43 protein-coding genes and 3 pseudogenes (2 of these 46 cut by a window edge) are annotated in these 57,671 nt (G+C 68.0%); 19 read left to right on the forward strand and 27 right to left on the reverse strand.

Annotated elements, in window-relative coordinates; genetic code table 11:
* Positions 1-951, reverse strand: partial view of an acyl-CoA dehydrogenase family protein gene (locus AB0H50_RS13185; RefSeq protein WP_357450811.1) — the 5' portion only. 189 nt of this gene lie to the left of the window's left edge; the window shows 951 of its 1,140 coding nt (coding positions 1-951); it begins with the start codon at positions 949-951; its stop codon lies off the left edge, out of view.
* 93 nt (positions 952-1,044) lie between these two features.
* On the opposite strand from AB0H50_RS13185, the gene AB0H50_RS13190 reads away from it, so the two are divergent.
* Positions 1,045-1,737 (forward strand): winged helix-turn-helix transcriptional regulator, encoded by a 693-nt coding sequence (locus tag AB0H50_RS13190; RefSeq protein WP_357450813.1) that lies wholly within the window; start codon positions 1,045-1,047, stop codon positions 1,735-1,737.
* Between the two features lie 13 nt (positions 1,738-1,750).
* Here the strand turns inward: AB0H50_RS13190 and AB0H50_RS13195 are convergent, their stop codons facing one another.
* The 5 genes from AB0H50_RS13195 to AB0H50_RS13215 form a co-directional block, all read right to left on the reverse strand.
* Complete coding sequence (locus AB0H50_RS13195) at positions 1,751-2,632, reverse strand: hypothetical protein (RefSeq protein ID WP_357450816.1); 882 nt, start codon at positions 2,630-2,632, stop codon at positions 1,751-1,753.
* A 463-nt stretch (positions 2,633-3,095) separates the two neighbouring features.
* On the reverse strand, positions 3,096-4,385 hold the full coding sequence (locus tag AB0H50_RS13200) for an acyl-CoA dehydrogenase family protein (protein ID WP_357450819.1): 1,290 nt from the start codon (positions 4,383-4,385) through the stop codon (positions 3,096-3,098).
* A gap of 2 nt (positions 4,386-4,387) precedes the next feature.
* Complete coding sequence (locus AB0H50_RS13205; RefSeq protein WP_357450821.1) at positions 4,388-5,020, reverse strand: TetR/AcrR family transcriptional regulator; 633 nt, start codon at positions 5,018-5,020, stop codon at positions 4,388-4,390.
* Entirely contained in the window at positions 5,017-6,066 is a 1,050-nt protein-coding gene (locus tag AB0H50_RS13210; RefSeq protein WP_357450824.1) for an alcohol dehydrogenase catalytic domain-containing protein, read from the reverse strand. The genes AB0H50_RS13205 and AB0H50_RS13210 overlap by 4 nt, the downstream gene beginning before the upstream one ends.
* Positions 6,067-6,106: 40 nt before the next feature.
* A complete protein-coding gene (locus AB0H50_RS13215) occupies positions 6,107-6,847 on the reverse strand; it encodes a glucose 1-dehydrogenase (protein ID WP_357450827.1) in 741 nt (246 codons plus the stop codon).
* Between the two features lie 265 nt (positions 6,848-7,112).
* Between AB0H50_RS13215 and AB0H50_RS13220 the strand changes: the two genes are divergently transcribed.
* Positions 7,113-9,293: a malate synthase G gene (locus tag AB0H50_RS13220; protein WP_357450830.1), complete on the forward strand. Its 2,181-nt coding sequence runs from the start codon at positions 7,113-7,115 to the stop codon at positions 9,291-9,293.
* A gap of 61 nt (positions 9,294-9,354) precedes the next feature.
* Here AB0H50_RS13220 and AB0H50_RS13225 read toward each other — a convergent pair whose 3' ends face one another.
* Positions 9,355-11,796, reverse strand: a complete 2,442-nt coding sequence (locus AB0H50_RS13225) for an FHA domain-containing protein (RefSeq protein WP_357450832.1) — start codon at positions 11,794-11,796, stop codon at positions 9,355-9,357.
* Between the two features lie 453 nt (positions 11,797-12,249).
* Between AB0H50_RS13225 and AB0H50_RS13230 the strand changes: the two genes are divergently transcribed.
* On the forward strand, positions 12,250-13,221 hold the full coding sequence (locus AB0H50_RS13230) for an NAD(P)-dependent alcohol dehydrogenase (protein WP_357450834.1): 972 nt from the start codon (positions 12,250-12,252) through the stop codon (positions 13,219-13,221).
* A gap of 61 nt (positions 13,222-13,282) precedes the next feature.
* Here the strand turns inward: AB0H50_RS13230 and AB0H50_RS13235 are convergent, their stop codons facing one another.
* Positions 13,283-14,620, reverse strand: coding sequence for a wax ester/triacylglycerol synthase family O-acyltransferase (locus tag AB0H50_RS13235; protein ID WP_357450837.1), 1,338 nt, complete (start codon positions 14,618-14,620; stop codon positions 13,283-13,285).
* 310 nt (positions 14,621-14,930) lie between these two features.
* Here AB0H50_RS13235 and AB0H50_RS13240 point away from each other — a divergent pair, with 310 nt between their 5' ends.
* The 4 genes from AB0H50_RS13240 to AB0H50_RS13255 all read left to right on the forward strand — a co-directional run bounded on the left by AB0H50_RS13240 (position 14,931) and on the right by AB0H50_RS13255 (position 19,391).
* On the forward strand, positions 14,931-15,845 hold the full coding sequence (locus AB0H50_RS13240; protein WP_357450839.1) for an ABC transporter ATP-binding protein: 915 nt from the start codon (positions 14,931-14,933) through the stop codon (positions 15,843-15,845).
* The gene (locus tag AB0H50_RS13245; RefSeq protein ID WP_357450842.1) at positions 15,842-17,449 is read left to right on the forward strand and encodes an ABC transporter permease; all 1,608 of its coding nucleotides are present in this window, start codon (positions 15,842-15,844) and stop codon (positions 17,447-17,449) included. Before AB0H50_RS13240 ends, AB0H50_RS13245 begins: the two co-directional genes overlap by 4 nt.
* 175 nt (positions 17,450-17,624) lie before the next feature.
* Positions 17,625-18,950 (forward strand): phosphoribosyltransferase family protein, encoded by a 1,326-nt coding sequence (locus AB0H50_RS13250; RefSeq protein ID WP_357450845.1) that lies wholly within the window; start codon positions 17,625-17,627, stop codon positions 18,948-18,950.
* 60 nt (positions 18,951-19,010) lie between these two features.
* A complete protein-coding gene (locus AB0H50_RS13255) occupies positions 19,011-19,391 on the forward strand; it encodes a hypothetical protein (protein WP_357450847.1) in 381 nt (126 codons plus the stop codon).
* Positions 19,392-19,503: 112 nt separating this feature from the next.
* On the opposite strand, the pseudogene AB0H50_RS13260 reads toward AB0H50_RS13255, so the two are convergent.
* A pseudogene (locus AB0H50_RS13260) lies at positions 19,504-19,951 on the reverse strand (CBS domain-containing protein).
* Between the two features lie 106 nt (positions 19,952-20,057).
* Positions 20,058-21,554, reverse strand: coding sequence for an AAA family ATPase (locus AB0H50_RS13265; RefSeq protein ID WP_357450850.1), 1,497 nt, complete (start codon positions 21,552-21,554; stop codon positions 20,058-20,060).
* Between the two features lie 195 nt (positions 21,555-21,749).
* Between AB0H50_RS13265 and otsB the strand changes: the two are divergent.
* Positions 21,750-25,666: pseudogene (gene otsB, locus AB0H50_RS13270) on the forward strand (trehalose-phosphatase).
* 153 nt (positions 25,667-25,819) lie between these two features.
* Here otsB and AB0H50_RS13275 read toward each other — a convergent pair.
* Positions 25,820-27,001 (reverse strand): annotated as a pseudogene (locus AB0H50_RS13275) (MFS transporter); the annotation flags it as partial.
* 138 nt (positions 27,002-27,139) lie between these two features.
* On the opposite strand from AB0H50_RS13275, the gene AB0H50_RS13280 reads away from it, so the two are divergent.
* Positions 27,140-28,066: a LysR family transcriptional regulator gene (locus AB0H50_RS13280; protein WP_357450855.1), complete on the forward strand. Its 927-nt coding sequence runs from the start codon at positions 27,140-27,142 to the stop codon at positions 28,064-28,066.
* A gap of 68 nt (positions 28,067-28,134) precedes the next feature.
* Here the strand turns inward: AB0H50_RS13280 and AB0H50_RS13285 are convergent, their stop codons facing one another.
* From AB0H50_RS13285 to AB0H50_RS13295, 3 genes are all read right to left on the reverse strand, one after another.
* On the reverse strand, positions 28,135-29,058 hold the full coding sequence (locus AB0H50_RS13285) for a sterol desaturase family protein (protein ID WP_357450858.1): 924 nt from the start codon (positions 29,056-29,058) through the stop codon (positions 28,135-28,137).
* Between the two features lie 43 nt (positions 29,059-29,101).
* Positions 29,102-29,851 (reverse strand): AraC family transcriptional regulator, encoded by a 750-nt coding sequence (locus tag AB0H50_RS13290; RefSeq protein WP_357450861.1) that lies wholly within the window; start codon positions 29,849-29,851, stop codon positions 29,102-29,104.
* A 198-nt stretch (positions 29,852-30,049) separates the two neighbouring features.
* The gene (locus AB0H50_RS13295; RefSeq protein WP_357450864.1) at positions 30,050-30,343 is read right to left on the reverse strand and encodes a hypothetical protein; all 294 of its coding nucleotides are present in this window, start codon (positions 30,341-30,343) and stop codon (positions 30,050-30,052) included.
* A gap of 127 nt (positions 30,344-30,470) precedes the next feature.
* Here AB0H50_RS13295 and AB0H50_RS13300 point away from each other — a divergent pair, with 127 nt between their 5' ends.
* Positions 30,471-30,626, forward strand: a complete 156-nt coding sequence (locus AB0H50_RS13300) for a hypothetical protein (protein WP_357450867.1) — start codon at positions 30,471-30,473, stop codon at positions 30,624-30,626.
* A 50-nt stretch (positions 30,627-30,676) separates the two neighbouring features.
* Here AB0H50_RS13300 and AB0H50_RS13305 read toward each other — a convergent pair whose 3' ends face one another.
* Positions 30,677-32,191 (reverse strand): wax ester/triacylglycerol synthase family O-acyltransferase, encoded by a 1,515-nt coding sequence (locus tag AB0H50_RS13305; RefSeq protein WP_357450870.1) that lies wholly within the window; start codon positions 32,189-32,191, stop codon positions 30,677-30,679.
* Between the two features lie 547 nt (positions 32,192-32,738).
* Between AB0H50_RS13305 and AB0H50_RS13310 the strand changes: the two genes are divergently transcribed.
* The 3 genes from AB0H50_RS13310 to AB0H50_RS13320 all read left to right on the forward strand — a co-directional run bounded on the left by AB0H50_RS13310 (position 32,739) and on the right by AB0H50_RS13320 (position 35,682).
* A complete protein-coding gene (locus AB0H50_RS13310; protein WP_357450872.1) occupies positions 32,739-33,143 on the forward strand; it encodes a VOC family protein in 405 nt (134 codons plus the stop codon).
* A gap of 60 nt (positions 33,144-33,203) precedes the next feature.
* Complete coding sequence (locus tag AB0H50_RS13315; RefSeq protein WP_357450874.1) at positions 33,204-33,854, forward strand: TetR/AcrR family transcriptional regulator; 651 nt, start codon at positions 33,204-33,206, stop codon at positions 33,852-33,854.
* A gap of 439 nt (positions 33,855-34,293) precedes the next feature.
* Positions 34,294-35,682: an MFS transporter gene (locus AB0H50_RS13320; RefSeq protein ID WP_357450877.1), complete on the forward strand. Its 1,389-nt coding sequence runs from the start codon at positions 34,294-34,296 to the stop codon at positions 35,680-35,682.
* 551 nt (positions 35,683-36,233) lie between these two features.
* Here AB0H50_RS13320 and AB0H50_RS13325 read toward each other — a convergent pair.
* From AB0H50_RS13325 to AB0H50_RS13335, 3 genes are read right to left on the reverse strand one after another with little or no spacing between them, the layout of a single operon-like run.
* Positions 36,234-37,016: a hypothetical protein gene (locus tag AB0H50_RS13325; RefSeq protein WP_357450880.1), complete on the reverse strand. Its 783-nt coding sequence runs from the start codon at positions 37,014-37,016 to the stop codon at positions 36,234-36,236.
* 52 nt (positions 37,017-37,068) lie between these two features.
* Complete coding sequence (locus AB0H50_RS13330; RefSeq protein ID WP_357451552.1) at positions 37,069-37,701, reverse strand: DUF305 domain-containing protein; 633 nt, start codon at positions 37,699-37,701, stop codon at positions 37,069-37,071.
* A 2-nt stretch (positions 37,702-37,703) separates the two neighbouring features.
* Positions 37,704-39,278, reverse strand: a complete 1,575-nt coding sequence (locus tag AB0H50_RS13335; protein WP_357450883.1) for a hypothetical protein — start codon at positions 39,276-39,278, stop codon at positions 37,704-37,706.
* 398 nt (positions 39,279-39,676) lie between these two features.
* Between AB0H50_RS13335 and AB0H50_RS13340 the strand changes: the two genes are divergently transcribed.
* Positions 39,677-40,642, forward strand: coding sequence for a hypothetical protein (locus tag AB0H50_RS13340; protein WP_357450885.1), 966 nt, complete (start codon positions 39,677-39,679; stop codon positions 40,640-40,642).
* A 152-nt stretch (positions 40,643-40,794) separates the two neighbouring features.
* Here AB0H50_RS13340 and AB0H50_RS13345 read toward each other — a convergent pair whose 3' ends face one another.
* Positions 40,795-41,724, reverse strand: a complete 930-nt coding sequence (locus AB0H50_RS13345) for a helix-turn-helix domain-containing protein (protein ID WP_357450888.1) — start codon at positions 41,722-41,724, stop codon at positions 40,795-40,797.
* 215 nt (positions 41,725-41,939) lie between these two features.
* Between AB0H50_RS13345 and AB0H50_RS13350 the strand changes: the two genes are divergently transcribed.
* The 5 genes from AB0H50_RS13350 to AB0H50_RS13370 all read left to right on the forward strand — a co-directional run bounded on the left by AB0H50_RS13350 (position 41,940) and on the right by AB0H50_RS13370 (position 47,914).
* Positions 41,940-42,998, forward strand: coding sequence for a serine hydrolase domain-containing protein (locus AB0H50_RS13350; RefSeq protein WP_357450891.1), 1,059 nt, complete (start codon positions 41,940-41,942; stop codon positions 42,996-42,998).
* A 144-nt stretch (positions 42,999-43,142) separates the two neighbouring features.
* A complete protein-coding gene (locus AB0H50_RS13355) occupies positions 43,143-44,225 on the forward strand; it encodes a saccharopine dehydrogenase (RefSeq protein ID WP_357450894.1) in 1,083 nt (360 codons plus the stop codon).
* Positions 44,222-44,830, forward strand: a complete 609-nt coding sequence (locus tag AB0H50_RS13360) for a TetR/AcrR family transcriptional regulator (RefSeq protein WP_357450897.1) — start codon at positions 44,222-44,224, stop codon at positions 44,828-44,830. Before AB0H50_RS13355 ends, AB0H50_RS13360 begins: the two co-directional genes overlap by 4 nt.
* Positions 44,831-45,072: 242 nt before the next feature.
* Complete coding sequence (locus AB0H50_RS13365) at positions 45,073-45,393, forward strand: OB-fold domain-containing protein (protein WP_357450900.1); 321 nt, start codon at positions 45,073-45,075, stop codon at positions 45,391-45,393.
* A 172-nt stretch (positions 45,394-45,565) separates the two neighbouring features.
* On the forward strand, positions 45,566-47,914 hold the full coding sequence (locus tag AB0H50_RS13370; protein ID WP_357450903.1) for a LuxR C-terminal-related transcriptional regulator: 2,349 nt from the start codon (positions 45,566-45,568) through the stop codon (positions 47,912-47,914).
* 35 nt (positions 47,915-47,949) lie between these two features.
* Here AB0H50_RS13370 and AB0H50_RS13375 read toward each other — a convergent pair whose 3' ends face one another.
* From AB0H50_RS13375 to AB0H50_RS13410, 8 genes are all read right to left on the reverse strand, one after another.
* Positions 47,950-48,738 carry a glucose 1-dehydrogenase gene (locus AB0H50_RS13375; protein ID WP_357450905.1) on the reverse strand — a complete coding sequence of 263 codons (789 nt, stop codon included), beginning with the start codon at positions 48,736-48,738 and terminating at the stop codon, positions 47,950-47,952.
* Positions 48,739-48,814: 76 nt separating this feature from the next.
* On the reverse strand, positions 48,815-49,669 hold the full coding sequence (locus tag AB0H50_RS13380) for a helix-turn-helix transcriptional regulator (protein ID WP_357450908.1): 855 nt from the start codon (positions 49,667-49,669) through the stop codon (positions 48,815-48,817).
* A 96-nt stretch (positions 49,670-49,765) separates the two neighbouring features.
* A complete protein-coding gene (locus AB0H50_RS13385) occupies positions 49,766-50,761 on the reverse strand; it encodes a 3-methyladenine DNA glycosylase (protein WP_357451555.1) in 996 nt (331 codons plus the stop codon).
* Between the two features lie 226 nt (positions 50,762-50,987).
* Positions 50,988-52,052: a hemolysin family protein gene (locus AB0H50_RS13390; RefSeq protein WP_357450911.1), complete on the reverse strand. Its 1,065-nt coding sequence runs from the start codon at positions 52,050-52,052 to the stop codon at positions 50,988-50,990.
* Complete coding sequence (locus AB0H50_RS13395) at positions 52,045-53,433, reverse strand: hemolysin family protein (RefSeq protein WP_357450914.1); 1,389 nt, start codon at positions 53,431-53,433, stop codon at positions 52,045-52,047. Before AB0H50_RS13395 ends, AB0H50_RS13390 begins: the two co-directional genes overlap by 8 nt.
* Positions 53,434-53,697: 264 nt before the next feature.
* On the reverse strand, positions 53,698-55,134 hold the full coding sequence (locus AB0H50_RS13400) for a GuaB1 family IMP dehydrogenase-related protein (RefSeq protein ID WP_357450916.1): 1,437 nt from the start codon (positions 55,132-55,134) through the stop codon (positions 53,698-53,700).
* A gap of 384 nt (positions 55,135-55,518) precedes the next feature.
* The gene (locus AB0H50_RS13405) at positions 55,519-56,361 is read right to left on the reverse strand and encodes a DMT family transporter (RefSeq protein ID WP_357450919.1); all 843 of its coding nucleotides are present in this window, start codon (positions 56,359-56,361) and stop codon (positions 55,519-55,521) included.
* Positions 56,362-56,561: 200 nt separating this feature from the next.
* On the reverse strand, positions 56,562-57,671 hold the 3' portion of the coding sequence (locus AB0H50_RS13410; RefSeq protein WP_357450921.1) for a DEAD/DEAH box helicase. The gene runs 711 nt beyond the window's last position; 1,110 of the gene's 1,821 nt are visible here — the last part of the coding sequence; its start codon lies off the right edge, out of view; the stop codon is at positions 56,562-56,564.

A 57,671-nucleotide genomic window follows, 5' to 3' on the forward strand; every position in this document is an offset into this window, starting at 1 on the left:
GACGGTTTTGCGGCTGAGGGTGCGCGCCGCGTAGGCGTCGGTGTTGGCGAACCCGAGGTTCTCCGAGCCCGCGAACATGGCCTCGACCAGATCGGCCGCGGTGGTGTGCGCATTGGACAGTTCACCGGCCAGCTGCACGATGTGCGGATCGCCGCGCCCGGCCACCAGGTCGAGCGCGGTGCGCACCGCGCCGTCGGCGATGCCGAGGTACGCCGCGAGGACCAGCGGCAGCGCCGCGCCGATCACCACGTTCAGCAGGGGCGGCCAGACATCGGCCGGCCGGATCAGGGAGATGGCGGCGTCCGGGACGAACACGCCGTCCAGCACCACCGTGTGCGAGCCGGTCGCGCGCAAACCCACAGTGTCCCAGGTCTTTTCGATTCCGACGCCGGGCGCGTGCATCGGGATCGCGCAGTGCAGCACCTGCGGGCCTCCTGGCCCGTCCTGGTAGCGCACGCTGGTGACGAGCACGGTGCCGACCTCGCAGCCGCTGGCGGGCGCCTTGCGCGCGTGCACCAGGTAGCCACCGTCGACGCGCTCGGCGCGGCCGTTGGAGGCCACCCAGTCCGAGGCGCCGGTGCTGACCAGCAGCGCGCCGTCGACGACCTTCCGGAACAGCGGGGTGGCGTCGGCGCCGTGCTTGTGCCGCCACACCTGGGTGGCGACCAGGTGCGCGTGCATGGCGAACGCCACCGCGGTGGAGGGGTCGTGGCGGCCGAGTTCGCGCAATATCTCGCCCATGTCGCGATGCGTGGCGCCTCCACCGCCGTACTCGGTGGGGACAAGGGCGGCGGAGAGCCCCGCGGTGCGCAACAGGTCGAAGGCGGCCGCGGAGATTTCGCCGGTGCGATCGCGGTCGGCGACCTCGGCGCGCAGGGTCTCGCCGATCGAGCGGGTGCGCTCGATCCAGTCGGTGGTGGTCATGACGTCGGGGGTAGCGGTAGTGGTCATGTTTCGAAGCTACGAAGCCACGCGATAACCGAATAGTGCAGAAAGTGGACTCAGCCGGTCCACGAAAAGGACCACGGAATCGCGAGGTGCGGCGTGACGACAACGACGGCGGGCTACGGACAGTACTGCCCGATCTCCCGGGCCCTCGACCTGCTCGGCGAGCGATGGTCGCTGCTCATCCTGCGCGATCTGCTGCTCGGCAGCACCCGCTTCAACGACCTCGCCCGCGGCCTGCCGGGGCTGTCGCGCACCCTGCTCACCAAGCGGTTGCGCCAGTTCGAGCGCGCGGGTCTGATCGAGAAGATCGGCGGCCGGTACCTGCTGACCGAGGCGGGACGTGACCTCGAGCCGATCCTGTTCGGCCTCGGCGCCTGGGGCGCGCGCTGGACCTTCGGCGAACCCGACCCAGAAGAACTCGACGCCGACCTGCTCGTCTGGTGGATGCACAGCCGCCTGGACACCTCGTCGTTCCCCGGTGTCCGGCAGGTGCTCGCGGTGCGGTTCACCGACGATCCGCGCCGCTACTGGATCGTCGTCGAACGCGGCGCGCCCTCGGTGTGCGTCACCGACCCCGGCTATCCGGTGGACGTCACGATTCGCTCCGACGTCGGCTCGCTCTACCAGGTGTGGTTGGGCCGCATTCCGGTATCGCGCGCGCTGCGCACCGGTCGGCTCGAATTCGCAGGCCCGACGGTGCTGACCCGCAGAATGCCTGCCGTACTGCAATTGAGTCCGGTTGCGCCGTATTCGGATTCACGGGCCGAACTGTCTTCGATGTCGGCCTGAGCGAGGCGGTGGGCTAGGGGTTCCGCGCGATATCGATGCGGATGGAATCGCTGTCCTTGATGACGAACACCCGGTCCTGCTTGGCTTTCCACTGCTGTGGGAGCAAGTAGTAGCGGTCGGAGGTGCGGACGAGAAGCCACAGTCCGCTGTAGACGTAGCGGTACTTCTCGTTGGGCGCGGTGATTTCGCCGAGCTGGGCGCCCCCGCCCTCGATGCCGAGCCGGTCGACGCTGAACACGACGATGGCGGGGCGGTCGACGAAATGCACCGATTCTTGGTGCAGAGCGTCGTCTGTGCCTTTGCGCTCCGCGAAGGCAGCGGCGGCCCAGACGTAGCCGATCATGGCGACCGCGACGAGCGCGATGGTCCTGACCTGCATCACCGTCCGGCTCGGCCGCCGGATGCCCAGCACGGTCGGGTAGCGCCACAGCAGCCAGGTCGCGTAGCCGATCATCGCCGAACCCGCGATCAGCAAGAACGGAGCCTCCTCCGCGAGCGGAGCAGCGAAGCGTGTCGGCTTGAAAGCAAGGACGGCGACCGCGGCGATGAGCAGCGTGCCCGCCGCGGCGGACAAGCGGACGTACCACCGCAGGGTGGTGCGCGGACGTCCGCTTTTGAGCGCGTGCCAGACCGGCAGCTTCCGGACGGCGAGCATTGCGAGAATCCAGAACAGGGTGGACAGCAGCGGCAGGAACATCGCTCCGACGCTGAACAGGACGTAGTCCTGTGTCGTGAATCCGAGCGTTCCGGCGGATACGCCGAAGTGCCCGAAGAAAGCCCGGCTGTACGCCCAGCCGAAGTAATAGAGCACGCCGGTGACGAATGCCACCTGCGAGGCGATGGCGCCGAGTAGGGGAAGCAGCGCGAAAGCGCGCGCGTCGTTCGCGGTGGTCACTGGGATGGCGGGACTATGAGTGTGGTCGGGGGTGCGACCTGAGTGGTCGTCGCTCCTGGGAGAGTCGGCTGGATCGTCGTCGGCGGTCCGACGGTGGGGACGGTCGTCGTCGGTCGAATGATGGTTGGGGCGGTATTCGGAATCACGCCCGTCGGCGAGGTCGTGGGCGGCGGCGTCGGCACCGACGCGGGCGTGGCAGTCTGCGCAGGGGAGCCGTCCGTCGTCCGTGACGTGGTCGTGTCACGGTCTCCGGTCTCCTCGTCCGCACACCCGCTCGCGCCGAGGGCCAGCGCCAGCAGCGCGACAGCGATGCCATATCCGGTACGCACGATCGGAAATCCCCTCGTCGTCCGACCCACAACCTGCTTCGAAATTGTGGCACGGCACCCGAGCTGTCCGGGACCGTTCGCCGAGATCGAATCCCGCCGGGACCACGGCACGATGGTCCCGGCGCACCGTTCGGCTAGAGGTTCCCGACGACGTGCTCCAGTCGCCGCGCGACAAGTTCCCGCGCCTGCTCCCGCAGCGCGGGCCGGTACCCGCTCGGGTAGACGGGATCGCCCGGGGCGTAGTTCTTCAGCACTTCCTTGGCGAGGGTGATCTTGTGGACCTCGGTCGGCCCGTCGGCGATCGCCATGACCTCGGCGTAATTCATCATGTCGACGAACGGCAGGTCCTCGCTGACGCCGATGGCGCCGTGCAGGTGCAGGGCGCGCTGGGCGATGTCGTGCATGACCTTGGGCATGGCCACCTTGATGGCGGCGATGTCCTTGCGCACCTTCAGGTAGTCCTGTTCCTTGTCGATGCGCCAGGCGGTGCGCAGCACCAGCAGCCGGAACTGTTCCATCTCGATCCAGCTGTCGGCGATGCGCTCCTGGGTCATCTGCAAACCGCCGAGCGGCCCCTTGCGCATCTGCCGCGACACCGCGCGCTCGCACATCATGTCGAAAGCCTTGCGCACCAACGCGACCGTGCGCATGGCGTGGTGCACCCGGCCGCCGCCGAGCCGGGTCTGGGCGACGATGAAGCCCTGGCCCTCGGCGCCGAGCAGGTGGTCGACGGGGACACGCACGTCGGTGAAGCGCAGGTGGCCCTCGTGCTCGCTGAAGCCGTGCACATGGAAGTTCTTGACGATCTCCAGGCCGGGCGCGTCGGCGGGCACGATGAACATCGACATGCCCTGGTACGGGCTGACATCCGGGTTGGTGACGACCATGACGATGTGGAAGCTCGCGAACTGCGCGTTGGAGTTGAACCACTTCTCGCCGTTGATCACCCAGTGATCGCCGTCGCGCACCGCGCGGGTGCGGAAGAGCGTCGGGTCCGAGCCGCCGGTGGGTTCGGTCATCACGTAACAGGAGCCGATCTCACCGGCCAGCAGCGGCTCCAGGTACTTCGCCTTCTGCTCCGGGGTGCCGTAGTGCGCGAGGATCTCGGCGTTGCCGGAATCCGGTGCCTGGCAGCCGAATACCGACGGCGCCCAGACCGAGGTGCCGAGCACCTCGTTGAGCAGCGCCAGCTTCATCTGTCCGTAGCCCTGGCCGCCGAGCTCGGGGCCGAGGTGGCAGGCCCACAGTCCCTGCTCCTTGACCTTCTCCTTGAGCGGCCGCATCAGCGCCATGGCTTCGGTGTTGCTGCGGTCGTAGGGATTCGGGTACAGCAGGTCGAGCGGCTCTACCTCGGTGCGGACGAACTCGGCGGCCCAGTCCAGCTTCTGCTGGAACTCCGGGTCGGTTTCGAAATCCCAAGCCATGATCAGCCTTTCGTGTTGTGGTCGGTGACGACGCCGTCCAGGACGGTGGCGGCGAGCAGCTCCGCGATCTCGCCGGGGGAGCGGCCGCCGTGCGGGCGATACCAGAAGGTCACCATGTTCAGCATGCCGAGCACGCTGTTGGTGATCACGTGGTCGGCGGTGCGCAGCAGGCCCGCGGCGTATCCCGCGTCGAGCACCTGCTGCCAGTGCAATTGAATCCGGTCGCGCAGTTCCTGTAGCTCTGCGCCCCGCTCGCCGGTCAGCGCGCCCACGTCGCGTAGCTGGATGGCGACCTCGCGGCGGTGTTCCACGATCAGTTCCACGTGGCTGTGAATCAGATTGCGCAGCTTGGTGATCGGGTCGTCGTCAGCGCTCGTGATGCGTTCGGCGTCGGCCAGCATGAGCTGGGTGTAATCGCGCAGGATCTGCCAGAGCAGTTCTTCCTTGGAGCCGATGTGGTAGTACAGCGCACCGCGCTGCACGTCGGCGCGGTCGCCGATCTCGGCGACGCCGGTGCCGTGGAAACCCTTCTCCGCGAACAGTTCCACGGCGGCGCGGACGATGCGACCGTGGGTGTCGCCCGCCGTCGATTCCGAGGACGGCGGGCGTCCGCGACGGCGCGTGAGGCCGGTCATCGCCACGGATCCAGGACGACCTTGCAGACCTTGTCGGCACGCTCGGCGAACATGCGGTACGCCGCAGTCCCTTCCGACATCGGCAACCGGTGCGAGACCACGGCTTCCGGGCGCAGCCTGCCCGCGGCGGTGAGTTTCAACAGCGCGGGCAGTTCGTACTGGACCGAGCACAGCCCGATGTGGAACTCGAGCTCCTTGACCTGCGCGAGCGGCAGATGGAACGGGTAGGCCCGGTTCTGGCTGACGCCGACGACGCTGACCCGTCCGCGATGGCCGACCACGCTCGTTGCCAGCGCGATGGTGGCGTCGGCCCCGACCGCCTCGAGCGCGACATCGGCTCCGCCGCCGAGCATTTCGCGTACAGCCTGCTTCGGATCATCGGATTCGACGGGTTCCGCGCCGAGCTCGGCCGCTCTGGCACGCCGGTCCGCGACCAGATCGATGCCGAGCACCCGCGCGGCGCCCATCGCGAACGCGGACTGCACCGCCATCAATCCGACCGGGCCCAATCCGATCACCACCACGGTGTCGCCCGGCGCGACGCGGGCCCGGCGGGCGGCGTACCAGGCGGTGGGGGCGTTGTCGGTCAGCACGATCGCCGCCTCGTCGCCGATCGCGTCGGGCAGCCGCACCAGATTGCCCGTGGCGTGCGGCACCGCGAGCAGTTGCGCCTGCGCCCCCGGCAGCGAACCGCCGAGCCCGTAGCACGCGTCGACCGGCAGCGGCTGCCGCTCACACGCCGAGACGATGCCTGCCCGGCAGCGGCCGCACCGGTCGCAGCCCGCCGAAGCGGGCACCAGCACCCGGTCGCCGACCGCGAGTCCGTGCGCCTGGGGGCCGAGCTCCAGGATTTCGCCGACCGCCTCGTGGCCGACTCCGTAGCCGGTGCCGGGGGTGAATCCGTGGCCCCCGTAGATGTGCAGGTCGCTGCCGCAGATTCCGGCCGCGGTGACCCGCACGATCGCCCCGTCCTCGCCGGGCAACACCGGGTCGCCGATATCGCCGAACGAGATCGCTTGCGGCCCGGCGTAGGTCAGTGCTTTCACGAGAGAGTCCCTTCGATGACGAGTGTGTTCACCGTGCCGGTCATCGCCAGCCGCCGTCCAGCGCGAGGGTCGCCCCGGTGCAGAAGGAGGCTGCCTCGGAGGCGAAGTACAGTGCGGCGCCGACGATTTCGTCCGGCCTGCCGACCCGGCCCATGGCATTGTGCTCGGTGAGCGCGGCGCGCAGCTCGTCGGGCCATGCCTTGGCGATGTCGGTCTCGAACGGTCCGCACTGGATCGTGTTCACCCGCACCTTCGGCCCGTAGGTCTGCGCCAGACCCGCGGTGAGCGCGTTGAGTCCGGCCTTCGCGGCCGCGTAGGGCACCGCGAGCGGTTCGGGCCTTGCGGCCTCGATGGAGGAGATGTTGACGATGCTGCCGCCCTCGCCCGCCGCCATCCTCGTCGCGACGAGCGCGGAGAGCCGGAACGGGCCCTTGAGGTTCACGCCGACAACCTTGTCGAACATCGCCTCACTCACCTGGTCGAGGCTGGGATACAGCAGGGACATGCCCGCGTTGTTCACCAGCACGTCGACCCGCCCGAATTCCGCGTAGGCGGCCTCGACGAGCGCGTCGCACTGGTCCCACTCGCTGACGTTGCAGGCGACCGGGAGCGCCCGGCGGCGGTGCGCGTTCTTCACCTCGTCGGCCACTGCGACGCAGCCATCGAGCCGGCGGCCCGCGATGACGACATCCGCCCCTGCGGCGGCGAAGGCGAGCACCATTTCCCGGCCCAGGCCTCGGCTGCCGCCGGTGACCAGAACGACCTTGTCGGTCAGCGACATCGGCGCCCCTCTCGCAGCAGAAATGTTCCAATCAGTACATTAATTGCGGTGAGCGCTAGGATCAAGGGGTTGTTCGGCCGACCGCCGACACCGCGTGACGCGTCATCGACCGACCCCGATCGGCGGCGCGGCGAAATATCGCGAGCACCCCCGGCGTTCATCCGACGCCCTCGGCGTGCGCTGGCCCTCCGCAGGGAATGGGCCTACCGGCGGGTAACATAAAACCCGTCTTTTCCACCCGGCTTTCTCAGAAGTGAGGCAGTAGATGACAGAGCGGATTCAGGTCGGCGGGCTCCAGGTGGCCAGCGTTCTCCACGAGTTCGTCGAGAACGAGGCGCTTCCCGGTACCGGCGTAGATTCCGCCGCGTTCTGGGCGGGCGCCGAACAGGTGATCAACGACCTCGCTCCGCGCAACCGCGCCCTGCTGGCCGAGCGCGACGACATCCAGGGCAAGCTCGACGCCTGGCACGCGGAGCACCCCGGCGCGAACTACGACAAGGCCGCCTACAAGAGCTACCTGACCGAGATCGGCTACCTGCGTCCCGAGCCCGCCGACTTCCAGATCGAGACCGAGAACGTGGACGCGGAGATCGCCGTCACCGCCGGTCCGCAGCTGGTGGTCCCGGTCATGAACGCGCGCTTCGCAATCAACGCCGCGAACGCCCGCTGGGGCTCGCTCTACGACGCGCTCTACGGCACCGACGCCATCTCCGAGGCGAACGGCGCGGAGAAGGGCACCGGCTACAACAAGGTGCGCGGCGACAAGGTCATCGAGTGGGCGCGCAACTTCCTCGACGACTCCGTCACGCTGATCACCGGTTCGCACATCGGCTCCACCTCCTACAAGATCGTCGACGGCGAGCTGGAGGTCGGCCTGGAGGACGGCACCGAGATCGGTCTGGCCGACCCCTCGCAGCTGGTCGGCTACCTCGGTGACCCTGCCTCGCCGACCTCGGTGCTGCTGAAGCACAACGGCCTGCACATCGAGATCCAGATCGACCCGAGCTCGCCCATCGGCAGCACGGACACCGCGGGCGTCAAGGACGTCGTGCTGGAGTCCGCGGTCACCACGATCATGGACTTCGAGGACTCGGTCGCCGCGGTCGACGCCGAGGACAAGGTGCTCTGCTACCACAACTGGCTCGGCCTGATGAAGGGCACGCTCGCCGAGAAGGTCAGCAAGGGCGACAAGACCTTCACCCGCACCATGAACCCGGACCGCGTCTACACCGCGCTGGACGGTTCCGAGCTGGTGCTGCACGGCCGTTCGCTGCTGTTCGTGCGCAACGTCGGCCACCTGATGACCTCCGACGCCATCCTCGACGCAGAGGGCAACGAGGTGCCCGAGGGCATCATGGACGGCCTGATCACCTCGCTGATCGCCAAGCACTCGCTGGGCGGCGACACCGAGCTGAAGAACAGCCGCACCGGCTCGGTCTACATCGTGAAGCCGAAGATGCACGGCCCCGACGAGGTCGCCTTCGCCAACGAGCTGTTCGGCCGCGTCGAGGACGTCATCGGCCTGGACCGCAACACCCTCAAGGTCGGCATCATGGACGAGGAGCGCCGCACCACGGTGAACCTCGAGGCCTGCATCCAGGCGGCCAAGGAGCGGGTGGTGTTCATCAACACCGGCTTCCTCGACCGCACCGGCGACGAGATCCACACCTCCATGGAGGCCGGGCCGATGGTCCGCAAGGCCGACATGAAGGCCCAGCAGTGGATCCTGTCCTACGAGGACTGGAACGTCGACACAGGTCTCAGCGCAGGTTTGCCAGGGCGTGCGCAGATCGGCAAGGGCATGTGGGCGATGCCGGACCTGATGGCCGACATGCTGGTCCAGAAGGTCGGCCACCCGAAGGCGGGCGCCAACACCGCGTGGGTGCCCTCGCCGACCGCCGCCACCCTGCACGCCACCCACTACCACCTGGTCGACGTGTTCAAGCGGCAGGCCGAGATCGCCAAGGGCGGTCGCCGCGCCACCGTCGACCAGATCCTGGAGATCCCGCTGGCCGCCGAGCCCACCTGGACCGCCGAGGAGAAGCAGCAGGAGCTCGACAACAACTCGCAGTCCATCCTCGGCTACGTGGTGCGCTGGATCGACCAGGGCGTCGGCTGCTCCAAGGTGCCCGACATCAAGGATGTCGGGCTCATGGAAGACCGTGCCACCCTGCGCATCTCGAGCCAGCTCATGGCGAACTGGCTGCGCCACGGCATCGTCACCGCCGACGAGGTGGTGGCCAGCCTGGAGCGGATGGCCCCGGTCGTCGACCGCCAGAACGCGGGCGACCCGAACTACCGCGCGATGGCCGCGGACTTCGCGGGCAGCATCGCCTTCCAGGCCGCCAAGGAACTGATCCTGGAGGGCACCAAGCAGCCCAACGGCTACACCGAGCCCATCCTGCACCGCCGCCGCCGCGAGGCCAAGGCGCAGGCCTGCGTGTAAAACGCTGAGCGACGAACGAATCCCCCGGTCGACCGAGTCGGCCGGGGGATTCGCGTATCGTTCACAGCCTGGCGGCGGGGGCGCCGCGGCGCCGTGGGCGCATCTGGTAGAGGCGGTACCAGGCCAGCGTCAGGAAGACGATCCCCAGAACAGCGACGACTCCCATGTCGGCGAACCACGTTCCGAGGGAATGTTTCCACAGCGGGTCGGCTGCGCCGTCGTGCGGTGAGAGGGTGTCGAGGTCGAGCGTGGCTGCTCCCGCGGCGAACCCCCATCGAGACGGCGATATGTAGGCCAGTTGTTCCAGGAAGAATGTGCCGGGGAGCCGCACCAGCCCGCCCGTGAGCACCAGTTGCGCCATCGAAAGCACGATCAACAGCGGCAGTGTCTTCTCCGAGGTGTTCACCGATACCGAAACCAGCAAGCCCAACGCCAGCGACGTGATGCCGAGTAGCGCCATCGCCAGGATCAGCTCCACCTCGACCGAGGTGAACAACCCTTTGGGCGGCATATCCACGCCAATGGTGCCGATCAAGACCAACACCGCCGCCTGAATGGTGGTGATCACCCCCAGCACCAGCATTTTCGACATCAGATAGACGCCCGCCGACAGGCCCGCCGCGCGTTCTCTTCGGTAGATCGTCTGCTCCTTGACGATCTCGCGAATCGAGTTGCCGGTGCCGACGAAGCATGCGGCGAACGCCAAGATCATCAGCTTGGTCGGTGCGTCGGTGTTGGTTCCCGGCTCCCCGGCGAACCCCTGACCCGGCGGCACCGCGGCGATCAGGCCACCCAGCAGAATGGGCATCGCGCCGAGCAGCACCAGATAGCTTCGGTCCGAGGCGATGACCGCCAGGTATCGCCTGCACAACGTGCTGAGCTGGCTGACCTTGGACTGCGGCGCCGGCGGCGGCTCCGGCCGGCGCACTTGCGCCGGGCCGACCTCGTCGGTCAGTCCGACCGCCACGTACTGCTGGAAGTACGCCGAACTCCGGAACTCACCGGCCCAGTCGCGGTCTGTCTCGCGGTCGAATGCCTGGAACACCTCGGCCCAGCTGCGTTGCCCGAAGTGCCGCAACCCCTCCTCGGGCGGACCGTAGTAGGCCAACCGACCGCCGGGCACCAGCACCAGCAGGCGGTCGCAGGAATCGAGATTGGCCACGCTGTGCGTCACCACGATGACGGTCCGCCCGTCGTGCGCCAGTTCGGACAGCATTTCCATGACCGTTTTGTCCAGGCCAGGGTCGAGACCCGAGGTCGGTTCGTCGAGGAACAGCAGTGACGGTTTGGTCAGCAGCTCCAGCGCGACGTTCACGCGCTTGCGCTGCCCGCCCGAGAGCTTATCGATGCGGGTGTCGGCGTGCTTCGCCAAGCCGAGTTCCTCGAGGACCTCGTCGACCCGCTGCTCACGCTCCTCCTTGCGCGTGTCGCCGGGGAACCGGAGTTCGGCCGCGTAGAGCAGGGCGCGCCGGGTCTGCAGCTGGTTGTGCAGGATGTCCTCCTGCGGGACCAGCCCGATGCGGTGCCGGAGTTCGTCGTAATTGGTGTACAGGTCGCGCCGGTCGTAGCGGACCGTGCCCTCGGTCGCGGGCCGCAGCCCGGTGACCGCGCCGAGCAGCGTCGACTTGCCCGCTCCAGAAGGCCCGATGACGGCGACGAGCGAGCGATGCGGGATGGGGAAGCCCACCCCGTCGAGAAGTACCTTGCCTTCCGGTGTCCGCACGATGAGGTTCTGCACCGTGACCGAGACGTCACCGGTGTCGACGGACTCGCGCAGTTCGTCGCCGACCAGCCGGAAGGTAGCGTGCCCCATGCCGATCGAATCGGATTCGGCGAGATCGGCGGTGCCGACCCGGTGGCCGTTGACGTAGGTACCGTTGTGGCTGTCGAGGTCGACGATCCGGTATCTGCCTTCGCCGATCACCCGTAGTTCGGAGTGGTAGCGGGAGACCATGAGGTCGGGCACGACGATGTCGTTGTCGGCGGCGCGACCGATCCGAAGCGACCCCGTGATCCGGACTACCGCACCGGGGTGGGCCGATGGAGCCGTCGCTCGCGAAACCAGGCCCGGGTGCGACTTCGTGATCGTCGGTTCGTCGTCGAGCCGGTAGCCGGGATCAGGGACGACCATCGTGTCGCCACCGCCGTCGCCCGCGGGCTCGTGGACGGCCGGCGCTTCCACCGAGCAGGTCAGCTGCTCGCCGTCCCTGGCATGGCCGAGCTGGAAGGTCTCGTCTCGATCGATCACCATTCGGTCGACGCGGTGACCGTCGAAAAAGGTGCCGTTGAGGCTGCCCGCGTCCTCGATTTCCCAGCCGTCCGAGCCTCGCTCGAGAACGGCGTGCAACGAAGAGACGCGGGGGTCGGACACGACAATGTCGGAAGTCGGATCGCGACCGACGTTATAAGCGCCCCCGGCGCGTAGCCGATAGACGCGTTCCCTGGTCTGCACCACCAGAACCGGTGCGTCGGGAAATTCGATGGAGGACCGTTCATCCGCCATGAAGGGAGTATACGACCGACCCGGGCTGCCGCCGCAAGGGTCGGGCGCTCACGAGCCCGCCGTATCCGGGCTTGCGCGACCTCACCCCTCTATCCGGGAAAAGCCGCGTGACCAGGGCAAACCGTTCCCCGTAGCGGAGTGGAACGGTGCATCCAGACGGCGGAACCGGGCAGTCGGCACCCTGAACGAGCGGCCCGACCCCGCCGGCCGAGGGAAAGCGCAGTGTACTTCGAAATTCGAATCCGGACCTACCGGCGTGCTCTTTGCATTCGGCGTTCTGTGCAGATGATTCGAATTTTGACAAACCGGAGAATGAGCATTTTCGACGAAATCTCGACACCCGGAGCCGCTGTGACGTTGAAATAGAATTCACTGCGCGCGCAGTGCTCGTGCTGACCCGATTCGATCGAACCTCGACACGGCGTGACCCCGAACGAGCCAGAGGCGAAGCGAATGCGAGCGATAGTTCACGAGCGGTTCGGAGCCCCGGATGTGTTGTCCCTCCGCGAGGTCGAGCAACCCGTCCCGGGACGTGGCGACGTCCTGATCAAGGTGCATGCCACAACGGTGACCGCGGCCGAGATTCTGATGCGACGGGGACGACCACTGTGGGGCAGGGTCATCCTGGGACCGATCCGCCCACGCAGGAGGCTCCGGATACCGGGGTTGGAGTTGGCGGGGGAGATCGTGGCCGTCGGCGCGGACGTCGCACGATTCGTGCCGGGCGATCAGGTCTTCGGATTCACCGGCTTCGGCGTCGGTGCATGCGCGGAGTACAAGTGCATGCCGGAATCGGCATCCCTGGAACTCAAACCGGCCAACACGAGCTACCGGCAGGCCGCCGCCGCGGTCGACGGCGCGACGACGGCGTTGTACTTCCTTCGCGACATCGCGCGCGTCCGCGCTGGGCAGCACGTGCTGATCAACGGCGCCTCCGGAAGCATCGGGACCTATGCGGTGCAGCTGGCGAAGTACTTCGGCGCCGAAGTCACCGCGGTCTGCAGCGCCAGGAACACCGAGCTGGTCACATCGCTGGGCGCCGACCATGCGATCGATTACACCGCAGAGGATTTCACCACGCGGCGCAACGCCTATGACGTCATCTTCGACGCTGTCACCGCGAGCTCGTTCAGGCGATGTCGAGGCGCCTTGACGCCCAGGGGCTGTTACGTCCCGACGACACGACTGCGGAACTGGCCGATCGCCGGATGGACCGCGTTGCGCGGCGGCCGGAGGGTACGGCCCGGTATGTCGATCGACAAGCGCGCTGCTCTCGCCTCCATCAAAGAGCTCATCGAAGGCGAACAGCTGCGCATCGTCATAGACCGCGACTATCGGTTGGACCAGATCGTCGAAGCGCACCGGTACGTCGAGACAGGACGCAAACGCGGCAACGTCACGATCTCGGTCACCGCCGAGACCTGACGCGGATCGGGCAGTGTTCGGGGACATCGCCTGATCGTCGTCCACGGCGACGACGTCGCCCTCACGGGCAGTGGTCGAGAAGTTGATCGACCGTGGCGGTGATGGTGTCGGCGAGCAGGTCGAGGTCGGGTGTGGTGTCGTAGTCGCCGGTGATGCCGAAGGCGAGGTGGTCGCGGTAGCTCAGGATGGCGATGGAGGTGCGTAGCCGCATCGCGATCGGCGCGTAGGGCAGGATTTCGAGGACCTCTTGGCCGTGCAGTCGCAGGGTGCGGGTGGGGCCGGGCACGTTGGTGGCCAGCCCGGCGATGCTGTGCTGAGGGAACCGCAGCGCGGTGCGCACCGCCCACGCCAGGGGTGCGAAGGGCACCCAGCGGGCCAGTGACAGGATCGAATTCGCCGCGCCCGCTTCGCCACTGGCTTTGTGCTCGCTCAGGCGTGCGTGCACGGTGCGCAGTTGGTCGGCCGGGTCGTCGAGGTGGATCGGCAGCTGTGGCAGCATCGCCGAGACCCGGTTGTCGAGCATCCCGTCGGCGCCGGTCGTGCGCACCGATACGGGAGCCAGGATCCGCACCGTCTCGGTGTCGGGTTCCTCATCGCGGGCGAGCAGCATCGCGCGGAACGCGGCGGTCACCGCGGCGAGGGCGACGTCGTTGACCGTTACCTCGAACGCGGCGCCGATCCGTTTGACCTGTGCCAGCGACACCCGGGCGACGGTGTAGCGGCGCTGGCGTCCGATCGGCCCGGTCAGCGAGGACCCGCTGTCCGGCACGATCGCGTTCCACGCCAGCGGCGCCGCCGCGCGCACTGTGCGCAGCAGTGCGGCAGGCGCCTGAATCGGCAGTCGCAATCCATCGGCGAGCATCGTTCGCCAGTTCCAGTCGTTGTCACCGCCGCTGTCCGGCTCGTGGCGGTTCGGGGCCGGGATGCCGGGGTTCGGGTCGCAGAGACGACGGAACAGCGAGATGCCGGAGACGCCGTCGAGCATGCTGTGGTGGGCGGTGACGATCAGCGCCCACCGCTCGCCGGCCAGGTGCTCGACGATGGTGCAGTGCCACAGCGGGTGGTCGCGGTCGAGGCGTTGCTCCATCACGGTGGCCACCATCTCCCACAGTGTCGGCTCGTCGCAGGGTTGTGGCAGGGCTGCCCAGCGCAGGTGATGCCCGAGATCGAAGTGCGGGTCGTCGACCCACCGCGGGGCGCTCAGGTCCCAGCGCGCCCGTCGCAGTTTCTGATGCAGTCGCCGGTTCGCGCCGATGCGCTCGGCCATGCGGGCACTGAATTCCGCACGCGTGCCGGGGTTTCCATCGAGAATCGCCACCGCGCCGATACCGGCGTTGACGTGTTGATCGCTGTCTTCGAGTTCCATGAATCCCGAATCCAGCGGACCGAGTTCACTCATCCCATCATCCTATTTCGATTCGACTCCTGGTTGTTCACGAGTGGCGTACCCGATCGGCGCGATCCACACCGGACGCGTTTGCCCGGGTCCGTGTGGTTGGGCGCAGGGAAGCATGGGTGACCTTGGGCCTCGGACTTCGGGCCGATGTCCTCCTCCCCGGTGGTTCCCCGGACCGCACGCTGGTATCAGCGCTCACCGGACGGCGAGACGCGAGCGGAGGAACCGTGGACGTAGCCGAAGACTTCTCGCTTCCGCTGACTCCGAGGAAGAGCGGGTATCCTGCGTCGGCGCGACCGAGAAGGCCGTCGCGATGACCGAGGCCGCCATTTCGATCGCAGCACTGACGAAGTCGTTCGGTGCGGCCAAAGCCCTCGACGGTTTGGACCTGACCGTGCACACCGGTGAGATTCACGGATTTCTGGGTCCGAACGGTGCGGGCAAGACGACGACGATCCGGATTCTGCTCGGTCTGTTGCGCGCGGACTCCGGGACGGTGCGCATGCTCGGCGGAGATCCGTGGGCCGACGCGGTCGCGCTGCACGCACGGCTGGCCTATGTGCCCGGCGAGGTCACCCTGTGGCCCGGGATCACCGGTGGCGAGGTCATCGACTTGATGGGGCGGTTGCGCGGGGGCCTCGACCGGCGGCGTCGTGCCGAACTGCTGGACAGGTTCGACCTGGATCCCCGGCAGAAGGCGCGGGCGTACTCCAAAGGCAACCGGCAGAAGGTCGCGCTCGTCGCGGCTCTGGCCTCGGACGCGGAACTGCTGCTGCTCGACGAACCGACCGTCGGCCTTGACCCGCTGAAGGAGGCCGAATTCCAGCGCTGCATCGCCGAAGCGAAGGACGAGGGCAGGACCGTGCTGCTGTCCAGCCACATACTCGCCGAGGTGGAGGCCTTGTGCGACCGGGTGAGCATCATCCGGAGCGGGCGGACGGTGGAGACCGGCACGCTGTCCGAGCTCCGGCACTTGACCCGCACCACCATCACCGTCGAAACCACCCGGTCACCCATGGATCTGGACGCGATGGCGGGTGTGCACGATCTCGTCCGCGACGGTACGCGGACCGAGTTCGCGGTCGACGCCGCACACCTCGACGCCGTGATGCGCATACTCGCCGATCTGGGCGTGCGCAGTCTCACCAGCGCACCACCCACCATGGAGGACATCTTCTTGCGGCACTACGGCACCGCCTCGCTGGACGCAGGAGGGGACAGGTCGTGAACGCTCCGGCGACGCTGCGGGAGAACACCTCCGGCGTGCGCACGTTGTTGCGATTCGCGCTCCTGCGCGAGCGATTCTCCCTGCCGTGCTGGCTGCTCGGCGCGGGCGCGCTGGTCGCCTTTCAGTCCCTCGCCAGTCAGCGTTTCTATGGCACCCCGCAGAAGCTCGCGCAAATCCGCGAGACGATGAGCGCGAGCGCGGCCACCATCGCCATGGGCGGGCCGACGCGCCTGCTGGACACGATCGGTGGCGAGATCGTGTTCGAGATCTTCGCCTACCTGGCGGTGGTGGTCGCGTTGATGAACATGTTCCTGGTCGGACGGCATACTCGCTCGGACGAGGAGACGGGGCGGGCGGAACTGCTTCGTTCGGCGCGGGTGGGACGCAGGGCGCCCGCCATCGCCGCGCTCACGTTGGCCGGACTGGCCGATATCGCCGTGGCGCTGGTCGTCTTCGCCGCCGCGGTGGGCACTGGGCTTCCGGTGGGCGGGTCGCTGCTGCTCGGGGTCGTAACAGCGGGAGTCGGGGTCACCTTCGCCGCTGTCACCGCCGTCGCCGCGCAAGTGTTCGAGAACCCACGCAGCGTGTACGGGGCGGTCGGACTCGCTCTGGCGGCCGCGTATGTCGCACGCGCTGTCGGCGATGTCGGCAGCGGGGTAGCGTCCTGGACTTCACCCATCGGGTGGGGGCAGCGTAGTTACCCGTACGCCGGCGACCGGTGGTGGACAGTGCTGCTGTTCGCCGCCGCGACGGCCTTGCTCAGCGCGGTCGCGTTCGTCCTGCTCGACCGGCGTGATTTCGGTGCGGGACTCTTGCCGTACGGCACCGGGCGTGCCGACGCCTCCTGGGCGCTGGGTTCACCGCTGGGCTTGGCGTGGCGGCTGCAGCGCGGGTCGCTGGCCGGTTGGACGGTAGGTGTCTTCGCATTGGGTGCGGCGTACGGTTCGTTCGCGGACAGTATCGAGGACTATCTCACCGATAATCCCGAAATCGCCGCCTACATACCCGGCGGCGCCACCGAAGCGGTGGACGCGTTTCTGTCACTCGCGATTTCGATCGTCGCGCTGCTCGCCGCCGGGTTCGGCATCGCCAGTGTGTTGCGCGCACGTGGTGAGGAGACCGCGGGCCGCGCGGAGCCGATCCTGGCCGGACCCGTGAGTCGCGATCGCTGGCTGGCGAGCCACCTCGTCGTCGCGTTGGGTGGCGGCGCGTTCGTGCTGGCCTGCGCCGGCTTCGGCGCCGGGCTCTCCTACGGCCTCACGATCGCCGACGCTTCCCAGCCGTTACGAATGACCGGTGCGGCGCTCGTGTCGCTGCCCGCCGTCTGGTCGATCATTGCGATCGCGACGATCGCCTGCGGCTGGGCGCCGAGGGCCGCTGTTCCGCTGGCATGGACGGTCTTCGCCTACTGCGTCGTGGCCGTCCTGTTCACGGCTGCCTTCGACCTGCCCGACTGGTTCGACGAGGCTTCGCCCTTCACGCACATTCCGCGGGCGCCGCTTCAATCCGTCGCCGCCGCACCGATACTCGTCGTCACCGCGATGGCCGTGGCCGGTTTGGCTGCCGGATTCGCCGGGTTCCGCCGCCGCGACACCGGCTACTGACCTGGAAGTCCTCGGACGTTGCCGAATTGTGCGCGGGACGTCTTCGGCATCTCGTCGAGGTCACGGTCCGAGCACTGGCGCGGGTAGCCGGGACCAACGGCTCTGCACTCGGCGACGATCGCATCTGCCATTACGCCGCGTCGAGGTGCACGCTGGTTTGGTGAGGAGGTTTGCGATGTTGTTCGACGATCGCCGTGACGCCGGACGCCAGCTGGCGCGGCGGCTTGTTCATCTCCGAGACGAGGATCCCGTCGTGGTCGGCCTTCCGCGCGGGGGCGTTCCCGTGGCCTGTGAGGTCGCACGGGTGCTCGACGCGCCGCTGGATGTGATCGTGGTGCGCAAACTCGGCGTCCCGTATCAGCCGGAGCTGGCATTCGGCGCGATCGGCGAGGACGACGTCCGGCTGCTCAATGACAGCGTCGTCGCGTACTCGCAACTCACCGGTGCGGACATGGCGAGCGTGGAGCGCCGGGAACGTGCGGAACTCGCCCGGCGAGCCCAGTGGCTGCGGCGCACACACCCGCGTATCTCGCTGTCGGGCCGCACCGTCGTCATCGTCGACGACGGCATCGCCACCGGCGCGACCGCTCGCGCTGCCTGCCAGGTCGCGCGGGCGCACGGCGCTCAACGGGTCGTGCTGGCAGTTCCGGTAGCGCCACGGGACACGCTGGTGATGCTGAAAGACGAAGCGGACGAGGTGGTGTGCCTGGAGTTGCCCACCTGGTTCGACGCGGTCGGCTCCTGGTACCGCCATTTCGGCCAGGTCTCCGACGCCGAGGTCACCGAATTGCTGCGCAGAGCCGCCGAAGTCGCGCGTGGGGCGGACGCCGGGGACGATCCGCCGCTGCGTGACGAGGATGTTCTCGTCCGGGCCGGAGCGGCCGAACTGGCCGGTCATCTCACCATTCCGGAGAACCCGAAAGGAATGGTGGTGTTCGCGCACGGCAGCGGAAGCAGCCGCCACAGCCCGCGCAATCGTTACGTGGCCGAGGTGCTGAATCGAGCCGGATTGGCCACGCTGCTGTTCGATCTGCTCACCCCGGACGAGGAGATCGATCGGGCCCGAGTCTTCGACATCGAGCTGCTGTCGCGACGGCTGGTCGACGTCACCGCCTGGCTGACCCGCCAAGACGACGTCCCCGGCCTGGGTATCGCATTCTTCGGCGCCAGCACGGGTGCTGCCGCGGCGCTCACCGCCGCGACCGACCCCGGAGTCGAGATCGCCGCGGTGGTGTCGCGTGGCGGACGGCCGGATCTCGCCGGTCCCGCTCTCGCGGCGGTGCGCGCACCGACCCTGCTGATCGTGGGTGGTCACGACTCCGTCGTGCTGGACCTGAACCGCCGCGCCGCGCAAGAGCTGTCCGGTGAGACCACGCTCGAGGTGGTGCCGGGGGCCACCCACCTGTTCGCCGAGCCGGGGACCCTGGAGAAAGTCGCCGAACTCGCCCGCGACTGGTTGGTCGCGAAGCTGGCGCCCACATCGTCCGCTCCTGAGCGCTGAGGAAGGCCGATCCTGATTTCGGCTCTGTCGGCGCGGGCGGATCCGAGTGATAGTGGAGTTATGGCCAAGACTTCGAATCTCTCGGCGCCCGAACGGCGGCGCATCGCAGAACAGGCCCTGGATTCGCCAGAGCAGCGTACCGAGGACGTGCTCGTCCGTGTCCGGTGCGGACGCGGTCACAATGTGGCAGATGTGGTCGACACCGCCGTGGGTCCCGTGTTCCGGTCGGTGACCGGATTGCATGCCCACGGTGGTCGCGACTACGTCGACACGGGACACGGCTCCCACGACAACGGCACCCGATACGCCGACCTGCTGGCGGCCGACGATTTCACCGACGACGCGGTACCCGCGTCCTGCGAATGCGGTCCGCACACCCTGTCGCGGGCGCGGTTGGCGAAGGCAGTCGCGGATTTCGAGCGCGTGATCCAGATGCCCTGATCGAACCAGTAGCAAACGCCTCCGCCTGCCGCGGCAAATCCGGTCCGCAGGCGGATGCGGCCCGTTGCCGCCGGTGCGCTTCGCACCCGGCCACCCAACTCGGGTCCGTTCTTCAGGCTTGTTCGGTGACCGGCAAGTGCGAGGCGCAGACAGCTTCCACGAATTCGCCCACGGTGTTCTGGGGCAGATGACGGGCCAGGTCGGCCTCCGTGATGATGCCGGCGAGCACGCCCGCGTCGAACGACCGGTAGCCGCCGGATCTGATGCTGCTCCATGATCGCGAGGACATCATCGAGGTCCGCGCCGACATCGACGGTATAGAGCTGGTCGGCGCCCTGCGCCAATTCCCCTGCCATGGTGGTCTTCGGGTTCGCCCCCGTTCCGAGAACCTTCACGACGATGTCGCGATCGGTGACGATGCCGACGGGATGGCCTTCACCGTCGCAGATGGGCAGCGCGCCGACATCGAGTTGACGCATGCGCTGGGCGGCGGCCGCCATGGAGTCGCGGATGCCGATGCACTGAACCTGGGAACGCATGATGCTCTGCGCGGTTGTCATGTCGAATCTCCTTCCTGACGTGACCCTGTTCGCTCATCATTCGACGCTGCCGACGAAGCCGACAGGGCAGAAGGTCATCGTCCGTCCGTCCGTTCGGCGGTGCGGATCACGACAGGACGTCCGCGTCGGCACGTGGATGGGCGGACCAGGCTCGGTGGGCGACGGCAACGGTGTCGTCGATCGGGGTGGCGGTATCGAGGTCCGTGGTGCCGCTCCACGGCGCAGCCGTGGCGACCATGGCTTCCGCGATGGCGGGCGTCGCCTCGGAGTCGCCGGACGGGCGCTCCCGAAGTCGACCGGCCGCCAGCTCACGGGGACACGTGCAGCGCAGCTGGACCAGGTCGCTACGGGTTTGCTCCGCGAGCTCGGCCGCGCGGCGGCGTTCACCCTCGTCGACCCAGCTGGCGTCGAGTATCACCGAGACGCCCGAAGCGAGCAGTGCGCGGGCACGGTCGAGCAATTCGTTGTAGACGCGGGCCTTGTTCGCGGGGGAGTACTTGCCCGCGCCGAAGTCCCCGCTCTCGCCGGTCAGGATCCGCGCCGCCGCCAGTTCGGTGCGGATCCGGTCGGTGGAGAGCATCGTCGCGCCTGTCGCCGCAGCGAGCCGCCGCGCGACGGTGGACTTCCCGGTCCCAGGCAGGCCGCCGACGAGCGCAAGGCGAACGGCCGCGCGTTCCAGGTGCTCCAGGGCGATGCGCAGATGGCGGTCGGCATGCTCACGGGCGTCGTCGTCGCCTTGGCGCAGACGGATCAGGTCGACTTTCCCCCGGACGGTGGCGCGATAGGCGATGTAGTGCGAGCGCAACGACATCGGTGCGGAGTCGCCCGTCGCCCGCAAGTAGTCGTCGAGCAGGCGTACGCCGAGCTCGGGGTATCCGAGGAACTCGAAATCCATAGCGAGAAAGGCGATGTCGTCGAGGCAGTCGAGGTGACGCAATCGGTCGTCGAAGTCGAGGCAGTCCAGCACTCGGAAGCCGTCCGGGAGGGCGAAGATGTCCTGGGCGAGCAGATCTCCGTGTCCGTCGACGATGCGCGCTTCGGCGATCCTGTTGTCGAACAGCGGGATTCGCCCGTCTATGTACCGCGTCGCGAGGTGGTCGATGCGCTCGGGCAGGTGCGCGGCCACCGCTGGTTCTTCTCGCAGCGGATGCAGCAGCGTCTGCCACCGCTCGCGAAGTGCTCCTGCGGTGCCCGCCCGGTCCACCTCGGGGCCACGGCCTGCCAGGCGATGGAAGCGGACGAGCAACTCGACCAGCGGCGTCAGCTCCCGTTCGTGCGCCGCGACGTCGGTGAGGATGTTCGACAATCTGCGGTCCTCGGGCATGCGGCGCATCACCAGAACCGGTTCGGCGACCCCTCCCTCGGGGTCGGTCAGGTGCGCGACGCCGAGGTAGACATCGGGCGCCATGCGCCGATTGAGCTCGAGCTCGCGAGCGCAGGCCCGTTCTCGGAGCGCCGGGGTGCCGAAATCGAGAAAGTCGGTGGTGATCGGTTTCTTCACCTTGTAGGCGCGCTCGCCGTAGAGCAGGACGAGTCCGGTGTGCGTCTCATGGACCTGTGCCGGGCCGGTGGACGTGGAGAACATGGCGGTTGCCTGGCTCATATCGTCACGGTAGGGATCGGACGCCCCTGTCCGGAGGAGTCCTAGGTCCCGGATCGCGCAGCACGTGGTCCCCGGTCGGCCAGCCGGCACCGACCCCTGGACGGAACACCTGGGTCGGTTCAGGCTGGATGTGTGGACAAGGATGCACCGCTGCCGCAGATCGATGCGCGCCGCCACGACGCGGTGATCTTCGACATGGACGGGGTGGTGACCGACAGCGCGTCCGTCCACGCCGCGGCCTGGACGGAACTGTTCGATGCCTTCCTGGATCACCGTCCCGCCGGCGCCGGGCAAGACCGTTCACCGTTCACCGAGACCGACTACCTGCGTTTCGTGGACGGCAAACCCCGATATCAGGGTGTCGCGGACTTTCTCGCCGCCCGAGGGATCGCACTGCCATGGGGAAATTCCTCCGATCCGGAAACGGCCGAGACCGTCTGTGGGCTCGGCAACCGGAAGGATCGCCTCTTCCGCGAGCGGCTCACGCGCGACGGCGTGCGGGTGTTCGACTCGACCGTCACGCTGGTCAGGCGGCTCGATGCCGCGGGAATACGCACCGGCGTGTTCACCGCAAGCCGCCACTGCGCGGAACTGCTCGCGGCCGCCGGTATCGGTGACCTCTTCACCGTACGGGTGGACGGAATCGAGGCCGAAAAGCTCGGTATGCCAGGCAAACCCGATCCGGCGATGCTGCACGAAACAGCCCGCAGGCTCGACGCCGCACCCGACCGCACGGTTGTCGTCGAGGATGCCGAGGCGGGCGTCGCCGCGGGCCGCGCCGGAGGGTTCGCGCTGGTGATCGGCGTGGACCGGCACGAAAGCGCCGACCGGCTGTCGTCGCGAGGGGCGGACATCGTGGTCGGCGACCTCGCCGAGGTGCGGCTGCGGGAAGGCTTCCTGCGGATGTCGGAGCTTCCCGACGCCATCGAGCGCTGGACCTCCATCACGGGCTGGCTCGGCACCGAAAAGCCCGCCGTATTAGTGGATTTCGATGGGACCTTGGCCGAAATCGTCACCGATCCGGCTGCCGCGAAGCCCGTCGACGGCGCGGTGGCGGCGCTGGCGGACCTCGCCACGCTGTGCCCCGTGGCGGTCATCAGCGGACGCGATCTCACCGACCTGCGTGACCGCGTCGGCGTCAGCGGAATCTGGTACGCGGGCAGCCACGGCTTCGACCTGATGGCACCGGACGGCACCCGGCACGTACACGACGTCGTGCCGGGCGCCGAACAGGAGCTGGCACGGGCAGCCGATGAGCTGCGACAACGGCTGGGCGATGTCGCGGGTGCGCTGGTCGAGCACAAGCGTTTCGCGGTGGCGGTCCACCATCGCAATGTCGCGGGAGGGGATGTCGGCAGGGTGGTCGCCGCTGTCCACGACGTCGGACGCGCGGCCGGTCTACGCGTGACATCCGGCAGGCGCGTCACCGAATTGCGACCCGATGTGGACTGGGACAAGGGCGCCGCCCTGCGCTGGATACTGCGGCATCTCGACGTCGGGGTGTCGCCGATCTACCTGGGCGACGACCTCACCGACGAAGACGCCTTCGACGCCATCGAATCCGACGGCATCGCAATAGTGTGCGGCACAACGAGACCGGCGACCGGCACACCGCGGCCGGATTCGCGGTCACCGGGGCCCGCGAGGTTCGCGAGTTCCTCGAGCGGCTGGCGGAGTCGTTCCGCGACGACGTCGCGACCGTGCCGGAGTCGTGGGTGCTCGCTTTCGACGGCTACGACCCGCCGCGAGAGAAGCTCCGTGAGTCGCTGTGCACGGTCGGCAACGGCTATTTCGCCACGCGGGGCGCGGCGCCGGAATCGGTGGCCGGGGCGGTCCACTACCCGGGCACCTATATCGCCGGGCTGTACAACCGGCTCGCCGACGAGATCGACGGACACGAGGTCGACAACGAAAGCCTGGTGAACCTGCCGAACTGGTTGCCGGTGACCTTCCGAATCGACGACGGCGACTGGTTCGATCTCGACGCCGCCGAACTGGTGTCGTATCGGCAGCATTTCGACTTGCGTCGTGCCGAGCTCGTACGGCAGTTCCGGGTCCGCGACGCCGAGGGCCGAATCACCGCGGTGCGGCAGCGCCGCTTCGCCGCCATGCACCGGCCCCATCTGGGCGCGCTGGAAACGACTGTCACGGCCGAGAACTGGTCGGGCGCCGTGACCATTCGCTCGGCGATAGACGGCAGCGTGCGCAACAGCCTGGTCGAGCGCTATCGCGCGCTGTCCGACGCGCACCTGACGGCCGAGCGCGCGGTAGCGCTGTCCGGCGATTCGGTGCTGCTCGCGGTGCGCACCAACGGGTCAGGCATATCGGTGGCGATGGCGACCCGCAGCATTCTGCGGCGTGCCGAGCAACCGGTCGAGGCACCGCGGAAACTGGTCGATCGAGACGGTCTGATCGGGCACGACTTCACCGTCGACATCGCCGCAGGCGGGTCGGTGAGTTTGGAGAAGATCGTGGCCGTCTGCTCCGGACGTGATCACGCCAGCGCGGGCGCCGAGGAGGAGGCCGCACGCCGGCTCGAAGCCACCAGCGGCTACGCGGACCTGTTCGAGGGACATGCCGTGGCATGGGAACACCTGTGGGCACGGCTGCGGATCGACCTCGAAGGCAGCGCGGACGCGGCGCGCATCGTGCGCCTGCATCTGCTGCACCTGATGCAGACGCTGTCGCCGAACTCCACGGATCTCGACGTCGGCGTCCCGGCGCGCGGTCTGCACGGCGAGGCCTACCGCGGACATGTGTTCTGGGACGAGGTGTTCGTCCTCCCGGTGCTGAATCCACGATTCCCTGACGTGACCCGGTCGCTGCTGCGTTACCGCTATCGCCGCCTGCCCGAAGCCCGCCGGGCCGCCGCGGAGGCCGGGCTGGCCGGGGCGATGTTCCCGTGGCAGTCCGGCAGCGACGGCCGCGAGGAGAGTCAGCGGCTGCACCTGAATCCGCTGTCGGGCCGGTGGAATCCAGATCCGAGCCGGCGCGCGCACCACATCGGAATCGCGATCGCCTACAACGTGTGGCAGTACTACCAGGCAACCGGCGACCTCGAGTTCCTTGTCCAATGCGGCGCCGAGCTGCTGGTCGATATCGCCCGCTTCTGGTCGAGCCTGGCCGGTTACGACGCGGCGCGCGGCCGCTACACCATTCGCGGTGTGATCGGTCCCGACGAGTTCCATTCCGGCTACCCGGACGCGCCCGACGCGGGAATCGACAACAACGCCTACACCAACGTCATGGCGGCCTGGGTGCTCTTGCGGGCGGTCGACGCGCTCGCCCTCCTGGCTCCGCGCGAACGGTCGGAACTCTTGGAGAAGCTCGCCGTGCCGCCATCGGAGCCACGGCACTGGCAGGACGTCGCCGCGCGCATGTACGTCCCGTTCCACGACGGGGTCATCAGCCAGTTCGAGGGCTACGGGCGCTTGGCCGAATTGGATTGGGATCACTACCGTCGCCGCTACGGCGATATCCAGCGGCTGGACCGGATTCTCGAGGCGGAGGGCGACGACGTCAATCGCTACCGGGCGGCGAAACAAGCCGACGTGCTGATGCTGTTCTATCTGCTCTCGGCCGACGAACTACGAGAACTGCTGGGCCAGCTCGGATACGAACTGCCGGGAGAGATGATTCCGCGCACCATCGAGTACTACCTGTCGCGCACCTCGCACGGCTCGACGCTCAGCGCCGTGGTGCACGCGTGGGTGCTGGCCAGGGCGAACCGGCACCGTGCCGTCGAGTTCTTCGACCGCGTGCTCGAGTCCGACGTGGCCGACATCCAGGGCGGCACCACCGCCGAAGGGATTCACCTCGGCGCGATGGCGGGTAGCGTCGACCTGCTGCAGCGCTGCTTCACCGGACTCGAGATCCGCCGCGATCGCCTCATCTTCTGCCCGAACTGGCCCGAATCACTTGGCGCGCTGGCTTTCCCGATGATCTATCGCGGCCACCGGCTCGCCGTGCGAGTCAGCGGCGACGGCGTCGAGATCAGCTCCGACCCCGGCCCGTCGCAGCCGATCGACATCGCCTGCCGGGATCAGGTCGCACGATTGGCGCCAGGGGGCACGGTGCGGCTGGTGTTCTCGACACCCGGATCGGCGGGATGAATTAGCGGGCTTATCGATATCCGAGGGGAGCGTTGGAGTTTCGCAGCCCGGCGCGGCGCTGAGCTCGCACTGGAGAGAGCCGACTGCTCGCTCGGCGGAGTCGGGCCTCGCGGGTTCCGGCGCGGCGAGCTTCAGCGGCAACAGGAATGGCGTGCCGAGGAGCAGAACCCCGGCCAGGGCGATCGCTGCGCGCGGCCCGGTGACTTCTGCCAGGAGACCCCACGAGACAGTGAGCACGGCGGTGCCGGTGCTGGTGGTGATCGACCACGCGGTGAGCACCCGGGCGTGGCGGTCGGCATCGGTGTTCTTCAACCGATAAGCGGCGAAGACGGGGTTGAAGATGCTCGCGCAGAGGATCAACCCGAACTCGGCGGCCATCACGATCACAAGCCCGGCCAGTCCGGGCTGGATAAATACCAGTCCGAGGGGCCAGCAGGCGCGGAGGGTGCCGAAGACCCGCAGCACCGTCTTTTCGCCGCAACTGGCGGCGACGCGGCGGGCGAGCCGGGACCCGATCAGGCCACCGATACACGGAACCGCGAATGCCAGACCGTACTGCCACACCGGAAACCGCAAGTGGGAGAGCATCATCACCGACAAGAGTGGCTCCGTGGCCATGATCAGTCCATTGACCAGCATGGTGTTGAAGAAGAGCCGGCGCAGCGTGCGGTGGGCGAGGATGTATCGCCATCCCTCGGCGATGTCGCTCCACCGGCGCGTCGAGGTCTTGCGCGGAGGCGGGGGCCGCTCGGGTTGCCTGATCGCGGTGATGCCGAGCGCCGAAAGGAGATAGCTCGTCGCGTCGATGACGAGGGTGGTCACCGGCCCCAGCAGCCCGATGGCGGCGCCGCCCACGGGCGGTCCGATGATCGTGGCCGACCAGGTGGTGGACTCGAACCGGCTGGTGGCCGCCAGCAGCCCGTCGGCGGGGACGATGGTCCTGAGGTAGGCGCCGCCGGCGGCGGTGTACGCGATTTTCGCCGCCGCGGTGACGGTGGCGACCACCAACAGTTGCGTGAAGGACAAGACGCCCAGGCAGTAGGCGAGCGGTATGGATGCCAACGCCGCGAATCGGACCACGTCCGTGGCGATCATGACCGGCCGTTTGGCGCGGAACTCCATCCACGGCCCGAGCGGGATCGCCAGCAGTGCCCCGATCGCCAGTCCGGCTGACGACAAGGCCGCCACTTCTGCCGAACCGGCGTTCGAGACCGTGATCGCAACGACGGAGAACGCCCCGAACCCGAGCCCGGTCCCGTAGGCGCTGACCGCGTAGGAGGCCCACAACCACCCGAAGGCCTCGCCCAGTTTCGGTCTCCGCCCGATATTCAGCACTCGCTTCGCTCCGCTTCACACCTCGTGGGACAACGCTTTGTTGCCGGGGGAGATTGAAGCCGGTCGACGGACGCCGACACCAACAACGGATCGAGCGGCGCGTCACAACTCGTCGTTGTGGGGGTAGGTTCTCGCCTCGTGGATCTCGATGCGGTTCGTACCTTCGTCGCTGTCGCCGAATCCGGCCAATTCCAAGCCGCTGCCGACGATCTGGGCATCACCCAGCAGGGAGCATCGAGGCGAGTGGCGACGCTGGAGCGAGAACTCGGTGCGCAGCTCTTCGCGCGGACCGCCCGGGGTGCGCGGCTCACTGTCGACGGGCAAGCGCTGCTTCCCCATGCGCGTGCGCTGCTCCGCGCCGCCGAACGCGTCACAGCGGCCGTGACACCGGGGCGTAGGGCCCTGCGGATCGATGTCGTCGCCCGCAGGATCGCACCCTCCACCGTGCTCTACGACTTCTACCGGCAACACCCCGGCATCGAGCTCGATGTCGTCACCCTCGACCACGCCGATGCCGCGTCGGCACTGGCCGAGATCGGTGCGGGCACTCTCGATGCCACCTTCAGATCCCTACGCGGCCTCGACCTTCCGAACGGACTGCGCTCGTCGCGAGTGATCGACGACCGGCACGAACTGCTGGTCGGCCCGCGACATCCGTTGGCGAACGCCGAAACCGTGACAATGGCCGAACTCACCGATCACCGCATCTGGATGCCCGGCATGACCGACCCCGAGCCGGTCGGCTACTACAACGATCTGGCGACAGCGTTCGGACTCACCATCGACACGATCGGGCCGAGCTTCGGCGCCGAAGCGCTGCTCGCCGAAATCGCCGACTCGAACCAGCTCGCCACCTTCGTCGGCCAAGGCTCCCGATACCTCTGGCCGGAAAGCTACGACCTGCGCCGAATCCCCGTCGTCGACCCGACCCCGGTCTATCCGCTCTCCGTGATCTGGCGAGCGGACAATAGACACCCCGTCCTGGCGAACGTCCTCGAGTACCTCCAGACCAGGTACCGGGCAACATCCACCGATGACGTGTGGACTCCGGACTGGGTGCGCTGAGACGGGGCACCTCCCGGAATGCGAAAAGCCGAGCCCGAGAACAGGACTCGGCGATCGCTTGCAGCCGATCAGCTGGACGGTGCCCGCACCACGTCCGAGCGGGTCTCGGTGGGGTTGGCGGAAGTGACGGTGCATGCGCCGTGACGAGTAAAGGGTTCGGCGAGCTGCGCCAGGTAGCCGACGGGGTAGTCGGGCTTTGCGGCCATCCCGAGGTCGGCGCTGCTGAACTGGCGGGCGGGGTCGTAGCTGTGAGTGCGCAGCATGTGATCCCAGACGAGAGTGAACAACCCGAAATTGACGTCGCCGATGCCCGCCCATTTCAAGTGGTGGAAGCGGTGGCCTTCGTTGAGCGCCAGGACGTATTTCAACGGGCCGACGCGGTAGTCGGCGTTGGAGTGCTGCAGCAGCAACTGCACCGCGACCGCCAGCGACAACGCCGAAGCGACCGGCACCGGAATCCCCGCCAGCAACAGCGGGGTGACGCCCGCGGTCATCTCGAGAGTCTGGTGCAGCGGGTGTTTCATCAGGCCGTTGAGACCGTAGAAGCGGGTAACGCTGTGGTGCACGGCGTGAAACCGCCACAGCACCCCGATCTTGTGGCTGGCGTAGTGCGTCAGCGTGATCCCGAAGTCGGCGACCAGAATCGCGATCAGCACCTGAACGACGAACGGCCAACTGCTAGGCCAGATCCCGTCACCGGGGACGAGCGCGGCCAACGCCGGGATGACGGCGACACTGGCGAGGATGAGCGTTTCGTTGACGAAGGTATGCGCGGTATCGCGCCCGACGTCGCCGTGGGAGCTGTTCCAGGCACTCCGATACGGCAGCAGGCGTTCGGCGGCGAACGACAACGCGATGGCGGTGACCAGCAGAACCAGCAGCCATGCCTTGCTGGCTCCGCTTGCGGCCAGGGCGATTCCGGCCCCGTTGACGCCAAGCAGCATGACCGGTGCGTAGCCGTAGCGGACGAGGGATCGAGCGATGGTGGACATGGATTCAGCGTCGCCGCCGCATACCGGTGGCGGCTTGTAGAAATCAGCTGAGGCGCGCCACGGGCGGAGTTCGCCAGCCGGTTGCGACGAGAGCTTCGGTGGGGGTGATGCCGAACAGGTCGCGGCAGGTTTTGGTCAAGTGAGCGCTGTCGGTGAAACCCGCGGCGTGCGCGGCCTCGGTCAGCGTGCTGCCCGCGCGCACGGTGCCGATTGCCAGGTGTAGCCGCGTCCACCGTCGCCACGCCGCATACGGCAACCCCACATGCTCGGTGAACAGATGCGACAGGCGGCTCGGCGACATCGCCACGGCGGCCGCGAGCTCGCCGAGCAACGGTGGGCCGCCCGCGGTAGCCGCGGCCAAGCGCAGTGCCTCGGCCACCACCGGGTGCGGGGACCGGGACGGCGGCCGCGTCACCGAGTTCTGTTGCGGCACTGCCGCTGTGGTGTGCGGGATCGCCGCGGTGATCCAGCTGGTGACGTGATCGGCGGGCAGGCCACGCAGTCGAGTGAGGGCGGCGCGGCCGACGGTGCTACCGGAGTCGAGGTAAGCGATGAAACCCTTGGTGTCCGGGGCGGCCCGCACTTCGTGCCGCACCCCCGGCGGGATGATCGCCAACTCGGCGGCCGCGGAGCGTCCAGCGGCGTCGACCACGGTAACCTCGCCCGCGGTGACCAGCAAAACTTGCACGGCGGCATGGGAATGGGCCGCGGTGTCGCCGATGCCGCCGGTGAAGGCCATCAGGCCGGGGGTGAACACGACCCCGCCGAGCCAGCGCGGCATCGTCGCGGTCATCGCGGCGCTGCGCTCTCGGCGGGCAGACGAAGGGCGATGAGCGCGGCGCTCATCGCTGCGCGAACTGGACACGACGACATCGCGTGAGTGTAGGCGGCTCGGCCGGATCCAGCGGTATCGAAGCGCGCCGACGAGTTCAGGTTCGCGCGGTCCGGGCCGTCGAAAGGTGCCGTGGAACGCGTCCGCAGCTGGTGCTTGTCACTCGGGAGGGTGCGGCTGCGGCTCGGTCGGGATCAGAACGCGGGATCGGGCGAGTCGGCGCAGGCGCTCGTGTTCGAGCCAGAACACCGCGACGCTGGCGATGAAGCACAACGCGGTGACGGCGGCGCCGAGCGCAATCCAGTCGGTGGATCCGGATCCCGCCGCGGTGAGCGTGGAGGCCAGGCCCACCACTCCGGCGATGAACAGCACGATGCCGGGGACGTTGTATATGTCGGCGAGGCTTTGTCCCGGCTCGGCGTGGTAAGGCTGGCCGGATGGCTTGTCGCTCACGGTGATTCCCCTAACGTCGGTTCGGAACGGGCGGCGGCTGGGAGGTGCCGCAGCCCGTCATCACCATGCCCGTCCAGGCCGGCCCGCGGGCAGAGTCGTTGGTCCCGGTGCTGCCGGACCAAGGTCCGTGAATATCGATGTCTCTCTGACGATTCGGGAGCTGAAGGACGAGCGCGAACGCGCAGGAGTGACAGCGCTGCTGACCGACGTGCTCGAGAGCGAGGGTATGACCCGCGACGTGGGCATCACGCTGTCAGGACACGGGGAGAGAAATGTGCCGTGACTGCCGACGACGAAGGGATGGCCGGCAGATCCGTCGATCGGCTATGGCCTCTAGGGCAACTGCTGGAGGTCGGTCAGTGCCTGTCGCAGATTGCCGGTGAGATCCCAGACGTCGGGGAAAGCGTCGGGAGAGGCGAGGATGCCGAAGTCGAGGTGGCCGTCGTAGGACATGACCGTGATGTTGAGGCCGCCGGACAGCTCGGTGAGCAGAGAGACCGGGTAGCTGTGTCGGACGCGAATTCCATTGAGATACAGCGGAACCTGGGGACCGGGGACGTTGGAGACGACGAGATCGACCAGGGGGAGGTTCGGCGCTGCTGCGCGTAGCAAGGCGCGGGTGGGTCGGCCGTGTAGCAGTGGTGTGAGCAGGGATGTGGCTTTGTGCAGGAGTGTGGGCGGTTGGGTCTGGAAGCGTTGCTTGGCCTCGAGGAGGTTGTTGTGTAGCAGTTTCAGTCGATGTTCGGGGTCGGATTCGGCGATCGGTAGCGCGGTGAGCATGAGGGAGAACTGGTTTCCGGCCGTGCCGAATTGCTCGGGGGTGCGTACGGATACCGGAATCGCCGCGATCAGGGGCTGGTCGGCAGAGTGGTCGTGGTCGAGTAGCCAGCGTCGTAGTGCCGAGGTGCACAGCTCCATCACCACATCGTTGACGGTGCCGTCGACGCGGTCCTTGATGCTCTTGACCTCGTCGAGGGGGAGTGAGGTGTAGGCGAGGCTACGGGCGGTGGTGGTCGGTTTCTCGATCGGCACGTCGGGGTGTTTCGCGCGGAGGTCGTTGCGGGTTCGGAGCAGGGCTGGACCGGCCTGTAGGAGGGACCGCGCTCGAATCGCTTGGCGACCGAGCATGTTCGGCAGACTGCGGGCGAGAATCTCGGCGGTGGAGGGTCTACGGTTGCGGGAGATGCCGTCCGCGGGTGGCGGTGCGGGCTGGTGCTCGGGCTGGAAATCGAGGATGGCCGCCATGATTTCGGCGCCGGAGACGCCGTCGATCACCGCGTGGTGGATCTTGGTGTAGACGGCTTGGCGTCCGTCGGACAGACCGGAGATCAGATCGCATTCCCACAGCGGGCGCGTGCTGTCGAGTGGTGCGGCGTGCCGGCGCGCCACGTAGTCGGCGAGCTGTTCGTCACCGGCGCCTTCGGGTAGTCGTATGTGTCGAACGTGGTAGCCGAGATCGATGTGGTCGCAGTCCTCCCAGTACGGAAGATCGAGCCCGAACGGGACCCTGCGCACCCGTCGTCGCAGTGGCGCGATCAGGTGCAGGCGGTCGGCGAACAGCCGCCGCAGGGACGTGACGTCCAGTGGCCCGTTCGAGGCTGCGGCGGAGTCCAGGACGGTGACTGCACCGACATGCATTGGTGCCGAATCGGTTTCGATGTCGAGCAGTTGCAGGTCGAGGGAGCTCAACTGGAGTGGCCTGCTCGGCGTGGGCGCGGTGGGGATGGTGATCGTTGAGGTCTGCGCCGGCATCGCGGTGTCCGGTGCGGCGTACAACGATTCGCCGGGCGTGGTGATTCGGAGGCCGATGTCAGGCGGAGTACCGACATCGGGCGCTGAGGAGTGCATGCTTCCCTCCTGGGGGTGACGGTGAATTTCGTGCGTCGCGGCACGGCGTGAAATGCGTTCGAATAGAGCTGTCGGCGGGCGCAATTCGACTCGGCTCCGAGAACGTGTGCGTCAGTCTAGATTCAGTCGGCGGTATTCGCCGCCCGAGGGGTCATCGTCCATTGTGTATTTCGAGTTAACAGTTGGTGCGTGTAACTCCGTGTAAATAGCTAGCTTTGGCGGCTGAAGCCTTCGCTAGCAGCGGAATCGCGCTCTATCACACTCATTCGGCGGCGTGCCAGTATTCGATACTTGACATATCTCACAACCGAATGCTGTGCAACTGTCCAAATCTCTCGAGATCGGCGATATCTCGATGCAATCGTGCTGGAAATCAACGCTGATAACTTTGACTGGGTAGCGTGACCGGGTATCAATGCATTTGCTCGGTTCTGGTCGAACTACGCCGATTTCCAACGAGATTGCCGACACAGCACTCAGCCTCGTGACCGCTTCGCCGACGAGGAAGACCGCTGTCGGAACAGTCCGCACGCGTAGTGTCGCGGACATGGCTTGCAGGATCACCGAACTGGTCATCGACTGTGCCGACCCGCAACGGCTGGCTGACTTCTGGTGCGAAGTCCTCGGCTACGTCGAACTCGGCTGGGAGGGCGACGATCACCTCGAGATCGGCCCGCCAGGAACCGGCTTCGGCGGGCCGCAGCCCACACTGGTGTTCGGTCGCAGCGCCGAGCCGAAGCGCGGGAAACTGCCGCTGCACCTCGACGTGAACCCCACCGACCGCGATCAGGACGCGGAACTGGCACGGCTGCTCGCCGCGGGTGCGCGGAAGGTCGACGTCGGCCAGACCGGCGCCGCGACATGGCACGTACTGGCCGACCCGGAGGGGAACGAGTTCTGCCTGCTCCGGCGCCGGGTCAAGGCAGTGGAGAGCCACCCGAACGCACGGTAGTGCCGCCGGTCGCAGGGCCCGTAGTCATTGGCGTCCGCGCCTGTTTGGGACGATGATCTCGTGTCGCAATCGGTTAACACGCGGACCGGCAAGCACGCACCGGCATTGACGCCCCGCGGAGAGCGGACCCGCACGAAACTGATCGACGCCGCCGAGTCGGTCTTCGCGCGGCTCGGGTTCGTGGAAACGCGGGTCGCCGACATCGTCACCGAGGCCGGCGTCGCGCACGGGACCTTCTATGTGTACTTCGACTCCAAGGAAGCGATCTTTCAGGCGGTGGTGCTGAATCTCATCGCCGACATGCGCGAGAAGGTGCGCTCACGGCTCGGCACCGAGCCCCGCACAGCCGTCGAGGCGATCGAAGCGGCGGTGCGCGCCTACGTGCTCGCGTTCCGCGATCATGCCCGCCTGATGCTCATGTGGGGCGAGGTCGCCGGGCTCAACCCCGAGATCGACGAACTGCTCCAAGCCGAGATCGAACTGTTCATCGACCGGGCAACACAGATGATCACCCGGCTGCAGGAGAGCCGCCTCGCCGCAGTCGATATCGACGCCGCCTATGCGGCGACGGCGCTGTGCGGCATGGTCCGCGAGTTCTGTACCCAGTGGGCCAAGACCGACGCCGAGATCGACACCGACGCGGCGGCGGCCACCTTGTCCACGCTGTGGGTGCGTGGCATCGGCCTGGTTCACGGCGCGCCGCCGGTGTGAACGAGGCGCGCGATTCGCCGCGCAGCGATTCCCGGTCGATGGATCGCTTGACGTAATCGACTTCGGTGCGGGTCGACATCGACCATCGGCGGATCCTTCGAGACGAACTGTGCGGGGACCGCGGTCAGCGTATATGAAACTGACGTCAAGGTTATGTTTTCCGCAGAACCGACTGCCGTGATGTCGATGAGCTGGCGTTTTACCGGCGAAGGGGGTGGATTGCGGCCACTGGCCGTTCGGGATGCGGCGGTATCGGCGCCCCTTGCTCGGCGGCGTGGGATGGCGACGGGTTCGATGCGGGCGGCGGTAGTGCTACTCGGAAAGTGTGATTGACATTACTTTCTCGCTCCTCCACACTGGGCGCACCCACATGAATCTGACGTCAAGTTTGCTTTCTGGCGCGGCTGTGGGTGATCCATCCAGCTCGAGGAGTATGCGCATGACCGCACCACTGGAACCGGTAGGTCCCGCCACCGAAAAGGTATCGACACCAGGACAGGAACGGAGTCGCGGGCAACGCAGACTCCTCGCCGCAGGCCTCGTCGGCAGCTCGATCGAGTGGTACGACTTCTTCCTGTACGGGACAGCCGCGGCACTGGTCTTTCCGAAGGTGTTCTTCCCGGACAGCTCGGCGCTGATGGGCACATTGCTCTCGTTCAGCACCTTCTGGGCGGGATTCGTGGCCCGCCCGCTCGGCGGGGTGCTGGCCGGACACTTCGGCGACAAGTACGGTCGCAAGCCCGCCGTGGTCGTCTGCCTGCTCGCGATGGGGTTCGCGACCTTCCTCATCGGCTGTCTTCCCAGTGCGCACTCCATCGGCGTCGCCGCACCGATACTGCTGGTCACGCTGCGCTTCGTGCAGGGTATGGCGTGTGGCGGGCAGTGGGGTGGGATCGTGCTGCTGCTCACCGAATCCGCGAGTCCGAAAAGGCGAGGATTCGCAGGGACTTTCGGGCAGATGGGTGTCCCGCTCGGCGTGATCCTCGGAAACCTGGTGTTCCTCGTCGCGACCTCGGCTCTTTCGAACGAGGCGTTTCTGAGCTGGGGTTGGCGGGTGCCGTTCTTCTGTAGCGCGCTGCTGTTTCCGGTCGTGTTCTACATCCAGACCAAGGTCGAGGACACGCCCGAATTCCGTGCGCTGCAACAGGAAGTAGCGAGCAAGCGTGCCGATCAGGTCGTCGCAGCACCGCTGTCGGAAGCGATTCGGATGCACTGGCGCAAGATCCTGCTCGGCTGCGGTCTGCTCGCCGCCACCAACACCTCCTTCTACATCAGTATCGCGGGCGTGCTCAGCTACGGGACCCAGGAGCTCGGCATGAAGCGCAACGACATACTGTCCGTATCGCTGGTGGCCTCGCTGATCGGTTGCCTGGTGATCCTGTGGTCGGGCGCCAGATCGGACCGGGTCGGACGTCGGCCACTGATTCTCTTCGGCGGTATCGGTCTGGTGATCTGGGCCTTCCCGTACTTCTGGCTGGTCGACACCGCGCAACTTCCGCTGTTCGCCGTCGCCATCACGGCCGGGACGATCTTCCAGTCGTTGACCTACGGTCCGCTGGCCGCTTTCATGGGTGAGCTGTTCGAGCCCCGGTTGCGCTATTCGGGTGCGTCACTGGCGTATCAGCTGGCCGCGATCACCGTCAGCGGCGGCACCCCGTTCATCATGACCGCGCTGATCGCGAATACCGGTACCACCGTGCTCGTTTCGGTGTACCTCGCGCTGATGGGGCTGGTCACCGTCTTCAGTGCCTGGGTGCTGCGGGAGACCAATCCCGCCGAGGTGCGTGCGTCGGCAACCGCCGTACCCGGCGAACATCTTTACACCTGAACCGGATTCGGCGGCACCGGTCTCCGGACCGGTGCCGCTGGGGTCTCCCCGAAGCAGCGCTGGACGTCAGCTGAAGGCCGTCGGAGCCGGGTTCGAACGAGGTCGCGCGTCATTGCGATGACGGACGCGGAGATGCCGACGAGTGCGACGGCTCCGAGTGCGAGTAGTGCTGCGGTGGTGGTGAGTCCAGGGGAGCGAAACCTATGGCGTCGGTGGTGAACCGGCAGCTGCCGTGTCGAGTGCCGGCGCACTCCGAGGGAGGGGGCGGTTTCCCGTGTGTTGGCACACTATTGGCACACTGGCAGTGCTCGCTGCTCAGCGTGGAGTAGGAAAACTGCTTCTGACCTGGCTCGACGGAATCAGGTCGGCGAGCAATTATGGAGAGGTAAGGAAAGTATGGGAAGCACCGTTCTCGACATTGTCGCCCTGATCACCAACCGCGCCGCGGCCTTCTGGAACTGGCTGGCCACCGGCTCGGCGGGTTTTCCTCCGCTGTGATGCGGCACTGATCGAGTTCGATGACCCCTGGCCCCCGCGGCCGGGGGTTTTCCTTATGTGCGGGCGGTGCTGTCTACCTCTCGCGGCTCGATCCAGAGCGCTTCGGCGACCGCGCAGAGCTCGCCCGCGGCGGTCGAAAGGGCAGCGCCCACGGTGTATTTGCGGCCGTCCTGCCCGATCGGCCACGCGTGGGCGATATGCGGTTCGCCCGCCCGGATCGGCCGCAGCAGCGTCGCGGTGAGTGCGGCGGTGACCGCGCCGCGGCGCATGCCGGACAGCAGGAATCCCGCACTGCCGCTGGGGCAGTCGAGGGCAGCCCAGACATCTTCGGTGGTCAGCAGGCCGTCCGGTCCGCCCAGCGCTGGGGCGGGGATCCAGGCGGCAGCGACGAGATCGCCGCCGGGCAGAGCCCAGGGGAACAGTCGCAATCCCCGGCCGGGGCTGCACGCCGAGCCGCAGCCGTAGCAGTCGGTGACGGGGCGTTCGCCCGAGGCGAGGACTCGCTCCGTGAGCGCCTCGGCGTCGGCCCAGCTCGGCGCGGGCGGAACATCGAGGGACAATGTCGCCGCGCCGATCTCGGCGAGGACCTTCCCCTGCGCGTTGGTGAGGGCGGAGCCGTTCACGGCGGTGTGCGTCAGCGCCAGCGGCGTGCCGACCGGCACCTTCGCGCGGAAGTCGACACGAGCGGTCGGCGCCGGGCAGCGGGTCGCGAGCACGCCGGCGACGAAGCCGCCGAAGGCGACGCTCGGATAGCCGTGGACGTGCTCGGGAAAGGTGATCTCGTCCACCTGAATCATCGACCGCACCAAACCCTCTCCCGGCCGCAGCCGTCCCATCGGCACCGACGATACCGGCGGGTCCGGGCGGCGCCGACAGCGGCCGGGGCGATCACTGCAGCAGCTCACCCCCGAGCTGGGTCAGCAGCAGGCTCATCACGCCGACCTCTTGGCCCTGCGACTGCACCATCGCCCGCGCCGCCTCCTTGACCGGCCCGTCGGCGAGCTGCCGGTCGGCGGCCGTCGCCATCGCGATGCCGCCTTGGTGGTGGCGAATCATGAGTTGCAGGAAGAGGATTTCGGCGTCCTGGCCACGCGCCGCGGCCAGCGCGTCGAGTTCGGCCGTGCTCGCCATGCCCGGCATCAGCGCGTCCGGCTGGCGTGGTGAATGCTGGTGCGCCGCAGCGGTATCCGTCATCCACGTCATTGGCCGCGAGGACAGGGGCGACGCGTCCGCCAGGCGCAACCAGCCCAGCATCATGCCGATCTCGATCCGCTGGGTGCCGGCCAGCTGCTCGGCGATCCGCCGGACAGTTGGCGCCGCCTGCGGATCGAGGCGCTGGGTCATCAGCAGCGCCTGCTGGTGATGGGCCGTCATGTCCTGGGCGAAGCCGACCTCGACGGTGTCGAGAACCGGTGCGGCCGTGTGTCTCTCGGGCAGCGCCAGTGGCCGCAGCGCCGTCACGAGCGCCAGCAGGAGCAGGGCGACCGAGGCGAACGCGGCGATCCGTGGCCCGCGCGGCATTTTCACGATCCGACGATCGAATGCTGGTCGGCGGGCGGGGTATACACCGCGTCGTCCAGTCGCAACACCATGAACCCGTTGTCCGAGCACGCGACGTAGAGTTCGTTGCCGCGCCATTCCGGCGGCGAGAAGCACCAGTCGGTGGAGACGTCGCCGAAGGCGAGCCGTCCAGTCCGTGGGGTGAGCGCGTCGGCCGGGTTGAACTGTCCCTCGAGCACCGCGCGCGCCGCGGGCGGTGCGCTCATCAGTGGGACGCCGATGATCGAGGCCAGCGCGTGCGGGGAATTCCAGAGTTCGAGATTGCGGCCGGTGCGCGCGGGCGGGTTGAAGTAGGCGATCTCGCGCACCGCGAATGGATCGCGCACGTCGAAGACCCGAATGCCGGAGGAGATCCAGCCGCAGGCGAGGGCCGTAGGATCGTCCCGCCGGTCGGCGGCGCAGTAGTGCGATTCGTAGGCGAAGGCCGAACCGCCCATCGAGGAGCCGATATTGGCGTCGATGTGCTGCGGCAGGTTGATCTCGAGCTTCAGTTTGTTGGCCACCTTGGGCGCGCTGTCGTTCGAGACGTCGATGAGCTTCACCCCGCCGGAACCGCCTTCGTCGACGGTGAACAGGTACGGCCTGCCGTCGTAGCTGACCGGAATGCTGTGCTGAGTCGCCCAGCCGTCGGTCCAGAAGGTGCGGCCGAGGTGGTGCACCTGCGGGTTCGGGTCGCGGCGCTGCACGGCGCTGATATCGAGCACGGTGAAACCGCCGAGCGCGGACAGATACATGCGATTGCCGTCGGGGCTGATGCCGAAGCCGTGCGCTTCGATGCCGGTCAGGCCCTGCCAGACGACGCGCGGGTTGGCCGGATCGGTGAGATCGACCGCGCTGACGAAACCGGGGGCGACGCCGGAGGCCCAGTAGGTGCGGCCGTCGGGGGAGAAGCCGCCCTCATGAGTCGTGATCGGCAGGGGCATGAGCAGATTGGTGCCGGGGCCCGGGTTGAGCAGGCGCGGGTGCGCACAGTCGGAGATGTCGTAGACGGATAGGTAACCCACGCCGGTGCCGACCGGGACGCCGGTGCCCACCAGCAGTTTGCGCTCGGCGTTGACCTTCAGGCTCTCCCAGGTGCCGGCGAGCATGGCGGGTTCGGTGAGGGTGACCGTGGGGCGAGGGTTGGCCGGATCCGAGACGTCGAGCACCTGAACGCCGCGGCCTTCGCCGATCAGATCGCCGGGGAAGAACGAGCCCAAGTAGGCGCAGTGTTCGAAGCTGGTCGAGGTGATACCGGCTCCGCGCCCGGCGAATTGGCCGACCATCGATATGTTGCACCGGTAGCCCTGCGTGCTGCGCCCGCTGTCGCGATCGGCGGCGGGCACGTCGCCCTGAAGGCCGGGTTCCGGCATCGAACCCGGTCCGCAGTCCGCGCGCGGCACCGATTTTCGCCCGACATCCAGGAATTCCTGGACGGCGGTGGCGATGTCGGATTGCAGATCGGCCGAGGCGCTGCCTGGCACCGTCATCGCGGTGATCACCGCCGCGGTGAGCAGTGCGACCGGTCTGATGCGGCGCAATCGTGACAGAGAGTGCATCGTTGCGACCCCCCACTTCCTTGTTCGCGGTCGTGACGCGCCTCCGACTGGGACAGTGACGCGATCTGACCGAATAGTAATAATGACGAGTAACTTGTGGAGCCTGTTCGAAAGAATTTCTGGAACTTGTGCTGATTCGTCCGTTGGGATGCCGCGTTCGGTGGTGAGTCGATGTTCCGCAGTGTTTCGGTCGAGCTCGCGTCGTCGGGTCCGCAGCACGCGGGTTGGTAGGGTTGGCATCGACCGAGGCGAGCGGCAGGCAAGACAGGCGGCTCGAGTCTCGGGTCTCAGCTCGGGGAGGGCAGAAAGTGCGGGGATGGTTGCTGAGCGCGGGGATTCGGTGGCGCGGTTGGTCGCGGCGGCGCCGCGTCGCGGTAGCCGCGGGGCTGGTGCTTGCGATGCTGGTGCTCCCGATGGGAGCGGCCGCGGTCGCGCTGCGATTCGAATTCGCCGGTGAACCCAGCGCGGAAGCGCGCACCAGAGGCCGGGACGCGGTGTGGCTCGGCCACGCCTGGGTCGACGGCCGCAGGACCGATGCCGACGTAGCTGGATTGGTGACCACGTTGGCAGGCACCGGCATCAAGGACCTCTACGTGCACACCGGACCGCTCGAGCACGACGGAAGTCTGCGCGGCGAATTGCACTCGCGGGCACAGTGGTTCGTCGATGCGGTACATCGCGTCCTGCCGGGGATACGGGTGCAGTCCTGGCTCGGCGACGTCGTCGTCCCCGAATTCGACGGCCTGCATCTGGACGAAGCCGCCGTCCGCGACCGCATCACCGCCTCCGCCACCAGGGTTGTCGACCTCGGCTTCGACGGCGTCCACCTCGATCTGGAGCCGGTACGATCGGGCACGTCCGGCTACCTGACGCTGCTGGACCAGGTGCGCGCCGTCACCGCGAGCCGAGGCGCACCGCTATCGGTGTCGGCTCCGCAGATCGACCCGCTGCCGGGGCTGCACTCGGTCGGAATCACTCTTTTCGATCACGGAAAGTGGTGGTCGCAAGGGTATTTCGCCGACGTGGCGCGGCGCGTGAATCAGATAGCGCTGATGTCGTATGACACCTCTATGCCGTGGGGCTCCCTGTATGGCGGGTACGTCGCTCAGCAGACCGCGCTCGCGCTCGAGGTCACCCCGGCGAGTGTCGACCTGCTGATGGGCCTGCCCGCCTTCTGGGCGGACGATCCCGGGCATCACGGCGCGGCGGAGACCGTCGGCAACGCGGTGCGCGCAATCCGATTGGCATTGAGCCGAAATGACCCCGGGCGACCGGCCTTCGGTGTGGCGCTGTACGTCGATTTCGCTGCGACACCGGCGGATTGGGCGACCTACCGCCGAGAGTGGTGCGCCCCTCTGCGGTAGCAGCAACTACATCGTGCTACGTAGATATGCGCATCTAACAGGGTCTCGACCGCGGCGACGGACTGCCGCAGGCTCGGCATCGACTTCTCCCTAAGCCTGCGCCGCGACTGGCTTGTCCGTGACCGCCGCGCCCACGATCTCGTCACCGCGGTCTACGACGCGTTCTTGGCAAGCTTTCGCCGCTGGGCGGTGGTGAGGCGATCGGGCCGTGCGACCACGTAGTAGGCCCCGGACTTGTTGCCGCGCACTGCGACCGGGTCTGCGAGGTCGGGGTGGCGGTCGGCGTCGCGCAGCGCCGAAGTCACTTGGTCGAGGGGCCAATCGAGCGCGGCGGCAAGCTGCCTCGGGGTGAGTGGCGTGCCTGCGTGCACGAGCGCGGCGATGACGGTGAGCGCGTGCTCGCCCGCCGCGGTATCCACGGGACCGCCCGCGATATCGTGTCCGAGCCGGGCGAAGAACAGGCCCATATGCTCGAGTCGCTCACCGACCGGTGTTGTCGCGCCGAAGATTTCGGCGCCGCGCTCGGCGGCCTCCGCCCACCGGTTGGTCGTGCGGGCGCTGTCGGACCATGCCTCGAGCCACACGTCGTCGTCGACGACGTAGCGTTCGCGCCGCCCCTCCCGGGCACGGCGGATCACCTCGAGCCCGTCGAGGTAGGCCACGGCCTTGGAAATCGACGCGGGACTCACCCGCAACCGTCGGGCGAGTTCGGCCGCTGTCGCGCTGCCCGAATCGGTGGTGAACAGCGAAGCCAGCACGCGGGCCGCCATCCGCGGTAGTCCGGAATCGACCATCAATGCCGCGAACTGTTCAGCGAATTCGCGCACTGTTTCGTCGTCGCGCCCGAAGGTGGTCGCCGAAAGGTCTTGTGCAGTTGCTATGCGTCGTCGGGCTCGCCGTCGAGTGGCTCGCTGCGCGAGGTCGGCCCGGTAGCCGCCCGGTCCACCATTGCGCGCCACTTCACGGGTGACGGTCGACGTGGGTCTGCCGACCCGTCGGGCGATCTCGGCGTAATCGAGTCCGGTCGCGAGTCCGGAGGCGATATGCCTGCGGTCCTGCTCGGTCAGCCTGCCTCCTGGCATGGGTGCGTCGTTTCCTTCCGGATCGGGGTCGGGTTCAGTGTGCGTTAACCCTCTCGGTCATTGCAACGATTCGTTGCGTTTCGCGGCACCGCTATTGCAACGATTTGCGAATGATCCCAGGTGAAATGGCATAGATCTCCTGACGAGTGGTTGATGACCTTGGAAACGCAACGTAGCTTTCGTGGCGTTGTGAAGACGAACGAGAAGGAATGGACATGACGGAAACGATGGCTCCCAGCGCGATCCAAGACGTGCTCGATCGGGCGGTGACGGAAGGCGGTGTGCCGGGAATCCTCGCCGAGGTACGCGGCGGTGAACGGCACTGGTTCGGCACGGCGGGTGTCGCCGACATCACCACCGGACGACCGCGCCTGCCGCAGCACCGGTTTCGTATCGGCAGCACCACGAAAACCTTCGTGGCCACCGTGCTGCTGCAACTCGCGGGTGAGGGGCTCCTCGGCCTCGACGACACGGTGCACCGGTGGCTGCCGAATGTGGTGCGAGGCAACGGCAATGACGGTGACGCGATCACCGTGCGGCAGTTGCTGAACCACACCAGCGGCCTGTTCAACCACACCGACGACCGAGAAGCGTTGAACCGCTACGAAACCCACTCGCCAGCGACGCTCGTCGATATCGCCCTGGCGCACCAGCCCACCTTCGCGGTGGGCACGGACTGGGGTTACAGCAACACCAACTACATCCTTGCCGGAATGCTCATCGAGGCGGCGACCGGCGCGTCCCTGCACGACGAGCTCCGCCGCCGCATCATCGAGCCGCTCGCTCTCACCGCGACCTCCCTGCCCCACGGCGGCGACCCCACCATCGAGGGACCCCACTCCCGCCACTACACGAAGCTGTTCGACTCGAGCCCCGACGCCGCGATCCACGACGCGACCGAGCTGGACGTCTCCATGTTCGGCGCGGCGGGCGGCATGATCTCCACCCTCGGCGACCTGCACCGCTTCTTCGCAGCCTTGCTCGGCGGCCAGCTGCTCCGCCCCGCCGAACAGGCCGAGATGTTCCGGACCGTCCCCACAAAGAACTGGATCGCGGACACCGGCTACGGCCTCGGCATCTCCTCGGTGACCCTGCCCTCCGGCGTCGCGTTGTGGGGCATGGGCGGCGCGCTCTTCGGTTCGTGGACATACACATACGGCACCCGCGACGGCCGTCATGTCCTCGTCGCCAATGTCAACGCCGACTGGGCTCACGGCGACTGGCACGATCCGATCGGCGTGTTCACCGATCTGCTCCGGGCCGAATTCGACTGACCCCGTGCACGCGGGCCCTCGAGTGGTTGCGTGGGAACCGCGCGAAGGGGGCTCGGATCGCGGCTACCGCGGGCGCTCGGGCAGCCCGGATGGTCGTGGGCTCTGCGTCTCGCGTTTTTGGGTCATCTGACCTATTTTGGGGTTATGAGCGATGCTTTGCATTTCGATGCGCACGGCCCGGTTCTTTTGGTGGGCGGATACGGGGTGGTCGGTGCCGAGGTGGCGCGGATGGCGGCTCAGTCGCTTCCGCTGCTGCTCACCGGCCGGACGCCGGAACGGGGCCGGGAGCTGGCCGCGGAAACCGGTGCTGCGCTGCAGGTGTGGGATCTGGCCGATCCGGTGCCTTTCCGAGCCGGTGTGCGGGCGGTGGTTGGCCTGGTCAACGATCCCGACGACCGTATTCTGCGAGCGGCGATCGCGGGTGGGGTGCCGTTCGTGGACATCACCCGGTGGACCGCCCGGTTGCAACGAGCCGCCACCGTGGCCGCGATGCTCACCCCGGCTGCGCCCGTGCTGCTGTCCTCGGCGTGGATGGGCGGTATCACCAGCCTTGTCGCCGCCTATCTCGCCCATGAGCTCGGCGGCGCCGACACCGTCGAGGTGGCGATCCGATGGGATCTGCGGGATCGAGCGGGCGCGGACTCGATCGATTTCATGGACCGCTTCGGCTTGGACTACGAGGTGATCGAAAACGGGGGGCGGCGCAACGTCATGCCGCTGAGCGATACCCGCCGAATCCGCATGGGCGACACGATCACCCGAGTCGCACGCATCGATACCCCCGAACAGTTCACCCTGCCCTTGACGCTCGGCACCAGGACCGCGGCTACTCGAATCGGATTCGATTCGGCCGCATCCACTTCGGCGTTGCTCGCCGTCAAGCGGCTCGGGTTCTTTCGCTGGGGGCGCGGCGACCACTTCACTGGTCTGCGACGGGCACTCTTGCACGCGGCCGGAGAGGGCGGCATTGCGCAACTGCGCGTCGATGTCACCCACGGCGGGCTCACTCGCAGTGCCGTGGCGACCGACCCGGCCGGGCAGGCCCACCTGACAGCGGTGGGCGCACTGCTCGGGATTCGGCGGGTTCTCGGACTGGACGGAGCATCGGTCTCCGCGGGCGTGACCTTCCCCGAGCAGACACCCCTCCCCGCTGAGGTGCCGGCCATGCTGGCTGCGCACGGCGTCGCTTTGGACATCGAGTCCGCCACCAACGGCGTAGCCGCATGACCGACCCGAGCATCGAATCCCACCGTCCGCCGCGTACCAGCAAGGGAACGCAACGTCGCGCCGAGCTTCTCGACGTCGCCGAACGAATCCTCGTCGAGTTCGGGCACGGGGAGCTCACAATGCGCGCGGTCGCCTCCGCGGCCGAGATACGGCTGGGCCACCTGCAGTACTACTTTCCGAACCGCAGCGAGCTGATCACCGCGGTCCTGAGCCGTACCCTCGAACGAACCCTGCAACGGCTTGCCCCGCTGCTTGCCTCCGCCGATTCGACCGAGCCGGTCGCCGATATGGTTCGAATGCTGCTGATAGAGCAGGACGACTTCTGTCTTGTACGCGTATACACCGAAATTTGGGCGCTGGCCGCGCGTGACGAGTCGACGGCCGAGGTAGTGCGGAGTTTCTACCGCACCTACCAGGACCATGTCGTCAACCTCATCCGGGCACGAAACCCTCGAGCCTCCGAAGACATCTGCCGAGTACACGCCCGCGTCTTCACCATGCTCATCGAAGGCGCGGCGTTGTTTCGCTCCGGTATCGCCGACCGAGCCGACCTGGCAACAGACGACATGCTGATCGCAACAGCTACAGCGCTGCTGGCCGTATGAGTCGTCGCAGCTCAGCGCGGGTTTTGGGTCAGATAGCCGATGGTTCCGATAAGCGCGGGTTCGTTGCGCAACGAGCACAAATAGGTATACCCCCGGGTCATTCGACCGTCGCGGTCCCGCCTGGACCACGGAACAGTGGTGTCGTTGCGTCACCACGAATACACCAAGGTGTCATGTCCCGGTACAACACGAAGCACAATCGAGAAGGGGTCGACCCTCCGGTTTGCGCGAGAGCGACGTTGATGATTCTGCGTTGCGCGTACTGCGAGAAGCTGCTCGCGCCGCCGGTCGACTTGTGTGGGTCGTGTCGATCCGTCGATCTCGAATGGATACCGTCGTCCGGCTGCGGCTCGATCGTGTCATGGCGGGTACTCGAGTGCGCGGCCAAAGCTCGCGCCGGGTCGGTGCCGTCGACGATCGCGATCGTCGAACTCGACGAGGGCCCGTGGATTTACACCACGATCGAGGGGCAAGTCCCACCGTCCTCGCATCGACCGGTCCGCGTGCGCTACGAAGCGCCTCCCCGAGGCGACAGATTCCCCATCTTCGCAATCAGTGGGTAGCTGGACCCCGCTGGATCCGTGGCCGCCAGCGCTTCCTTCGCCTTTTGTCGGCAATACGCTGAGCATTGGCGGAAGGCAGGCGTATGTTGCGTGGTGTCCGGATACGTCCTGGTTGGATCGCACCCGGGCGATGACCGAGGACGATCTGCTGGGTACACGCCGAGAGGTTGCGATGGGTAGATGGCGCCCGCCGCTGACGGCGGTGACCCGGGACAGTGCTGGCAATCTGCCGCTCGAGCTCACCAGCTTCGTCGGACGGCGCATCGAGTTGTCTCAGGTGAAGAAGCTCCTGTCCGGGTCCCGGCTGGTGACGCTGACGGGGGTCGGGGGCGTCGGCAAGACGCGGCTGGCACTGCGGGCCGGCGCGCAAGCGCAGCGGGAGTTCGCCGACGGTGTGTGGTTGGTGGAACTGGCCGAGGTCTCCGATGGCGAACTCCTGGTCGATGTCACGGCGGCCACCCTCGGTTTGCGGGACGCGACGTCGCGTCCGTTGCTCGAAGTGCTGGTGAAATTCCTGGGCTCGCGGGAAACACTGCTCGTTCTGGACAACTGCGAGCACGTGGTGGAAGCCGCGGCCAGGTTGGCCGAGGCGTTGCTGCTGACCTGCCCTGAGCTGCGGATTCTCGCCACCAGCCGGGAACCGTTGAATATCGCGGGAGAGGCGGTGCTGCGGTTGTCGCCGCTGACCGTGCCGGATCGGGATCGGGAGCCGACGCTGGTTGGGCTACCGCATTTCGATGCGGTGACGCTGTTCGCCGACCGTGCCGCGGCTGCGGTGCCCGGCTTCCAACTCGACGAGGACAACAAGTCTTCCGTGGCCGGTATCTGTGCCCAGCTGGATGGGTTGCCGCTGGCGATCGAACTGGCGGCGGCTCGGATGCGCACGATGTCACCGGAGCAGATTCTGCAACGCCTCGACGATCGATACACGTTGCTCAACCGCGGTAGTCGTACCGCGCCGACCCGGCAGCAGGCGCTCCGCTGGTGTGTCGACTGGAGCTACGAGTTGTGCACCCCGGCCGAACAGCGACTGTGGGCCCGGCTGTCGGTGTTCGCCGGCAGTTGCGAACTCGATGCCGTCGAGCAGGTATGCGGTGTCGGCATGGCGCCGCACAGCCTGCTGGATGTGCTGTCCTCCCTGGTGGACAAGTCGATCCTGGCGCGGGAGGCGTCGCGGACCGCGGTGCGCTTCAGGATGCTCGAGACCATGCGGGAGTACGGTCGGCAAAGGCTGCGAGAGTCCGGTGAAGACAGGGAGCTACGCCGCCTGCACCGCGAGTGGTATCAACGGTTGGCGCTGGACGCGGAGGCCGGGTGGATCAGCCACCGGCAGCCCGATTGGATCGCCCGGCTCGAACGCGAGCTACCCAACCTGCGCGAAGCGCTCGAGTACTGCCTGGCCGAGGACACCGACGAGGCGGCCGAGGCTGGGTTGCGCACAGCCGCCGCCCTGCACGAATTCTGGAGCTTTCGTGGCCTCTATGGGGAAGGCCGAACCTGGATCGACCGCGTTCTCGCCCACCCCCGCGCGCAATCCATACCCGACCGCATCCGTGCGCTGCGCACCGCTTGCGAAGTCGCCGCGCCACAGGGGGACTTCCGAGCCGCCGCCGCTTTCCTGGAGGAAGGGCGGGCGCTCGCCGCACAAGCCCCCAGCACCAGCGGCGAGGGACAGCTCGCCTACGCCGCCGGCGTCCTCGCGCTCGCCGGGGGCGAAACCGCCGACGCGTCCCGCTCCCTCGAACGAGCTGTCGAGCTGTTCGGCTCGGACCAGACGGGTGAGCTTTATGTCAGTGCTCTGACCATCCTCGCTTGGTCGTACGAGCTACGCGGCGATGTGACCCGAGCGGCCGAGCTCTACCACCGAGTACTTACCATCACCGAAGCGCGAGGCGAACTGCTCTATCGGTCGGCTGCGTTGCGCGGCTTGGGCATTGCCGCGTGGCAGCGAGGCGAGCGGCACCGTGCCCAGCAGCTGCTCGAGGAGGCGTTGCGAGTCAACCGGCTGAACAGCCCGGTGATCACCGCGTTCGGTCTGGAGGCGCTGGCGTGGACCGTCGCCGACCAGGGTGACGCCGAGCGGGCGGCCGTTCTGCTCGGAGCAGCCCAGGGGAACTGGCTGGTGGGCAGCAGTGTGCGGGCCGTCCTGCGGACCATGTCGCGTTTTCACGAGGAATGTGAGCGGACGACACGCCATATCCTCGGCGCTCGCAAATTCGACGCGGCCTTTCGGCGAGGTCGAGGGTTCGGCGTAGATGCCGCTGTCGCTTACGCGCTCGGGGGTGAGTCCACCGATGGGGCGCCTGCGTCGGGCGCCCCATCGAAATTGACCAAGCGTGAGTGGCAGGTCGCCGACCTCGTCGCCCGAGGACTCAGCAACAAGCAGATCGCCGCCAAGCTGGTGATCTCGCCACGCACTGCCCAAGGCCACGTCGAGCACATCCTCACCAAGCTCGGATTCAATTCCCGCGCTCAGATCGCGGCCTGGATCGTGGACGAAGCCAAACAAAACAGTTCCTGAATCCCGGACGAGCCCTGGTCGCGAAAGGCTGTGTCCTAGAGGAGCTTGCCCGGGATGGCGGCGACCAGCCCGCCGTCGATGATCAAGTCCTGGCCGTTGATGTAGGACGCTTCGCCGGATGCCAGGAACGCGACGGCGTCGGCGACGTCCTCGGCGGTTCCGATGCGTCCGGCGACCACATCGCCGACGACGGCGACCTGCGCCTCGGCCGACACCTCGGCGTGGAACATCGGGGTCTCGATGAAGCCGGGGCTCACCGAGTTGACGCGGATTCGCCGAGGTCCCAGCTCCGCGGCGAGGGTGTGCGCCAGGTTGTGGACCGCCGCTTTCGTCGCCGCGTAGAGCGAGCCGCCCGGCATACCACGGTGCAACGTCCACGAGGCGTTGACGACGATCGCCGCGCCGCCGGACAGCAGCGGCAGCGTCTTCTGGATGGTGAAGAACACGCCCTTGAAGTTGATGTCGACCACGCGATCGAATTCGGCCTCGGTGATCTCGGTGTGCGGCCCGAACGAGGCGACGCCCGCGTTGGCGAAGACCACGTCCAGGCGTCCGAAGCGCTCCCGGATCGCGTGGGTCAGCGCGTCGAGATCGGCGAGGCTGGAGGCGTCGCCGGGGATCGCGAGGACGCGGTCACCGCCGTCGAGCTCCGCGACGGCGTCGTCGAGGCGGCCCTTGTCCCGGCCGGTGATCACCACCGTGGCGCCCTCGGCGAGCAGCCGCCGGGCAGTGGCCAGCCCCATCCCGCTGGAGCCGCCGGTGACGAGCGCGATCTTGTCCTGGTAGCGGGAGGTGCCGAGTGATCGAGAAGTGCTGTGTGTCATGGCATTCAGCCTGCCGAGCGGGGTGCGTGGCAAACAGTGCGTGGTCAACCTGGGTCCGGCACCACCACCCTGGCGGTCAGGCCGACGTGGCCACAGGGATGTGCAGCAGCTGGGCGACCCGTTGCTCGGTCGCGGTGCCCGGCCGCGGGTTGTACAGCTCGAGGTAGCGATCGGCGCGGTCCGCGACGATCAGTGTGGTCGTGTCGAAGTACAGGTCGCCCGCCTCGGGATGGCGCACCGCTTTCACGTCCTGCCCCGGGACGCCGACATCGTGGCGCGCCCACAGCTCGGCGAATTCGGGGCTCGCCGCGGTGAGTTCGTCCACCACGCGGCTGAATTCGGGATCGCCGGGCGCGCGGGCGGCGTCGGCGCGGAAGGCCGCGACGATCAGGGGTGCGGTGGACGCCCACGGGTCGTGCATGCCGCGGTAGCGGGCGTTGGTGAAGAACGAGATGAGGCAGTTGCGGTCGGTGTCGCCGTAGCCGAAGACTGAGCGCGTCGCGTCGTTGATCGCGAGCAGGTTCCAGTAAGGGTCGCGCAGGATCGCCGGGCGCGGCGCCCACGCGTCGACCAGCTGCCGAAGCTCCGGCGAGACCTCGGTGTCGCGCGTGCCGCCCGCGGTCGGCGGATTGAGACCTGCCAGCACGTAGAGGTGCGCGCGCTCGGGTTCGGTCAGGCGCAGCGCACGGCCTACCGCGTCGAGCACCTCGGCCGACACCTTGATATCGCGCCCCTGCTCCAGCCACGTGTACCAGGAGACGCCGACGCCCGCCAGCAGGGCGACCTCTTCTCTGCGCAGCCCCGGCGTGCGCCGCCTGCCCGCGGTGACCAGGCCGACGTCATCCGGGGTGAGCCGGGCGCGGCGGGTGCGCAGGAAGTCACGGAGCTGGTCGCGGCGCAGAGTCGCCGCCGCGGGGGATTCGCCGGGCATATGCCACGGTAACAATCGGCGCGTTGGGTGGTGGACGCCGCCGGGTGCGCCGGAATGGACCGGCGGGGGTCCGACGCCGACATGCAGTGCGGTGGCTTATCCCACGGCGTGCTCCGCGCCTACCGTCAGCAGTTCTTCGCAGGTGGCAAGCAAGGTGGCGCGCAGCGTCGCGGCCCGCTCTGCGAGTTCGGCCTGTCGGCGGACGTATTCCGCTCGGCCGGAAGGGGTTTCGATGGGAATCGGCGCGTAGCCGTATGCGCCGAGATCGTAGGGGCTGGCGCGCATGTCGAGTTCGCGTGCGGCGCATGCCAATTCGAAGCAGTCCAGGACGAGTGCGGAGGAGATCAGCGGGACGAGCTTGAAACTCCATTTGTAGAGATCCATATTGGCGTGCAGGCAGCCGGGCTGTTCGGTGGCCACCTGATCGGAACGGGTGAGCGGCTTGGCGTTGCGGCCGACGGCCTCCGGGGTGAAGAAACGGAAAGCGTCGAAGTGGGTGCAGCGCAACGACATCGCTTCGACCACCGCGTCGGTCCCCGCCGCGCCGAGCCGCAACGGCACCTGACGGTGGCGGACGTCGTCGGTGCGGTACACCATCGCCCACTCGTGCAGACCGAAGCAGGACAGCTGTGCGGGACGGGACGCGGTAGCGCGCAACAGGTTCGCGACGAACTCGATGGTGTCGCGGCGGCGGGCGAGGTACGCGGGATCCGCCGTGAACACCGGCCCGCCATCGCTCGCGGGCGCGCTGGACCGCTCGGGAGCGCCCGTCCGACCCGGCTGCGCGTGTGCGCCGACTTGGCTGGACTCCTCGAGCGCCGCGACCGGGCCTGACAAGTCGGCCGAGATCCGCCGGTACCCCCGCGCCCCCTCGTACTCGCGCGCACCGGCCAGCCCGACGCCGAACCCGGGATGCCACCGGCGTAACTGAGCGGGCTTGTTGCCGTAGTAGGTGAAGAGAAAGTCGATCACCGGATGTGCGGAGCCTGCGGCTCTCCGCTCCAGATACGGCCCGACGAGCTGGTCCAGCCGCGCTTGGTACGCGGCGGCGCGCGCACGCCAATCTTTCTCCGCCAATACGCTTTCGACCATCACGTGGGCTCCGGGATGTCTGGTAACACCGCAGCGCGAAGAACTGCACCGTATCCGCACGGCGTGTGCGCGAACCGGCCCGGGTGCCCGTGCGGGCGCCACGCACTGAGCGGTAGCCGATAGCCGTCCGCTCGGTGGTCTGTGAAGCGAGTGCGTGGCTCGAACCCGACCTGCGCCACCGTGTCACACGGCGCGTTCTCGTGACGGAACACGGTGGCGCGGAACATCATTCGGCGATCCGGTGGGTGGTGTCGCGAACCGTGCCGACGAACTCCTCGACCAGGTCCTCCAGCGCGACGATGCCCACGGTGTTGCCCCGCGCGTCGACGACGCGACCCAGATGGCTGCTGGTGCGGCGCAAGCGGGCCAGCGCCTCGAAGAGCGTGGTGGTCGCGCCGACCGTCGGGAGCGGACGGATGTCGGTGCGCGGAATCGGCGTGCTCGGGCCCGCGGTGTCGTCGGCGACCTTGTCCAGCACGTCCTTGACGTGCAGGTAGCCGACCAGCGAACCGTCGCTCGCGCGCACCGGATAGCGGGAGAAGCCGGTCTCCGTGACCGCGGTCTCGACATCGCCGAGTGTCGTTCCGTTGCCGCGCAACGGCACCGAGCGCGTCGTGGCCAGCGGCACCATCACATCGGCGACGATCCGGTCGGAGATCCCGAGCGCCTGGGTGAGGCGGCGGTGCTCCTCCTCGTCGAGCAGTCCCTCCGAACGGGATTCACCGATCATCTCGGCGAGCTCCACGCTGGAGACCGTGGCCTCCAGCTCGTCCTTGGGCTCGATGCGCAGCAGCCGCAGCGACAGGTTGGCCGCCAGGTTGTAGATCGCGATCAGCGGGCGGGCTATCCGCAACCACATCAGATGCATCGGAACCAGCAGCAGCGCACTGCGTTCCGGACCGGCCAGCGCGATGTTCTTCGGGATCATCTCGCCGAAGAGAATGTGCAGGATCACGATGATGGTCAGCGCGAGCGCGAAGGCCACCGGGTGCAACAGCTGGTCGGGCAGGCCGAGCAGCTCGAACGGCCCCTCCAGCAGGTGCGCCACGGCGGGCTCGCCGACGCGACCGAGCAGGATCGAACAGATCGTGATGCCCAGCTGCGCGGCGGCGAGCATCATCGACAGGTTCTCCCCGGCACGGATGACCGTGGTGGCGTTGCGCTTACCCTGGGCGGCCAGCGCCTCGAGGCGATCGCGCCGCGCGGAGATCAGCGCGAACTCGGCGCCGACGAAGAAGGCGTTACCCGCCAGCAGCAGCACCGTGAGCAGGACACCGAACAGATCACCCATGGCTGTGCTCCTGCGACGTGTGAGCGATCAGCGCCTCCGGCGTGACGGGAATCAGCCGGACCCGGTCGATGCGGCGGCCGTCCATGCGTTCGACCTTGGCGATCCAGCCGCCGTCGTCGGCTTCGTACGGGTTTCGGTGGCTCGCCGTGGAATTGGGGAGCACCACCTTGTCGCCGACCACCGGAATGCGGCCGAGGCCGGTCAACACCAGACCGCCGAGGGTCTCGTATTCGCCCTCCGGCGCGTCGTAGCCGGTGGCGCGCGAGACCTCGTCGATGCGCAGCAGGCCCGAGCAGTCCCAGCCGTCGGAGACCCGCCGCACCTCGCGTTCCTCCTCGTCGTGCTCATCGCGCACGTCGCCGAGGATCTCTTCGATCAGGTCCTCCATGGTGACCAGGCCCGCGGTGCCGCCGTACTCGTCGACGACCAGCGCGACCTGCATGCCGTCGGCGCGCACGCGTTCGAGCACCTCGTCGCCGTCGAGGCTGGCGGGCACCACGGGCACGGGGCGAGCCAGCAGTTGCAGCGGGATGGTGCGGCGCACGTTCGCGGGATGGGTGAACGCCTGCTTGACGTGCACCACGCCGAGGGTGTTGTCGAGATCGCCGTCGATCACCGGGAACCGGGAGTAGCCGGTGCGGCTGGCGGCGGCGATCAGATCGGCGATGGTGTCGGACTTGTCCAGCGACTCGACCTTCACCCGCGGCGTCATCAACTCTTCGGCGCTGCGCTCGCCGAACTGCAGCGACCGGTCCATCACCAGGGCGGTGCGCTGGTCGAGCGCGCCGCGCTGCGCCGAGGTGCGCACGAGCGAACCGAGTTCCTGCGGCGAACGCGCCGAGCGCAGCTCCTCGGCGGGTTCCACGCCGAGGCGGCGCACCACCCAGTTCGCGGTGCCGTTCAGGAAGTGGATCATCCACTTGAACACCACCGAGAAGGCGATCATCGGGCCCGCGGTCATCCGCGCGGTCGCCATCGGCTTGGCGATGGCGATGTTCTTGGGCACTAGCTCGCCGTAGATCATCGACAGCGAGGTGGCCAGCACCAGGGCCAGCGCCAGCGAGACGCCGCCTGCCGCGCTCGGGTTCATGCCGACCGCGGTGAACACCGGCGCGAGTAGTCGGGCGATCACCGGCTCGGCGATGTAGCCCGTGATCAGCGTGGTGATGGTGATGCCGAGCTGGGCGCCCGACAGCTGGAACGAGAGCGTGCGGTGCGCCTGACGCACCATCCGCGAGCGCACGTCACCGGTGCGGGCGTGCGCCTCGACGGTGCTGCGTTCCAGGGCGGTGAGGGAGAATTCGGCCGCGACGAACAGCGCGGTGCCTGCGGTGAGGGCGACGAAACCGACCAGGCTGAGAATGGTGAGGACGGTGGACACGATCAACACCGCCCGCGGAGCGCGGTACTCCGGGACACGCGGGATGGAGCTGGTTCGGGCTGGCTTGCTGCGGGAAGGAGAGCGCCGGGTTTGTCACCCGGCTCGATAGAGGAGCCCTCCTGTGCGGCGCCCTCGGACGCGGGTGACAACTTGTTCCTTTCGGCATGCGGAAATCAGGGTGCCGGACAACCCGGCAACCACCATGCTACCGGCCGACGCGGTGGATCGCGTCGCCCGGTCTCCGTCCTCTTCGCGTGTCGGTGCTCACCATCCGCTTGGCAGCGGACGCCCTTCCGCGAAGCCCGCCGCGGACTGCACACCGAGCACGGCCTTGTCGTGGAACTCGGTGAGCGTGCGGGCGCCCGCGTAGGTGCAGGCGCTGCGCACACCGGAGCAGATGTGGTCGATCAGGTCCTCCACGCCGGGGCGCTCGGGGTCGAGTCGCATGCGCGAGCTGGAGATGCCCTCCTCGAACAGCGCCTTGCGGGCTCGGTCGAAACCGCTGTCGGTGGCGGTACGGGCGGCGACGGCGCGCTTGGAGGCCATGCCGAAGCTTTCCTTGTAAGCGTTGCCGTCGCGGTCCACCCGCAGGTCGCCGGGCGACTCGTAGGTGCCGGCGAACCAGGAGCCGATCATCACGTTGGACGCGCCAGCGGCCAGCGCGAGCGCCACGTCGCGCGGGTGCCGTACGCCACCGTCGGCCCAGATGTGCACGCCGAGTTCCCGTGCGGCCGTGGCGCATTCGGCTACGGCGGAGAACTGCGGGCGACCGACGCCGGTCATCATCCTGGTGGTGCACATGGCGCCGGGGCCGACGCCGACCTTGATGATGTCCGCACCTGCCGCGGCCAGATCGCGGGTGCCATCGGCGGAGACCACGTTGCCCGCCACCAGCGGCACGCCGAGGCCGAGATCGGCTACGGCGCGCAGCGTTTCGAGCATCTTCTCCTGGTGACCGTGCGCGGTGTCGATGACGAGCAGGTCGGCGCCCGAGTCGACAAGCGCCTTGGCCTTCGCGGCCACGTCGCCGTTGATGCCGACCGCGGCCGCCACGCGCAGCTTGCCGTTGCCGTCGACGTTCGGCTGGTAGATGCCTGCGCGGATGGCGCCGGTGCGGGTCATCACGCCGGCCAGCGAGCCGTCCTCGGCGGTGAGCACGGCCAAGTGTGCGTGCTCGGCCTCGAGCAGGTCGAACAGTTCGCGAGGGGAGGTGCTGGCAGGGGCCTGGACGAAATCGGTGACGGCCACCTCGCGCAAGCGGGCGAAACGGTCCACGTCGGTGCACGCGCCCTCGGTGACCACACCCACCGGCTTACCCGCGTCGACCAGCACCAGCGCGCCGTGCGCGCGCTTGTGCATCAGTGCCACGGCCTCGGAGACCGACCGATCCGGGTCGAGGGTGACCGGGGTGTCGGCGGTGAGCGAGCGGCTTTTGACGAAGGCGATGGTGTCGGCGGCCGCGGTGATCGGCAAATCCTGCGGCAGGACCACGATGCCGCCGCGCCGGGCGACGGTCTCGGCCATGCGGCGGCCCGCGACGGCGGTCATGTTCGCCACGACGATGGGAATGGTGGTGCCGGAACCGTCGGCGGTCGACAGGTCGACGTCGAAACGGGACGCGACGTCGGTCCGGTTCGGGACGAGGAAGATGTCGTCGTAGGTGAGGTCGTACGGCGGCTGGTGTCCAGGGAGAAACTGCACTTGACCCATACTAACCGGGAGTCACGAGTCGCGCGGCAATTCTCTGGCGCACCGGGCGAGGCCTTCCCGCTGAGCGGGACCGGAGGTTTGTGCGCCGCGTAACAGCGCGTGCCGGAACATGATCGGCTGCGGGGGTCGTTGGGTCGCTGGGAGTTGTTTCGTCGCGGGCTTGCGGGCGGCAATTCCGAAGGAGCGGTGGAGCTCGGCATCGTGGCACGGCGGTGTCGGCATGAGGACGAGACATCCGTGTGCGCGGCGCTCGGTGGAACCGTTTGTGTCTCAATGCATCCGGTCGCAAGGCTGCGGGTTCGCGGGCGCTGCTCCGCGAGTGACCGACGGCAATTTCGAAGGCGGCACCGCATGTGGCGAAACGGACGCAGTCGATCAGGCGGCGGCTTGTGCGCGCGACAATTGGATCGCGGTAACGCACATGACGAGCACGGCGGCCGCGGTGACCACCACCCCGAAACCGTTGGTGCGCAGCTGTTCGTCGAGCACCGTCAGGCCGAGGAATGCGGCCGCCAGCGGTTCGGCGATCGTGACGGCGGGCAGCGAGGCGGTGAGCGAACCGGCTTGGAAGGCGCGCTGCTGGAAGTAGACGCCGATCAAGCCGGCGGCGACCAGCGCCCACGTCTGCCAGCTGCCGAGGACGTGGCCGAGACCGTGCTCGAACAGATCCGTGACGTAGGAGGTCAGCGCGGCGGCCAGCCCGAACAGCGCGCCGCCCGCAGCGCCGAACAGCAGGGCGCGGAGTCCGCCCTCGGCCGTGCCGAGCGCCAGCGCGACCGCACCGCCGACCGCGCCTAGCAGAATCGCCAGCGGGACGATCCAATCACCCAGCGGCGCAGTCGAATCCCCTTCGGAAGGATTGCCGATCACGAGAAAGCAGGCCAGCGCCGCGACGAGCGCCAGCGCGCCGGCCCAGTTGCGCGCCCCGACCCGTCGGCCGTTGAGCCGCGCCGAAAGTGGCAGCGCGAACACCAGCGCACTCACCAGAATCGGCTGCACCAGCAGCACCGCCCCCAGCGCGAGCGCGACGACCTGCATCGCGTAGCCGCCCGCGTCCCCGCCGATCCCTGCCCACCACCGCGGACTGCGCAGTAGCGTCCCCACCAGCGAGTGCTCCTCCGGCACCGCCGCCGCGGCCCGATGCTGAGCTACCGCGGCCACCGCGAACAACAGCGCTGCCACGAGCGCGCAAACCACCGCCCACAACGGATCATGCACCACTCCAGTTTGCCCCGAATTAGCCAGCTCGCTGATCCGTCCGCCCCACCCGGCGCGTCGCCATTGCATCCCGGGCGTGTCGCGCAGCCCACCCAACCTCGCATGCTTTCCATACCCTTCGCAGACCTCAGAACCCGTGTGAAGCGTGCAGAAGGTCTGCGAGGACCGCTATCGGCGGGTGGAACCGGCGGTCGAGTGGGTCAGTTGGGGCGGCGGCGACGCCCGCCGGTGGTGTCTCGGGCTTCGGTGGAGCGGCGTCCGGCGCGGGTACGGGGGACGGGGGTGGAGCCGTCGGCGCGGGGTGCGCTGCGGTCGGGGGCGTCGCTGCGGCGGCGGTTCGGGGCGGTGTGTGCGGTCGATGCGCCGTCCGTGGTCGATCGGCGCGCGGGTTCGGTTGTGGCGCGGCGGTTTTCGGTCGAGCGCGGGTCGGCGGCGTGATTCCCGCGGCCCGCCGGGGGCGTGGTCGAGCGGTTGCCGCGGGACCGCCGTCCAGGACCGCGGGAGGTCGGAGTTTCGCCGGCAGACGTCGCCTCGACGGAGTGGCGGCGCGCGGTGGAGTTCGTTTCGGGGGCGGTGCGGTGCCCGTCGGTATTCGCCGCTGCCGCGGGGCGACGCCCATTGGTCGCCGCTCCCTTGGCGGCGGCGCGACGCGGGGTGGAGCCCGCTTCGGCACCGGTGCGACGCCCACTGGACTTCGCCTCGGTCGCGGCGCGGCGCCCGGTGGACCGCGTTTCGGTGCCGGCGCGGCGCCCGGTAGACCTCGCCTTGGCCTCGGCTCGAGGCTCCACCGACTGCTTCGCCACCGCCGCTCCCGGCAAAGTGACAGGCACTCCCGACGGCCGACGCGCGCCGGTGATCGCCGCCAGGCGCTTGTCGCCCGGTGTGACATCGACGCCTTCGATGTCGACCCCGGCCTTGCGGGTCATCTTCTCCACGTCGGTGCGCTCGGCCTCGGTGACCAAGGTGACGACGACGCCGTCCTCGCCAGCGCGCGCGGTGCGGCCTGCCCGGTGCAGGTAGGCCTTGGGTTCGGCGGGCGGGTCGACGTGCACGACGAGGGAGATGCCGTCCACGTGGATGCCGCGGGCGGCGACGTCGGTGGTGACGAGCACGGGCACGCTGCCGTCGGCGAACGCCGCCAGCGTCCTCGTCCGGTTGTTCTGCGCCTTGCCGCCATGTAGCGCGCCCGTCGCGATGCCGGAGGCGCGTAGTTGTTTGGCGAGCCGGTCCGCGCCGTGCTTGGTGCGCACGAACAGGATGGTGAGCCCGTCGCGGGAAGCGATCTCGGCGATCACCTCGCGCTTGTCGGC

Source organism: Nocardia sp. NPDC050793, assembly GCF_040654065.1.
In the GTDB taxonomy this organism is placed as follows: domain Bacteria; phylum Actinomycetota; class Actinomycetes; order Mycobacteriales; family Mycobacteriaceae; genus Nocardia.

What these genes read in the sequence shown, in the direction of transcription:
- AB0H50_RS13390 (WP_357450911.1), bottom strand. Translation starts at nt 52,052, where the DNA reads ATGGGTGATCTGTTCGGTGTCCTGCTCACGGTGCTGCTGCTGGCGGGT.
- AB0H50_RS13240 (WP_357450839.1), top strand. Translation starts at nt 14,931, where the DNA reads ATGACCGAGGCCGCCATTTCGATCGCAGCACTGACGAAGTCGTTCGGT.
- AB0H50_RS13205 (WP_357450821.1), bottom strand. Translation starts at nt 5,020, where the DNA reads ATGACCGGCCTCACGCGCCGTCGCGGACGCCCGCCGTCCTCGGAATCG.
- AB0H50_RS13325 (WP_357450880.1), bottom strand. Translation starts at nt 37,016, where the DNA reads ATGGGACGGCTGCGGCCGGGAGAGGGTTTGGTGCGGTCGATGATTCAG.
- AB0H50_RS13335 (WP_357450883.1), bottom strand. Translation starts at nt 39,278, where the DNA reads ATGCACTCTCTGTCACGATTGCGCCGCATCAGACCGGTCGCACTGCTC.
- AB0H50_RS13230 (WP_357450834.1), top strand. Translation starts at nt 12,250, where the DNA reads ATGCGAGCGATAGTTCACGAGCGGTTCGGAGCCCCGGATGTGTTGTCC.
- AB0H50_RS13235 (WP_357450837.1), bottom strand. Translation starts at nt 14,620, where the DNA reads ATGAGTGAACTCGGTCCGCTGGATTCGGGATTCATGGAACTCGAAGAC.
- AB0H50_RS13310 (WP_357450872.1), top strand. Translation starts at nt 32,739, where the DNA reads ATGGCTTGCAGGATCACCGAACTGGTCATCGACTGTGCCGACCCGCAA.
- AB0H50_RS13290 (WP_357450861.1), bottom strand. Translation starts at nt 29,851, where the DNA reads ATGACCGCGACGATGCCGCGCTGGCTCGGCGGGGTCGTGTTCACCCCC.
- AB0H50_RS13370 (WP_357450903.1), top strand. Translation starts at nt 45,566, where the DNA reads ATGGGTAGATGGCGCCCGCCGCTGACGGCGGTGACCCGGGACAGTGCT.
- AB0H50_RS13225 (WP_357450832.1), bottom strand. Translation starts at nt 11,796, where the DNA reads ATGGCGGATGAACGGTCCTCCATCGAATTTCCCGACGCACCGGTTCTG.
- AB0H50_RS13255 (WP_357450847.1), top strand. Translation starts at nt 19,011, where the DNA reads ATGGCCAAGACTTCGAATCTCTCGGCGCCCGAACGGCGGCGCATCGCA.
- AB0H50_RS13320 (WP_357450877.1), top strand. Translation starts at nt 34,294, where the DNA reads ATGACCGCACCACTGGAACCGGTAGGTCCCGCCACCGAAAAGGTATCG.
- AB0H50_RS13250 (WP_357450845.1), top strand. Translation starts at nt 17,625, where the DNA reads ATGTTGTTCGACGATCGCCGTGACGCCGGACGCCAGCTGGCGCGGCGG.
- AB0H50_RS13360 (WP_357450897.1), top strand. Translation starts at nt 44,222, where the DNA reads ATGACCGACCCGAGCATCGAATCCCACCGTCCGCCGCGTACCAGCAAG.
- AB0H50_RS13350 (WP_357450891.1), top strand. Translation starts at nt 41,940, where the DNA reads ATGACGGAAACGATGGCTCCCAGCGCGATCCAAGACGTGCTCGATCGG.
- AB0H50_RS13375 (WP_357450905.1), bottom strand. Translation starts at nt 48,738, where the DNA reads ATGACACACAGCACTTCTCGATCACTCGGCACCTCCCGCTACCAGGAC.
- AB0H50_RS13385 (WP_357451555.1), bottom strand. Translation starts at nt 50,761, where the DNA reads ATGGTCGAAAGCGTATTGGCGGAGAAAGATTGGCGTGCGCGCGCCGCC.
- AB0H50_RS13265 (WP_357450850.1), bottom strand. Translation starts at nt 21,554, where the DNA reads ATGAGCCAGGCAACCGCCATGTTCTCCACGTCCACCGGCCCGGCACAG.
- AB0H50_RS13215 (WP_357450827.1), bottom strand. Translation starts at nt 6,847, where the DNA reads ATGTCGCTGACCGACAAGGTCGTTCTGGTCACCGGCGGCAGCCGAGGC.
- AB0H50_RS13285 (WP_357450858.1), bottom strand. Translation starts at nt 29,058, where the DNA reads ATGTCCACCATCGCTCGATCCCTCGTCCGCTACGGCTACGCACCGGTC.
- AB0H50_RS13305 (WP_357450870.1), bottom strand. Translation starts at nt 32,191, where the DNA reads ATGCACTCCTCAGCGCCCGATGTCGGTACTCCGCCTGACATCGGCCTC.
- AB0H50_RS13365 (WP_357450900.1), top strand. Translation starts at nt 45,073, where the DNA reads ATGATTCTGCGTTGCGCGTACTGCGAGAAGCTGCTCGCGCCGCCGGTC.
- AB0H50_RS13330 (WP_357451552.1), bottom strand. Translation starts at nt 37,701, where the DNA reads ATGCCGCGCGGGCCACGGATCGCCGCGTTCGCCTCGGTCGCCCTGCTC.
- AB0H50_RS13340 (WP_357450885.1), top strand. Translation starts at nt 39,677, where the DNA reads ATGCTGGTGCTCCCGATGGGAGCGGCCGCGGTCGCGCTGCGATTCGAA.
- AB0H50_RS13355 (WP_357450894.1), top strand. Translation starts at nt 43,143, where the DNA reads ATGAGCGATGCTTTGCATTTCGATGCGCACGGCCCGGTTCTTTTGGTG.
- AB0H50_RS13200 (WP_357450819.1), bottom strand. Translation starts at nt 4,385, where the DNA reads ATGGCTTGGGATTTCGAAACCGACCCGGAGTTCCAGCAGAAGCTGGAC.
- AB0H50_RS13220 (WP_357450830.1), top strand. Translation starts at nt 7,113, where the DNA reads ATGACAGAGCGGATTCAGGTCGGCGGGCTCCAGGTGGCCAGCGTTCTC.
- AB0H50_RS13380 (WP_357450908.1), bottom strand. Translation starts at nt 49,669, where the DNA reads ATGCCCGGCGAATCCCCCGCGGCGGCGACTCTGCGCCGCGACCAGCTC.
- AB0H50_RS13345 (WP_357450888.1), bottom strand. Translation starts at nt 41,724, where the DNA reads ATGCCAGGAGGCAGGCTGACCGAGCAGGACCGCAGGCATATCGCCTCC.